The 57671-nt window shown below is 69.4% G+C and carries 45 protein-coding genes and 5 pseudogenes (1 of these 50 running past the window's edge); 22 read left to right on the forward strand and 28 right to left on the reverse strand.

Translation table 11 applies throughout. The annotated features are described in order from the left end of the window. Positions 1 to 191: 191 nt before the first annotated feature. Positions 192 to 653 (forward strand): MaoC family dehydratase, encoded by a 462-nt coding sequence (locus tag ABTZ94_RS08470; protein ID WP_351198911.1) that lies wholly within the window; start codon positions 192 to 194, stop codon positions 651 to 653. A 36-nt stretch (positions 654 to 689) separates the two neighbouring features. On the opposite strand, the gene ABTZ94_RS08475 is transcribed toward ABTZ94_RS08470, so the two are convergent. From ABTZ94_RS08475 to ABTZ94_RS08485, 3 genes and pseudogenes are all read right to left on the reverse strand, one after another. After that, positions 690 to 1313 carry a TetR/AcrR family transcriptional regulator gene (locus ABTZ94_RS08475; protein ID WP_351198831.1) on the reverse strand — a complete coding sequence of 208 codons (624 nt, stop codon included), beginning with the start codon at positions 1311 to 1313 and terminating at the stop codon, positions 690 to 692. A gap of 82 nt (positions 1314 to 1395) precedes the next feature. Next, entirely contained in the window at positions 1396 to 1686 is a 291-nt protein-coding gene (locus ABTZ94_RS08480) for a YiaA/YiaB family inner membrane protein (protein ID WP_351198833.1), read from the reverse strand. A 121-nt stretch (positions 1687 to 1807) separates the two neighbouring features. Further along, positions 1808 to 1949, reverse strand: a pseudogene (locus tag ABTZ94_RS08485) (acyl-CoA dehydrogenase family protein); the annotation flags it as partial. Positions 1950 to 2014: 65 nt separating this feature from the next. On the opposite strand from ABTZ94_RS08485, the gene ABTZ94_RS08490 reads away from it, so the two are divergent. The 3 genes and pseudogenes from ABTZ94_RS08490 to ppk2 all read left to right on the forward strand — a co-directional run. Beyond that, positions 2015 to 2689: a TetR/AcrR family transcriptional regulator gene (locus ABTZ94_RS08490; protein WP_351198835.1), complete on the forward strand. Its 675-nt coding sequence runs from the start codon at positions 2015 to 2017 to the stop codon at positions 2687 to 2689. A gap of 15 nt (positions 2690 to 2704) precedes the next feature. Beyond that, positions 2705 to 3427 carry an ArsR/SmtB family transcription factor gene (locus tag ABTZ94_RS08495; protein WP_502967208.1) on the forward strand — a complete coding sequence of 241 codons (723 nt, stop codon included), beginning with the start codon at positions 2705 to 2707 and terminating at the stop codon, positions 3425 to 3427. A gap of 155 nt (positions 3428 to 3582) precedes the next feature. Then, positions 3583 to 4358: pseudogene (gene ppk2, locus ABTZ94_RS08500) on the forward strand (polyphosphate kinase 2); the annotation flags it as partial. A gap of 332 nt (positions 4359 to 4690) precedes the next feature. Here the strand turns inward: ppk2 and ABTZ94_RS08510 are convergent. From ABTZ94_RS08510 to ABTZ94_RS08530, 5 genes are all read right to left on the reverse strand, one after another. Next, positions 4691 to 6577 carry an ABC transporter ATP-binding protein gene (locus tag ABTZ94_RS08510; RefSeq protein ID WP_351198837.1) on the reverse strand — a complete coding sequence of 629 codons (1887 nt, stop codon included), beginning with the start codon at positions 6575 to 6577 and terminating at the stop codon, positions 4691 to 4693. Positions 6578 to 6802: 225 nt separating this feature from the next. Further along, positions 6803 to 7423, reverse strand: a complete 621-nt coding sequence (locus ABTZ94_RS08515; RefSeq protein WP_351198839.1) for a TetR/AcrR family transcriptional regulator — start codon at positions 7421 to 7423, stop codon at positions 6803 to 6805. Between the two features lie 48 nt (positions 7424 to 7471). Continuing rightward, on the reverse strand, positions 7472 to 8755 hold the full coding sequence (locus ABTZ94_RS08520) for a hypothetical protein (RefSeq protein WP_351198841.1): 1284 nt from the start codon (positions 8753 to 8755) through the stop codon (positions 7472 to 7474). Continuing rightward, positions 8752 to 9600, reverse strand: a complete 849-nt coding sequence (locus tag ABTZ94_RS08525; RefSeq protein WP_351198842.1) for a cupredoxin domain-containing protein — start codon at positions 9598 to 9600, stop codon at positions 8752 to 8754. Before ABTZ94_RS08525 ends, ABTZ94_RS08520 begins: the two co-directional genes overlap by 4 nt. After that, positions 9597 to 11732, reverse strand: a complete 2136-nt coding sequence (locus ABTZ94_RS08530; protein ID WP_351198844.1) for a right-handed parallel beta-helix repeat-containing protein — start codon at positions 11730 to 11732, stop codon at positions 9597 to 9599. Before ABTZ94_RS08530 ends, ABTZ94_RS08525 begins: the two co-directional genes overlap by 4 nt. A 121-nt stretch (positions 11733 to 11853) precedes the next feature. Between ABTZ94_RS08530 and hmgA the strand changes: the two genes are divergently transcribed. The 3 genes and pseudogenes from hmgA to ABTZ94_RS08545 all read left to right on the forward strand — a co-directional run. Then, complete coding sequence (gene hmgA, locus ABTZ94_RS08535) at positions 11854 to 13182, forward strand: homogentisate 1,2-dioxygenase (protein ID WP_351198846.1); 1329 nt, start codon at positions 11854 to 11856, stop codon at positions 13180 to 13182. A 74-nt stretch (positions 13183 to 13256) separates the two neighbouring features. After that, positions 13257 to 14024, forward strand: a complete 768-nt coding sequence (locus ABTZ94_RS08540; RefSeq protein WP_351198848.1) for a GntR family transcriptional regulator — start codon at positions 13257 to 13259, stop codon at positions 14022 to 14024. Between the two features lie 190 nt (positions 14025 to 14214). After that, positions 14215 to 14469, forward strand: a pseudogene (locus ABTZ94_RS08545) (type ISP restriction/modification enzyme); the annotation flags it as partial. 231 nt (positions 14470 to 14700) lie between these two features. Here the strand turns inward: ABTZ94_RS08545 and ABTZ94_RS08550 are convergent. Next, the gene (locus tag ABTZ94_RS08550) at positions 14701 to 15408 is read right to left on the reverse strand and encodes a TetR/AcrR family transcriptional regulator C-terminal domain-containing protein (protein WP_351198850.1); all 708 of its coding nucleotides are present in this window, start codon (positions 15406 to 15408) and stop codon (positions 14701 to 14703) included. A gap of 64 nt (positions 15409 to 15472) precedes the next feature. Here ABTZ94_RS08550 and ABTZ94_RS08555 point away from each other — a divergent pair, with 64 nt between their 5' ends. Beyond that, positions 15473 to 16450 (forward strand): ATP-binding cassette domain-containing protein, encoded by a 978-nt coding sequence (locus ABTZ94_RS08555; protein WP_351198852.1) that lies wholly within the window; start codon positions 15473 to 15475, stop codon positions 16448 to 16450. Positions 16451 to 16521: 71 nt separating this feature from the next. After that, complete coding sequence (locus tag ABTZ94_RS08560; RefSeq protein WP_351198915.1) at positions 16522 to 17274, forward strand: ABC transporter permease; 753 nt, start codon at positions 16522 to 16524, stop codon at positions 17272 to 17274. Positions 17275 to 17287: 13 nt separating this feature from the next. Here ABTZ94_RS08560 and ABTZ94_RS08565 read toward each other — a convergent pair whose 3' ends face one another. The 3 genes from ABTZ94_RS08565 to ABTZ94_RS08575 all read right to left on the reverse strand — a co-directional run bounded on the left by ABTZ94_RS08565 (position 17288) and on the right by ABTZ94_RS08575 (position 19152). Next, complete coding sequence (locus ABTZ94_RS08565) at positions 17288 to 17698, reverse strand: hypothetical protein (protein WP_351198853.1); 411 nt, start codon at positions 17696 to 17698, stop codon at positions 17288 to 17290. Positions 17699 to 17805: 107 nt separating this feature from the next. Continuing rightward, positions 17806 to 18069, reverse strand: a complete 264-nt coding sequence (locus ABTZ94_RS08570) for a hypothetical protein (RefSeq protein WP_351198855.1) — start codon at positions 18067 to 18069, stop codon at positions 17806 to 17808. A gap of 273 nt (positions 18070 to 18342) precedes the next feature. Continuing rightward, on the reverse strand, positions 18343 to 19152 hold the full coding sequence (locus ABTZ94_RS08575) for an SGNH/GDSL hydrolase family protein (RefSeq protein ID WP_351198857.1): 810 nt from the start codon (positions 19150 to 19152) through the stop codon (positions 18343 to 18345). Positions 19153 to 19376: 224 nt separating this feature from the next. On the opposite strand from ABTZ94_RS08575, the gene ABTZ94_RS08580 reads away from it, so the two are divergent. The 3 genes from ABTZ94_RS08580 (at position 19377) to ABTZ94_RS08590 (ending at position 22281) form a co-directional block, all read left to right on the forward strand. Then, complete coding sequence (locus ABTZ94_RS08580) at positions 19377 to 20471, forward strand: DUF5925 domain-containing protein (RefSeq protein ID WP_502967209.1); 1095 nt, start codon at positions 19377 to 19379, stop codon at positions 20469 to 20471. Between the two features lie 227 nt (positions 20472 to 20698). Continuing rightward, the gene (locus ABTZ94_RS08585) at positions 20699 to 21634 is read left to right on the forward strand and encodes a sensor histidine kinase (protein ID WP_351198861.1); all 936 of its coding nucleotides are present in this window, start codon (positions 20699 to 20701) and stop codon (positions 21632 to 21634) included. Next, complete coding sequence (locus ABTZ94_RS08590; protein WP_351198863.1) at positions 21631 to 22281, forward strand: response regulator; 651 nt, start codon at positions 21631 to 21633, stop codon at positions 22279 to 22281. The genes ABTZ94_RS08585 and ABTZ94_RS08590 overlap by 4 nt, the downstream gene beginning before the upstream one ends. Before the next feature lie 109 nt (positions 22282 to 22390). Here the strand turns inward: ABTZ94_RS08590 and ABTZ94_RS08595 are convergent, their stop codons facing one another. Continuing rightward, positions 22391 to 22768: a GntR family transcriptional regulator gene (locus ABTZ94_RS08595; RefSeq protein ID WP_351198865.1), complete on the reverse strand. Its 378-nt coding sequence runs from the start codon at positions 22766 to 22768 to the stop codon at positions 22391 to 22393. Between the two features lie 69 nt (positions 22769 to 22837). On the opposite strand from ABTZ94_RS08595, the gene ABTZ94_RS08600 reads away from it, so the two are divergent. The 3 genes from ABTZ94_RS08600 (at position 22838) to htpG (ending at position 26399) form a co-directional block, all read left to right on the forward strand. Then, on the forward strand, positions 22838 to 23758 hold the full coding sequence (locus tag ABTZ94_RS08600; protein WP_351198867.1) for a GNAT family N-acetyltransferase: 921 nt from the start codon (positions 22838 to 22840) through the stop codon (positions 23756 to 23758). Further along, positions 23739 to 24233 carry a ribonuclease FAU-1 family protein gene (locus ABTZ94_RS08605; RefSeq protein WP_351198869.1) on the forward strand — a complete coding sequence of 165 codons (495 nt, stop codon included), beginning with the start codon at positions 23739 to 23741 and terminating at the stop codon, positions 24231 to 24233. Before ABTZ94_RS08600 ends, ABTZ94_RS08605 begins: the two co-directional genes overlap by 20 nt. A 228-nt stretch (positions 24234 to 24461) precedes the next feature. Further along, positions 24462 to 26399, forward strand: a complete 1938-nt coding sequence (htpG, locus tag ABTZ94_RS08610; RefSeq protein ID WP_351198871.1) for a molecular chaperone HtpG — start codon at positions 24462 to 24464, stop codon at positions 26397 to 26399. Positions 26400 to 26415: 16 nt separating this feature from the next. On the opposite strand, the gene ABTZ94_RS08615 is transcribed toward htpG, so the two are convergent. From ABTZ94_RS08615 to ABTZ94_RS08655, 9 genes and pseudogenes are all read right to left on the reverse strand, one after another. Further along, positions 26416 to 27963 carry a trifunctional class I SAM-dependent methyltransferase/NUDIX hydrolase/VOC family protein gene (locus ABTZ94_RS08615; protein ID WP_351198873.1) on the reverse strand — a complete coding sequence of 516 codons (1548 nt, stop codon included), beginning with the start codon at positions 27961 to 27963 and terminating at the stop codon, positions 26416 to 26418. Positions 27964 to 27998: 35 nt separating this feature from the next. Next, positions 27999 to 28463 (reverse strand): GNAT family N-acetyltransferase, encoded by a 465-nt coding sequence (locus ABTZ94_RS08620; RefSeq protein ID WP_351198875.1) that lies wholly within the window; start codon positions 28461 to 28463, stop codon positions 27999 to 28001. A gap of 132 nt (positions 28464 to 28595) precedes the next feature. Continuing rightward, positions 28596 to 29489 (reverse strand): esterase/lipase family protein, encoded by an 894-nt coding sequence (locus ABTZ94_RS08625; RefSeq protein ID WP_351198877.1) that lies wholly within the window; start codon positions 29487 to 29489, stop codon positions 28596 to 28598. A gap of 478 nt (positions 29490 to 29967) precedes the next feature. Further along, a pseudogene (locus ABTZ94_RS08630) lies at positions 29968 to 30095 on the reverse strand (transposase); the annotation flags it as partial. A gap of 140 nt (positions 30096 to 30235) precedes the next feature. Continuing rightward, positions 30236 to 32065 (reverse strand): caspase, EACC1-associated type, encoded by a 1830-nt coding sequence (locus ABTZ94_RS08635; RefSeq protein ID WP_351198879.1) that lies wholly within the window; start codon positions 32063 to 32065, stop codon positions 30236 to 30238. Further along, positions 32065 to 32439 (reverse strand): effector-associated constant component EACC1, encoded by a 375-nt coding sequence (locus ABTZ94_RS08640; protein ID WP_351198881.1) that lies wholly within the window; start codon positions 32437 to 32439, stop codon positions 32065 to 32067. The genes ABTZ94_RS08635 and ABTZ94_RS08640 overlap by 1 nt, the downstream gene beginning before the upstream one ends. 469 nt (positions 32440 to 32908) lie before the next feature. After that, entirely contained in the window at positions 32909 to 33046 is a 138-nt protein-coding gene (locus tag ABTZ94_RS08645; protein WP_351198883.1) for a hypothetical protein, read from the reverse strand. A gap of 426 nt (positions 33047 to 33472) precedes the next feature. Further along, positions 33473 to 34441 carry a DNA polymerase Y family protein gene (locus ABTZ94_RS08650; protein ID WP_351198917.1) on the reverse strand — a complete coding sequence of 323 codons (969 nt, stop codon included), beginning with the start codon at positions 34439 to 34441 and terminating at the stop codon, positions 33473 to 33475. A gap of 5 nt (positions 34442 to 34446) precedes the next feature. Then, a complete protein-coding gene (locus ABTZ94_RS08655) occupies positions 34447 to 37965 on the reverse strand; it encodes a DNA polymerase III subunit alpha (RefSeq protein WP_351198885.1) in 3519 nt (1172 codons plus the stop codon). Positions 37966 to 38399: 434 nt separating this feature from the next. Between ABTZ94_RS08655 and ABTZ94_RS08660 the strand changes: the two genes are divergently transcribed. The 5 genes and pseudogenes from ABTZ94_RS08660 to ABTZ94_RS37780 form a co-directional block, all read left to right on the forward strand. Beyond that, entirely contained in the window at positions 38400 to 38567 is a 168-nt protein-coding gene (locus ABTZ94_RS08660; protein WP_351198887.1) for a hypothetical protein, read from the forward strand. Positions 38568 to 38614: 47 nt separating this feature from the next. Continuing rightward, positions 38615 to 40639 (forward strand): sensor histidine kinase, encoded by a 2025-nt coding sequence (locus tag ABTZ94_RS08665; protein WP_351198889.1) that lies wholly within the window; start codon positions 38615 to 38617, stop codon positions 40637 to 40639. Then, positions 40633 to 41289, forward strand: coding sequence for a response regulator (locus ABTZ94_RS08670; RefSeq protein WP_351198891.1), 657 nt, complete (start codon positions 40633 to 40635; stop codon positions 41287 to 41289). Before ABTZ94_RS08665 ends, ABTZ94_RS08670 begins: the two co-directional genes overlap by 7 nt. A gap of 112 nt (positions 41290 to 41401) precedes the next feature. Continuing rightward, positions 41402 to 42667 carry an alpha/beta hydrolase gene (locus ABTZ94_RS08675; protein WP_351198893.1) on the forward strand — a complete coding sequence of 422 codons (1266 nt, stop codon included), beginning with the start codon at positions 41402 to 41404 and terminating at the stop codon, positions 42665 to 42667. 15 nt (positions 42668 to 42682) lie between these two features. Next, positions 42683 to 42874: pseudogene (locus tag ABTZ94_RS37780) on the forward strand (hypothetical protein); the annotation flags it as partial. 11 nt (positions 42875 to 42885) lie between these two features. Here the strand turns inward: ABTZ94_RS37780 and ABTZ94_RS08680 are convergent. Continuing rightward, positions 42886 to 46476: a HelD family protein gene (locus tag ABTZ94_RS08680; RefSeq protein ID WP_351198895.1), complete on the reverse strand. Its 3591-nt coding sequence runs from the start codon at positions 46474 to 46476 to the stop codon at positions 42886 to 42888. A 711-nt stretch (positions 46477 to 47187) separates the two neighbouring features. Here ABTZ94_RS08680 and ABTZ94_RS08685 point away from each other — a divergent pair. After that, positions 47188 to 48063: an alpha/beta fold hydrolase gene (locus ABTZ94_RS08685; protein ID WP_351198897.1), complete on the forward strand. Its 876-nt coding sequence runs from the start codon at positions 47188 to 47190 to the stop codon at positions 48061 to 48063. Between the two features lie 99 nt (positions 48064 to 48162). Here the strand turns inward: ABTZ94_RS08685 and fxsT are convergent, their stop codons facing one another. The 4 genes from fxsT to fxsA form a co-directional block, all read right to left on the reverse strand. After that, on the reverse strand, positions 48163 to 52098 hold the full coding sequence (gene fxsT, locus ABTZ94_RS08690; protein ID WP_351198899.1) for an FxSxx-COOH system tetratricopeptide repeat protein: 3936 nt from the start codon (positions 52096 to 52098) through the stop codon (positions 48163 to 48165). Further along, positions 52082 to 53437: an FxsC protein gene (gene fsxC / locus ABTZ94_RS08695; RefSeq protein WP_351198919.1), complete on the reverse strand. Its 1356-nt coding sequence runs from the start codon at positions 53435 to 53437 to the stop codon at positions 52082 to 52084. The genes fxsT and fsxC overlap by 17 nt, the downstream gene beginning before the upstream one ends. Before the next feature lie 210 nt (positions 53438 to 53647). Then, the gene (gene fxsBH, locus ABTZ94_RS08700; RefSeq protein ID WP_351198901.1) at positions 53648 to 55882 is read right to left on the reverse strand and encodes a radical SAM/SPASM protein FxsBH, inactivated beta-hydroxylase extension form; all 2235 of its coding nucleotides are present in this window, start codon (positions 55880 to 55882) and stop codon (positions 53648 to 53650) included. Between the two features lie 64 nt (positions 55883 to 55946). After that, entirely contained in the window at positions 55947 to 56114 is a 168-nt protein-coding gene (gene fxsA, locus ABTZ94_RS08705) for an FxSxx-COOH cyclophane-containing RiPP peptide (protein ID WP_351198903.1), read from the reverse strand. Between the two features lie 226 nt (positions 56115 to 56340). On the opposite strand from fxsA, the gene ABTZ94_RS08710 reads away from it, so the two are divergent. Next, the gene (locus tag ABTZ94_RS08710) at positions 56341 to 57267 is read left to right on the forward strand and encodes a DUF4231 domain-containing protein (protein WP_351198905.1); all 927 of its coding nucleotides are present in this window, start codon (positions 56341 to 56343) and stop codon (positions 57265 to 57267) included. A 57-nt stretch (positions 57268 to 57324) separates the two neighbouring features. Here the strand turns inward: ABTZ94_RS08710 and ABTZ94_RS08715 are convergent, their stop codons facing one another. Continuing rightward, positions 57325 to 57671 carry the 3' portion of a hypothetical protein gene (locus tag ABTZ94_RS08715; protein WP_351198907.1) on the reverse strand. 133 nt of this gene lie beyond the right edge of the window, so 347 of the gene's 480 nt are visible here — the last part of the coding sequence; its start codon lies off the right edge, out of view; the stop codon is at positions 57325 to 57327.

Here is a 57671-nt window from a genome sequence, read left to right on the forward strand (position 1 = left end):
GGGAGAAGGAGCGGGGCTGGGTGCGTGCAGCTGCAAGGCGGAGGATTGAGGCATGGCGGAGCCATGGTGATTGACGACAACGCGGCAGATGTGCGTGCCCAGCCCCGCAACGCCGCCCCCCATTTGCCGGTCGGTCTTAGACGGGAGCGTGTCGCCGGATGGCCGAGAGCTGGAAGGGCAGGGACCAGGACATGGCAGAGCCGAGGATCTTCACGTCCGCACAGGAGCTGCGCGACGGGGTGGGCGAGCAGCTGGGCCACAGCGAGTGGCTGGAGATCGAGCAGAACAGGATCGATCTCTTCGCCGAGGCCACCGGTGACCACCAGTGGATCCATGTGGACCCGGAGCGGGCCGCGGCCGGACCGTTCGGCACGACGATCGCGCACGGCTACCTCACGCTCTCGCTGCTGCCGGCGCTCGTACCCCAGATCATGCGGGTCGAGGGCATGAAGATGGGCATCAATTACGGGACGAACAAGGTCCGCTTCCCGTCCACCGTGCCCGTGGGCTCGCGGCTGCGTGCGACGGCCGTCCTGAAGAGCGTCGAGGAGGCCGGGGGCGGCGTGCAGGTCACCGCGCTCGTCACGGTCGAGCGCGAGGGCGGCGACAAGCCGGTGTGCGTGGCCGAGTCGGTGTCGCGCTACTACTTCTGACGGCACTGCTGCTCCTGACGGCGCGGCCCGCCACCGCTACCGCTTGGCAGCGACCATGCGCAGCACGAGGTCGGCGTACAGCTCACCGACCTCGTCCGGCGTCCGGCTGCCCTGCGCGTTGAACCAGCGCGCCACATCGATACAGAGCGAGAGCACCGCGAGCGTGGTGCCCGGGATGTCGGGCACATCGAACTCCCCGGCCTGCACACCCTCGCTGATGATCCGGCGCACCACCGCGTCGCTCTTGCGGCGCAGCTCCACGATCTCGGTGCGGTGCTCCTCACCGAGGGCGTCGAGTTCGTACTGGACCACGCGGGCCGTGGTGTGCCGTTCGGCGTGCCAGCGGACGAAGGACCGTACGGCCTCGGCCAGCCGCTCGGCGGCCGTGCCCCCGCCGTCGGCGGCGGCCTCCAGGACGGACAGGGCGCGGTCGTGACCGATCCTGCTGATCCGATGGAGCAGCTCTTCCTTCGTCTTGTAGTGGATGTAGAGCGCGGCGGGACTCATCCCCGCCCGGCCGGCGATGTCGCGGGTGGTGGTGGCGTGGTACCCACGCTCGGCGAAGGCTTCGACGGCGGCGACGAGGAGCCGCCTGGCCGCCTCGGGCGCCACCTCGGCCCACGGCGCACTGTCGCCGTCGGTCTCCTCCGCCGTGCTCATCGTCACTCGCCCCTCTCGTCAGCAGGACGAACACCATACCCCGAACCTGAGCAAGCGCTTAGGATACGTCCGGGCGGGATCGTCAGAGCTTCTGGAACGGGTCGTGCTCGGCGAGGATCTTCTCCAGCCGGGCCTGATCGACCCGGCTGACAATCTGTCCCGCTTCCTGGCGGTCACGGATGACCTTGGCCAGGGTGAAGCAGGAGGTGACGAGGTAGAGGACGCCGATCGCGAGGAATCCGCGGACCCAGGCGTCGGCGTCCAGGAAGTAGATACCGAGAGCCACTGCGGCCATCGCCGCCCCGAAGGACGCGACGGCCTGGCCGTAGAAGGCCGCGGTGCTCTGCTGCTTGACCGATGCTGTCTCACTCATGACGCCCAGCATCGGCCGACGTGGCGTGCGCCACATCCGTCCCCGTACTCAGTCCGGTACTCAGACTCCCGTTCGAGCGGCGACGACTTCCGTTCGAGCGGGGACGAAGCGGTCACCGCGGCCGAGCCCAGCTTCTTCACGATCGACTTGTCGACGTTCTCGGCCCGGCCCCACTCCACGGCATGGGACGCGATCTCGCGGGCGGCGAAGCCCTTGGCGAGTTGCCGGACGGCTTCCCGCTCCTCACCGAGCTCCAGGTCGATCCTTCGACATTCCACTTTTAATTAGCGCCGCTAGTTTTCTGCTTGCAGGCCCTACCATGTGCCGCATGGCCCGACCGCGCAAGCCCCTCCTCAGCAGAGACCGCATCGTCGAGACGGCGAGCGCACTCGTGGACTCCGAGGGGCTCGACGCCGTCTCCACCCGCCGGCTCGCCGCCGAACTCGGGGTCAGCGGACCCTCGCTCTACAACCACTTCCGCAATAAGGACGAAATCCTGGACGCGGTCGCGGACGCCGTGTCCGCCCAGGTCGATCTGTCGATGTTCGACGAGTCGGACACCCGCGACTGGCGCGCCGCCCTGCACGACTGGGCCGTCTCCTATCGTGCGGCGCTCACCGAGCACCCGCACATCGTCCCGGTGCTCGCCCAGGGCCCGGGACGCCGTCCGGCCGGTCTGCGGGTCGCCGACGCGGTCTTCGGCGCGATGGTCAGGGCCGGCTGGCCACCCGCCCAGGCGACGTACATCGGGGCCCTGATGCGCTACTTCATCACCGGCTCGGCCCTCGGTTCGTTCGCCCGCGGCTTCGTCGACGACGAGACGGCGTACGACCCCGCGGACTATCCGCACCTCGGCCAGGCCCATCTGCTGGCCGACCGCCGCCAGAAGGTCGACAAGGGGGCGTTCGAGACCGGGCTGCGGGCACTGGTCGACGGCCTCTCCCTCCAGTACGAGCAGCTGGCGCCCGCCGGGACTGTTCGGCCGGCACCGAAGCGTTCCTGACGCATCCTGGAACACATGGCACGCATGGCACACCCCGACCCGGCCGCACCCCGCCTCGCCGCCCTGGCCTCGCTCCTCGCCGACGAGACCCGCGCCGCCTTCTGCCTGGCCCTGCTCGACGGCCGCGCCTGGACCGCGGGCGAGCTCGCCGGATACGCCTCGGTGGCACCGTCCACGGCCAGCGAGCACCTGGGCAAGCTTGTCGCGGGCGGGCTGCTGGCCGAGGAACGGCAAGGCCGCCACCGCTATCTGCGGCTCGCCGACGAACGGACCGCGCACCTTGTCGAGGACCTGACGGCCCAGGTCGTCCCCGGCATCGTCTCCGAGCGGCCGCGCACCCTGAGCGCGGTGAGCGCCGGCAGCGCGCTGGCCCGCGGACGCACCTGTTACGACCATCTCGCGGGCCGGATCGGCATCACGATCGCCGACGCCATGACCGTACGGGGACTGCTGCGGCAGGACACCGGCTTCGTGCTCACCGACGACGGGCTCGGCTGGTTCGGCGGACTGGGCATCGCCCTGGAGTCGAGGTCGCGGCGTCCGCTCGTACGGAGCTGTCTGGACTGGACGGAGCGCAGGCCGCACCTGGCAGGGGTCGCGGGAGCGGCACTGTGCCGGCATGCGCTGGATGCCGGGTGGTGCGTACGGATCGGGTCCGGGCGGGCGGTGAAGGCGACCCCGGACGGGGAACGGGCGCTGCACGAACACCTCGGCATCGAGCCGTCCACCATTCGGTAGGAGTCGAACGATCACTGTCCTACTGTCAGGTCCATGACGACGAACCCGCCCCGGCGGCGACACCTGCGGCACATCGTGACTGGCGGGCCCCTGCCGCGGCCTGCACCAGCGTGCTGCTGTGGGCCTCCGCCTTTGTCTCCATCCGCAGCGCCGGGGCCAAGCGCGCCCTGCAGATCGAGCTGCTCAAGCTCCAGCACTGGGTGAAGGAGCGCGACGAACGCCTCGTCATCCTCTTCGAGGGGCGCGACGCGGCGGGCAAGGGCGGCGCGATCAAACGCTTCACCGAACGTCTCAACCCCCGTGGCGCGCGCGTGGTGGCGCTGGAGAAGCCCACCGAACGCGAGCGCACCCAATGGTACTTCCAGCGGTACGCGGCCCATCTGCCGTCCGCCGGGGAGATCGTGCTGTTCGACCGCTCCTGGTACAACCGGGCAGGGGTGGAGCGGGTGATGGGGTTCCGCGCCACCCGCGAATACCTTGAGTTCATGCACCAGGCACCGGGCTTCGAGCGGATGCTCGCCCGGGACGGCATCCATCTGGTGAAGTTCTGGTTCTCGGTCTCGCGCGACGAGCAGCGCAACCGGTTCATGATCCGGCAGGTCGATCCGGTACGGCAGTGGAAGCTGAGCCCGGTCGACCTCGCCTCGCTCGACAAGTGGGACGCGTACACGGAGGCCAAGGAGCTGATGCTCTTCCACACGGACACGGCGGACGCGCCCTGGACCGTGGTGAAGACAACGACAAAAAGCGGGCCCGGCTGGAGGCGATCCGGCATGTGCTGCACCGCTTCGACTACCCGGACAAGAACACCGACGTGGTCCGCGAGCCCGACCCGCTGATCGTCGGCCCGGCCTCCCAGCTCTTCGAGCGGGGCGAAATGGATGCCCGGCTGCTCACCACAGAGCGGGCAAAGGGCGGGCCGACGACGTAACGGAGTACTGGAACACCACGAGTGCGCAACCGCAGGACGCAGTTCGCGACGACGACGGTCTCCTGCGCCTGCGCCGCCACGTTCGGGCCGGGGTGGAGTTCGGTGCCGTCGGCCGTACCGGCATGGATGCCGGCCGCACCGGACAGGGCCCTGGACGGGCACTGAGGCACAACGCCCCGGACACCACAAGGACCATCGGACGGCACTTGTGGGCGGACTGACCGATGAGGCGTCGCGTCATGTGGGTCGGCTGACCGACGCCCCGTCCAGGAATCCCCGGCCGACCGACGCCCGTGCGGGATACCCCGGACCACCGCTCCCGACGGCCGTCGTCAGCCGAGCTCCGCGGCCTCCGTACCGGGGCTCTCGAACTGGGTGCGGTACAGCTCCTCGTACCGGCCGCCGGCCGCGAGGAGTTCCTCGTGGGTGCCCCGCTCCACGATCTGCCCGTTCTCCACGACAAGGATGAGGTCGGCCGCCCGTACGGTGGAGAGCCGGTGGGCGATCACGACTGCCGTGCGCCCGGCGAGCGCTTCGGTGAGCGCCTCCTGGACGGCCGCCTCGGAGGTGTTGTCCAGGTGGGCGGTGGCCTCGTCGAGGATGACGACGCGCTGGCGGGCCAGGAGCAGCCGGGCGATGGTCAGTCGCTGGCGTTCGCCGCCGGAGAGGCGGTAGCCGCGTTCGCCGACGACTGTGTCGAGCCCGTCGGGGAGCGAGGCGACCAGGCCGTCCAGGCGTGAGCGGCGCAGGGCGTCCCAGAGGTCTTCCTCGGTGGCTTCGGGGCGGGCGAGGAGGAGGTTCGCGCGGACCGACTCGTGGAAGAGGTGGCCGTCCTGGGTGACCATGCCCAGGGTGTCACGCAGAGTGTCGGCGGACAGATCGCGTACGTCGATGCCGCCGATGCGTACCGAACCCTCGTCCGTGTCGTACAGGCGCGGCAGCAGTTGCGCGATGGTCGACTTGCCCGCGCCGGACGAGCCGACGAGTGCCACGGTCCGGCCGGGTTCGGCGCGGAAGGAGACCCCGCGCAGCACTTCGCCGCCGCCGCGGGTGTCGAGGGTCGCGACGTCTTCGAGCGAGGCGAGGGACACCTTGTCGGCGGACGGGTAGCCGAACCGCACCTGGTCGAACTCCACGGACACCGGGCCCTCCGGGACCGTTCGTGCGTCCGGCTTCTGCGCAATGAGCGGCTTGAGGTCGAGGACCTCGAAGACCCGCTCGAAGCTGACGAGGGCGCTCATCACCTCGACGCGCGCCCCGGCAAAGGCGGTGAGCGGCGCGTACAGCCGGGTCAGCAGCAGGGCCAGGGAGACGACCGCGCCCGCGTCCAGTTGCCCGCGCAGCGCGTAGAACCCGCCGAGCCCGTAGACCAGGGCGAGCGCCAGCGCGGACACCAGGGTGAGGGCGGTGATGAACGCGGACTGGGCCATGGCCGTGCGCACCCCGATGTCGCGCACCCTGCCTGCTCTGGCGGCGAATTCGGCGGACTCGTCGGCGGGCCGGCCGAAGAGCTTGATCAGTGTGGCGCCGGGCGCGGAGAAGCGCTCGGTCATCCGGGTCCCCATCGCGGCGTTGTGGGCCGCGGCCTCCCGCTGGAGTCTCGCCATCCGGGTGCCCATGCGGCGCGCGGGCAGCACGAACACCGGCAGCAGCACCAGTGCGAGCGCGGTGATCTGCCAGGAGATGGAGAGCATGACGCCGAGGGTGAGGAGCAGCGTCACGACATTGCTGACGACGCCGGAGAGTGTGTTGCTGAAGGCGCGTTGGGCTCCGATGACGTCGTTGTTGAGGCGGCTGACGAGCGCGCCGGTTCGGGTGCGGGTGAAGAACGCGATCGGCATGCGCTGCACATGGTCGAAGACGGCGGTGCGCAGATCGAGGATCAGCCCTTCGCCGAGGTTCGCCGAGAGCCAGCGGCTGACCAGGCCGAGTGCCGCCTCCGCGACGGCGATCACGGCGATGAGCAGGGACAGCCGTGTGACGGTGCCTCCGTCCTCGCCGGTCACGATCGCGTTCACGACGCGGCCGGCGAGGACGGGGGTGGCGACCGCGAGCAGCGCCGTCGCCACACTCAGCATCAGGAACAGGGCGACCCGGCGCCGGTGCGGACGGGCGAACGCGGCGATGCGCCGCAGGGTGGTTCGGTCGAAGGGGCGTCGGTCCTGCTGCGCGTTCATGACGTTGTGGAGCTGCGTCCACGCGGTGGCTTCCATGCTCATGAAAGGAACGTACGACCTCCAGTGGGCTTGAGGTCAACCGCCCGCATTCGACAGGCCTGGACGTCGAGGCCCGGGGTGTTCTTCGGCACTGGCCGGATCCCAGGGGCGGCGACAGCGGTGGCGCGCGTACGTGGGCAAGCACGGCCGCGTATACCGACCGGTACGCATGGTGGGGAGGCGTTGTCGCGACGATATCGCCGGGGTCGTGGGACGAGGCCCTCGCAATCAGTCCAGGACTTGTGCGAGGTAGGCGCGGAGCAGGACGCGGGTCTCGGCGACGATGGCCCGGTCACCCGACGGGTCGGCACGGAAGGCGAGTTGGAGAAGGGCGTCGGCGGCCTCGACGCAGACCAGGACCGTCCGGAGCAGATCCTCGTCGGGGGCGCGGCCCAGGCGCCCGGAGAGCAGTTCGGTGAGCCGGCCCGCGACCCGGTGGTTGGCTTCGTTTGCCGGGTCGTCGTCGGGGGCCGGAGCTCCGAAGTCGACGAGGGCGAAGCCGGCCACGGAGAGCTTCATCGCCAGGTATTCGTCCAGGACGGCATCGATGGCGCCGCGCCAGTCGGCGGCCGGGATGGCGGCGAGGCGGACGGTGATGCGTTCGGCGAAGCTGTCCAGGTTGCGCCGGGCGAGCGCATCGGTCAGCGCGCGCTTGTTGGAGAAGAACCGGTAGACGGAGCCGATGGGGACCTCGGCGCGGACGGCGACGGCCCGGGTGGAGAGCTGCTCGTATCCGGTCTCGTCGAGGAGTTCGGCGCAGGCGTCGAGTATCCGGGCGAGACGTTCGGCGCTGCGCTGCTGCACGGGGGCACGGCGGAGGTTCGTGTTCGCATGGGGCACGGACTCCATGATGCCGCGGGCCTCCTCTGCGGGGGCAGGTCGGTGCTGGCGCGACCGTCATGCGATGAGCAGGGACAGCCCGCCGATGGTGTACGTGATCATCAGGACCAGTAGCGGGAGTTGCCCCGCGACGGCGCGGCCGGGCGGGAAGAGGCGTACGGACCTGTCGTGGGCCGCGATGACGCCGAGTACGTGGCCGAGGACGATCGCGGCGACCTGGAGCGTGGCGACGCCGCCCGGACCCAGGGGCGGCTCGGGCGGGGTGGGATTGTCAGTGCCGGATGCCACCATGACTGTGCGTGGCCCTTCGGTGACGAAGAGCGTGAAGTAGTGGGCGATGAGATAGCCGACGGCGATCGGGACGAGCGAGTGCGCGAAGGCGGTGAGCGGGTGGCGGAGTTGACCGGAGATCAGCCGGGTGGCGCCGGTGCAGAGCACATGGAGGGTGGCGACGAGGGCGACGGCACCCAGGAGTCCGAGCGTGGCCGCGGTGGTGCGGCCCAGGGGTGAGGTCTGGACGGTGTTGATCCAGGAGGGGGCGTCGGAGAAGCCGTCATAGGCGGTGGAGCCGAGCATGACGCAGACGGTGGCGACGAGTCCGGGGGTCTGCGGGGTGGCATCGAGTCCGTTGAAAGGGGAGCGGAGTACGAGGCGGCGGTCGGCGGGGCGGCGGCCGAGCGGGGAGAGCCGGGCGAGCAGCCCCGAGTAGACCTCGAAGGCATCCGCCCGGTCGAACCATCCGGCGCCGTGGCGGGCGGCGCCTGCGAGGTGGACGGCGGCGTGGAGGGAGAGGAAGAGGAGGAGGGCGGTGGTCGATGCGGGGTCAGGGGCGACGAGTTCGAGCCAGGTGAATGCCAGGAGGCCGGCCGCGGCGGGCCAAAGACCGAGGCGTGCGGGAAGGGGGCGGCCTGCGGCGGGATCGCGGCCGAGCGCGCGGCAGCCGAGGACGTGGACGGTACGGAGCGGGTTGAGCAGTCGCCAGACGGGACCGAGAAGGAGTGAGGCGGGGACGAGCCCGACCCAGAGGAGTACGTAGACGGCGCCGGGGGCCGGGTTGTGGTCCGGGTCGTCCGGACCGAGGAGGAGGTTGAGTGTGACGAACAGGGCGGCGGCCAGCCCGAGTACGCGCACGGCGGTACGGGTGGGGCGGGCGTCGGCGAGGCGCTGGACGGCGGGCGGGAGCGGGCGGCCCGCCCGGTCGCCGCGGAATCGGGAGGTGGACCAGAGCAGGCCGAGCGCGAGGAAGGAGACGAAGAGCGCGGCGAAGGCACCGGCGAAGGCGTAGAAGGGGGACAGCGGAAGGTCGTGCTGGGCGCCGATGCCATGGGCGAGGACGCTCACCGTACGACGAGTTGGGTCAGGAGCAGGTCGGACTCATGTGTCTCGACTTCGAAGAGCCCGGTGCGGTCGGCGGTGAACGTGAGGGTGACGGTCTTTCCTGCGGGCAGCCGGGCCTCCTTGTCGTAGCCGTGGACGTGGAGGGTGTCGGCCTGGTCGCTGCGGACCCGGAGTTCGATGATCCGGCCCTTCTTGATCTCGGTGCGGCCGGGAGCGGGGCTGACCTTGCCGTGGGAGACGACGATCTCAAGGGCTGTGCCGGGCCGGGGCGTTTCTGGTTGGTGCGCCGCGGGGGCGGTGGGCTGTGCGGAGGCAGCGGCGAGGGAGGTGGTGGCCTGGATCGGGGTGGAGTTCACGGCCCAGGCGGTGTGGTCGTCGGCGTAGAGCCTGGCGGTGAGGCCGGTGCCGCCACCGGCGCTGCGTACGAGGGAGTCGGGGAGGTGATACCAGGAGCCGTAGACCCGGGCGAGGGGGTGGCCGTCGAGGAAGAGGCGGGCGTGGCCGCGCCCGAGGAGAGCGGCGCCGCCCACGCTGTCCGGGGTGAACCGGAAGTTCCGTACGGAGAGATGGACGTTCCAGCCGTCCTCGGTGTCCGGCTGTACGACGACCGTCACCGCAGGGGCGCCCTTGGCGTCGACCTGGCGCAGCCGGTGGCCGGAGCCGTCGTCGGCGGCGAGGAGCCGGCCGACGCTGCCGCTGGCCTGCTCATGGCTGGTGCCGGGTTTGTGGTGGGTGGTGGCCCGCCCGCCGCAGGCGCTCGCACCGAACACGAGGGCGCCTGCGGTGAGCACGGTGACGGCTGCGACGCCCGGCCGGGCAGGCCGCAGTCGTCTGCGGGAACGCTTCACGATGCGTCTCCTTCCGGGGCGGGGGCCGGGGCGGAGGCCCTCCTGTTGACCGGGGCGGGGGCCGCCCCCGTATCCGCGCCGGACGCCGGGTCCGGCGCCGCGCCCTCCGCCGGCGTGCCCCGTTCGCCCGACGCTCTCTGTTCGCCGTGCCGGGCGGCGGCCACGACGGCCCACACCACCCAGATCACACCGAGCAGTCCACGCACCCAGGCCGGGCTGAGCGGAATCCACGGGATCATGAACACGGCCTTGTCGACGGCGTCGAGCAGGGTGAGCGCGCCCAGGACCACCGTGGTCCAGCCCAGCCAGGGCCGTTCGCCCCGCAGCACCAGCCCGGCCCCGGTCCACCACACCCCGGTCAACAGCAGGGCCAGCGCGGGCATATAGGAGGAGGCCAGCCCCATCGTCGATCCGGCCACGTCAAGCCCGAGACCGATCGCGCCGAGCACCGTGACCGCGGTGGCGAGTCGGCTGCCGCGCAGTCTGCGCCACCACAGCACCCCGCCGACCAGCGCGAGCACCACCGCGATCGCCAGCGTCACCTGTACCTCGATGCGCTCGATGCCACGTGCCCCGTACCAGTCGCAGCCCGCCGGCAGCCGTCGCGCCTGCACGTTGTAGTCGGCGCAGACCAGCAGTTGGGCGAGTTTGACCGGTTCGCCGACGAGCCGGTCGGTGCGCCCGGACACGGCGCCGCGCTCGGAGCCGCAGGTGGGCAGGGCGCGCGGGGAGGAAGGCCCGGCGTCCGACTGCCAGCAGTTGCCGTCGCCCTGACCGTCCCACCACACGTCGGTGCGGTTGGGCCGGGAGTTGCCCGCCTTGTCCGTGCCCAGGTGATTGCCCGCGTACCGGTTGTGGTGGGAGGTGTCGGTCTGCTTGGACAGCGCGCTCTCGCCACGGATGAAGGCGGGGACTGCGGACAGGAAGAAGGCGGCGCGCTTCTGCCCGTAGATCCAGTTGTTCTCGTACAGGTTCCAGTTGCCGCCCGCGGTGATGATGCCGGTGCCCGGCGGCATGGAGATCTGCGGGCAGACGACCCCGTCCTCGTATCCCCGGTCCACGGGCGGCTTGGCGCAGGTACCGTCCGCGACGTAGGGGTAGTAGTCGGCGTTGTTGTCGTGGATCAGGTTGCGTTCGAAGCGGGCGTGGTTCTGCGGCAGTCCGGGGTGGCCGGGAAAGGCGCTGTCCATCGAGGCGCCGCCCATGTTGTGGTCGAACTCGTTGTCGTGGACGTAGACGGAGTCGCCCGCGGTGCCGGAGTAGCCGACCATGTTGTGGTGGCTGCGGCAGCCGGTGATCTCGATCGAGTAGCGCGGGACCTTGTAGCCGTACGCGTCATTGATGTTCGACGCGCTGCCGGGGTAGATGCCGGAGTCGCCGTTTCCGTACGACTCGCAGTTCTTGTACAGCCCGTGGTCGCTCGCGAAGGTCAGAAAGCCGTACTCGTCGTTCCACCGGGTGAGGACGGAGTCGATGACGAAGCCGTCCTGCGCCAGGACGTACAGGGAGTTGAACGTGGTGCGCTGGGCGGTGAAGTTCTTGAAGTAGACGCCGTCGGAGCCGTCCGCGCGGATCGCGTTGAGCTTCTGGTACTTGGCGTCGATGACGACATCCGTGCGCTCGGCGCCCGTCCCCTCGATCTGGAGGTTCTTCTTGCCGAGGATCGCCACCAGGTTCTGGTTGTGCGGGCACCGGGCCTGCTGCGCGTAGGACAGGATCTGGTAGCCGAGCTGCGAGTTGGGCGCCTTCAGCCGGGTGCACTCCCCCACCGGCTTGGGCAGCGAGGGCTCCTCCTCGTAGAGGCCGGGCAGGATCGCGATGTTCATGCCGGGCCTGTCGACCGCGTCGACGGCCTGCTGCAGATGGCGGTAACCGGACTCCCGGCAGCGGTCGAACAGCTTCAGGTTCCGGGCCCGCAGCCCGTCCGGGAAGCCGGATATGCGGCGCTCGAAGTCCGCCCGGCCGCTCTTGCAGACCAGCAGATCCGGTTCGCCGGTGCGGTACGCGGGGACACTGCCGGTTCCGTCGGGCAGGGTGACCGGACGTTCCTCGTGCGCCTGGGCGGCCGGAGCCGCGAGGAGGGCGACGGCGAGCGCCGCCAGGACCACCAGAAGTCTTCGTGTCCACGACATGTGCGGGAGAGTAGAGCATTGTTCAACTTTTGGAACCCCCTGGGCACGACGAATGCCGTTGACGCACCCCGATTCGATTCCTACGGTTGTCCATAGGATTCCTTCGGCACCGGGAGCACACATGAGCGGCATCGAGCAGGCGAGGAAGACGGCGGAAGGGCTTGAGCATTCCGCCGGTTTCGGCAATCAACACAGCTCGGAGGCGGTGCCTGGAGCGCTGCCGCACGGCCGCAACTCGCCTCAGCGCGCGCCCCTCGGGCTCTACGCGGAGCAGCTGAGCGGCTCGGCGTTCACCGAACCGCGGGCACACAACCGCCGTTCCTGGCTCTACCGGATCCGCCCGTCGGCCGCGCATCCCCCGTTCGTCCGGATCGACAACGGCGCAGTACGCACCGCCCCGTTCACCGAATCCACGCCCGACCCCAACCGGCTGCGCTGGGACCCGCTCCCCGAGCCCGCGGCCGGGACGGACTTTCTGGCCGGCCTGTGGACCCTCGGCGGTAACGGCGACGCGACGCAGCGCACCGGCATGGCCGTGCATCTCTACCACGCCAACTCGTCCATGACCGAACGGGTGTTCAGCGACTCGGACGGCGAGCTGCTGATCGTCCCGGAGCGGGGCGGCCTGCTGCTCCGTACCGAACTGGGCATGCTGCGCGCGCAGCCAGGACACGTCGCACTGATCCCGCGGGGCGTCCGCTTCCGCGTGGAGCTGCTGGATGCCAACGCCCGCGGCTATGTCTGCGAGAACTACGGCCGGCCGTTCACCCTTCCCGACCTGGGCCCGATCGGCGCCAACGGCCTGGCGAACGCCCGCGACTTCCTCGCCCCCGTCGCCGCGTACGAGGACGACGACCGCCCGGTGGAGGTGGTCAACAAGTTCTGCGGGAACCTCTGGTCCGCGACCTATGACCACTCGCCGCTCGATGTGGTCGCCTGGCACGGCAACCACACTCCGTACGTCTATGACCTGCACCGTTTCAATGTCATCGGCTCGATCAGCTACGACCACCCCGACCCGTCGATCTTCACGGTGCTGACCTCGCCGTCCGACACCCCCGGTCTGGCGGGCATCGACTTCGTCGTCTTCGCGCCGCGCTGGCTGGTCGGTGAGGACACCTTCCGGCCGCCGTACTTCCACCGCAATGTGATGAGCGAGTACATGGGCCTGATCGAGGGCGCGTACGACGCGAAGACGGCCGGCAAGGGCGGCTTCGTCCCGGGCGGCGGCTCGCTGCACAACATGATGTCGGCGCACGGCCCGGACCGGGAAACCTTCGACCGGGCGAGCGAGGCGGAGCTGAAGCCGCAGAAGATCGACGACGGTCTCGCCTTCATGTTCGAGACCCGCTGGCCGGTGACGGCGACCGGGCAGGCGGCGACCGCCGACCATCTGCAGCGTGGCTACGACGACGTGTGGCAAGGTCTGAGCCGCAACTTCAGGCCGTAGGCAACGACGCCGCTTCCCGGCCCCCGCGTCGTCGCGTCCGCTGTGTCGCAGTACGGAGAGACCAGGTGCCTCAGATGCCCAAGATGTCCCAGGGGCATGCCTTCGCCCCCGATTCGCTGGTCCTGAACCGCAAACTCCCGCTGTGGTACCAGGTCTCGCAGTCGTTGCGCGCCTCGATACTGGGCCGCGCCAAGGACGCGTCGGCGCGGCTGCCGACCGAGGAACAGCTCGCCGCGCACTACGGCGTCAGCGTTCTGACGATGCGCCAGGCGCTCAAGGAGCTGGAGACGGAAGGGCTGATCAGCAGGCACCGGCGGCGCGGCACCTTCATCGAGCCGCGTGCCCGCCGGGTGTCACCGGTCCGGCTGCTGGGCTCGATCGATGCGATCGTGGCCCAGCAGTCGGGCGAGCGGACCGTGGTCCTCGGCCATGGTCCGCTCGCCGTGCCGGGAGACCTCACCGAGTACTTCCCCGACTGCGCGGAGGTCGTCAGCTACCGACGGCTGCGCCGCGACGGGGAGAGCGACGAGCCCACCAACTGGGCGGAGAACGCGGTGCATCCCGAGGTCGCGGCCCGGCTCGATGTCGCCGATCTCGAACGCTGGCCGATGACCAAGGTGCTGCGCGACCGGGTCGGTGTCCGGATCGCGCGCATCACCGACACGGTCGAGGCGCGCCTCGCCGACCCGGCCACCGCCGAACTCCTCCAGGTGCCGCTACTGAGCCCGATCCTGTTCTACACGGGCGTGACGTACGACCAGAGCGGCCGGGTGGTGGATGTGGCGCGGATCCGCTACCGGGGCGACCGGTTCTCCTTCTCGGTGACGGTTGAGGCGCACTGACGGCCCGCCCTCCGGCGCCGTTACGATGCCGGAGGCGGCGTGGCGACGGGGAGGACGACACGGTGGCAGCACGGGCGGCAGCCGGATCCGGCGGGGACGACGACATCCCGCTGCTCGACGACCTCATGCCATGGTCCGTACGGCCTCTGCGGACCGGGCGCCCCTGGGTGACCGCCCCGGATGCCGGTTCCCTCAAGGCCTGGAAGCGGTCAGGCCCCAGACCTGGCCCCAGGAGTGGACCTCGGAGCTGCTGGAACTGATCACCGTGCTCGCCCTGCTCGCCGAACTCCAGCCCCGGCAGGAGGGCCTGGCCGACGGCCCGCAGATCACGGCCGGCGATCTCCGCGCGGCCGGCGTCCTGCCGGTCCCGGCCAGGGCCAGGCGGCCCGCTTCTGTGTTCGACCATCAGGAAGAGGGGCCGGACGGGCAGTTCGCGCTGCTGTGACGGCGTCGGGGTGCATAAGAGGAGCTCACAAAATGGGAGTCCGATCAGCTCGCGGCGTCTGGTGCGTGCGATCGCAAGGCGCTGGCAGGTCCTCGGATGGGGTCTCCCCTGCTCGAACGAAGCTGAGAGCTTGGGGAAGGAGCTACTAGGGCATTTCGGCAACGCAGCGAGCGTGCGTGCCAGGTGTCGCGAGCCGGGCGCCCATTTTGTGAGCTCCTCCAAGACCGAGCGCTACCGGTCGAAGGAGTCCAGTACCCGGCGCAGCGCCCGTTCGAAGACCTCGTCCAGATCGATCGGCCCGGGGTCCTCGGCGAATCCCGCCGCCATGCGCGGATACTTCCCGGTCGCGATCTCGCTGACCAGATAGCTGGTGCGCGCGGCGTGCTCCTGCTCCTCGGACCAGGGCAGCGACCGGCTGCGCTCCGCCGTGGCGATCTCGTTGGCCACATAGGTGGTGACCACGCCATTGACCATGGCGATGAGTTCCATCTTCTCGCCGAACCGGGCGTCGACCCCGTCCAGGCAGCTGAGCGTGTACTCCACATACCGCAGCACGTTCGGGCTGAAGCCGTACACGGGTGACATGAGCCGGGGCATCCAGGTGTGGCGGTGCATCATCTCTCGGGCCTGACGGGCCAGTGCGATGAGATCGGCACGCCAGTCGCCGGACGGCTCCGAGAACTCGTACCCGCCGCTGACCGCGTCGAACATCAGCTCGTACAGGTCCTCCTTGCGGGGCACGTAGTTGTAGAGCGACATCGTGCCGCAGCCGAGCTCCGCCGCCACCTTCCGCATGGACACCGCGTCCAAGCCCTCCGCATCGGCGATACGGACAGCGGCTGCCGCGATGTCGGCGCGGCTGAACGCGGGCCTCGGGCCCCGGCCCGCACGCTCGGGGCGCGCCCAGATCACTTCGGGTACAGCGGGTCGCCCCACCATTGATCACCACCTCTCCCACCATCGTAGTTACGTACACCGTACGTAGTGCGGTACGGTAGGCAGCATGACAACTACGTACGCTGTACTTAGTCAAGGTCTGGAGAAGCACTACGGCGACGTCCATGCGCTGCGCGGGCTCGATCTCGCGGTCGCCGAGGGCACCGTCTGCGGAGTGCTGGGGCCGAACGGTGCGGGCAAGACCACCGCCGTCCGGGTCCTCACCACGTTGACGGCCCCGGACGGTGGAAGCGCCCGGGTAGCGGGCCACGACGTGGTGCGCGAGTCGGGCGCGGTGCGCGCGGCGATCGGCGTCACCGGCCAGAACGCCTCGGTCGACGGCGAGCTGTCCGGCCGGCAGAACCTGCGGCTCTTCGCCAAGCTGCTCCGGTTCCGCGGCGAGGCCGTGCGCACCCGCGCCGACGAGTTGCTGGAACGCTTCGAGCTGACGGAGGCGGCCGACCGCCCGGCCCGCAGCTACTCGGGCGGCATGCGCCGCCGTCTCGACCTCGCCGCCAGTCTGCTGACCCGCCCGCGGGTGCTCTTCCTGGACGAGCCGACCACCGGACTCGACCCGCACAGCCGCAACCAGATCTGGGCGGCGGTACGGGAACTGGCCGGCCGGGGCACGACCGTCCTGCTCACCACGCAGTATCTGGAGGAGGCCGATCAGCTGGCCGACGACATCGTGCTGATCGACCAGGGCCGGGCCGCACACCGCGGCACCCCCACCGAGCTGAAGGCCCGCATCGGCAGCTACGCCGAAGTGGTCGTCTCCCATGAATCGGCCCTGGTCCCGGCAGCAGGCGTCCTCGATCAGCTCACCGGCACCGAACCGGTTCTCGACCACGAGCGCCGCACCGTGGGCGCCGTCGCGACCGACACCACGCTCACCCTCCCCCGTATCGTCCGCGAACTCGACGCGGCGGGAGTACCGGTGATCGACGCGAGCCTGCGCCCGCCGACGCTCGACGAGGTCTTCCTCCGCCTGACCGGCCGCGGCGACGTCCGCACCTCCCCGCCCCTGAAGGAGACGGCAGCATGAGCAGCACCGCACTGACCCACGAACAGACCGTCACGCCCGCCACAAGCGCCCCGATCGCCGATGCCCTGGCCATGCTGGGCCGCCATCTGCAGCGGATCAAAGCAGCGCCGGGCGTCATGATCCTGACCCAGACCATGCCGATCACGATGCTGCTGTTCTTCGGGTACGTGTTCGGCAGCGCCCTGGCCATGCCCGGCCAGGAGTACCGCGCGTTCCTGGTGCCGGGCCTGCTGGCGGCTACGGCGGCCAACGGCATCATGGTCGGGATGTTCCAGGCCTCGCAGGACTGCCACCGCGGGGTGATGGACCGGCTCCGTACGCTGCCGATGAGCCGGGCCGCCGTACCGTTCGGCCAGACCGCCGCCGACCTGCTGGCCACGGCCGTCGGCATGGTCCCGCTGATCCTGGTCGGACTCGCGGTCGGCTGGCGGATCGAGGGCGGCCCGCTCGCCGCCCTGGGCGCCTTCGGGCTGCTGCTGCTCCTCCGGTTCGCCACGTCCTGGCTGGGCTGCTGGCTGGGCCTGCTGATCCGCAACGAGGAGATCGCCGGTCAGCTGGGCAGCGCCACCTTCATCCTGCCGCTGCTGTCGAACGCGTACATCCCGACCGACAACCTGCCGGGCTGGCTGCGGACAGTCGCGGAGTGGAACCCGATCAGCGCCATGGCCTCGGCCACCCGCGAACTGTTCGCAAACGCTTCCCCGGCGGCCGACGCGGCCTGGCCGGTCGCCCACCCCGTGGCAGGAACGCTCGCCTGGTCGGTGGCACTCCTCGCGGTGTTCGTGCCGCTGTCCGTACGGCGTTACGCGCGCGGCGGCGAGTGACCGCGCGCCGCGATCACCGGGGCAGCGCGGTGGGCCGGTTCAGGGTGCCGAGCAGACTGATGAAGCTCGACACCGTAAAGGTTTCGAGCTCCGCGAGGGCGTCCGGTTCGCCGAGCGGCCGGCTGGTGACGGCCTCTTCCGCGAACGCCGTCCATGCCCGGGCGGCGACCGGCAGCCGCGGCGAGCCGGGCATCCCGAGCCGCCGCTGGGCCTCCTCCACCCGCCGGGCGAGGATGCCCCTGGCGCCCTCCACGATGTCCTCCACCGTGGGCTGACTGCCGGCGGCACCGCGAACCAGGACGAGATACACCTTGCGGTGCTCCAGTACATGACAGCCGACGCCTCTGTTCCGGCACTCGGCGAGCACACCTGAGCGCTGCTGAGAGCCCCGGGGATGACGGGAGAGCAGACAGCAGCGCAGCACCGGGACGGTGTGATCGCCTGCACGGCCCCGAGCGGGGGCCTGGGCGACGGACCGTGACCGGGAGCCCGGAGCGGTGGACCGAAGCTCGGTCGTGACGGGCCGTCGGGTCAGTGGCGGCTGCCCAAGAGAGAGCGTCGCAGTCGCCGCAGTGGTGCGAAGAGCGATACTCGCGCACTCTTGCTCCGACGACTGTGGGCGGCATCGCGCGAGGTGAGCTCACGCATCAGCAGCGTCGCCTCCGCGGCCTCCCGCCGCGGGATGGCAGGGCCGCCGAGCACCGCGAGATGGCGGTCGAGGCGCGCACTTGTCGCACTGCTCCCGCATGTGATGGCAGGCACACGCGGCCTGCTGCGCATCGCTATCTGTTCCATGTCACTCCCCACCCGTACGAGGGCACCCGCCCCGGGCAGGTTAACCCTATCCCCCCGCGACGACACTCGTGTATCCCGGTCACAGGATTGAGCACACACATACGGAGGTTGACAGTCAACCTCTGAATACGCCCGATTCCAGGGCGAGTTGGACAGAACGGAAGCGGTTTTCCCGCGATGGATCGACGGTCTGACAGGTAGGAGACCCCTGCGGACGGGGCCTCCTACCCGCCAGACCGCTGAACGGGCCCGGCGCGTGTACTGGGCGGGAGATCAGACGGCCGAGTTGAGGCCGGGCAGGTAGCCACCCGACTGTCCGGCTGCGGTGGGGTGGTACGACTCACCGATGTTGAGCCAGTTGAGGCTGTGCAGCCAGGCGCTTCCGGAGCAGATCTCGTGCCCGGTGAAGTTCCCCGCCACGCCGGCGAAGGTGAAGCCGTGGTCGGCGGCGCGCTTGGCGGTCGCCGCGTTGAGATAGTCGGCGGCGCCGTTGATCGCGGTGCGCACCTTGTCGCTCAGGCCGACGACACAGCTGCCGCCGATCGCGTAGAAGCGCGGGTAGCCGAGGACGACGACATGAGCGGACGGCGCCTTGGTACGGATCGCCGAGTACACCGAGTCGAGGTTGCCGGGCAGGGTGGTGTCGACATAGCTGCGGGCCGTGGCGATCCGGCTGAGACAGGTGGCCTCCGACTGGAGGACACAGGTGGTCATGACGTCCGCGAAGCCCGCGTCATTGCCGCCGATGGATATCGAGACAAGGTCGGTCGAGGCACTGAGGGGGCCGAGCTGGTTGGCCTTGACATCACCCGTACGGGCACCCGAGCAAGCGGTGAAGCCGAAGGACGAGGGCGAGTTGGCGGCGGCCCAGAGTGCGGGGTAGGCCTTGGTGCTGCGCTTGCAGTCACCACTGGCACTGTCGTAACTGCCGGATCCGACACCCGAGGAGTACGAGTCGCCGAGGGCGACGTAGTCGACGGCCTGGACAGACTGTGTGGCGTTGGCGGTGGCCGCTCCGGTCAGAGCGAGTACGGCACCGAGCAGGAGTGAGGACGAGAACGCCACGAGTCTGGACATCTTCATGGAACCTCCCTTGGACCGACCGGCAGGATCTCCGCCTGGTCTGCCGTGTCTGTGGTAGCAGCACCCGCCCCTCTTTTGGAAGTGTCCATGCCAAGTTGGTCCAATGATTTCTCCTGTGCGCCCTCCTGAGGCTGCGTCATGTGCGCCGTCCGCCCGCCGGAAGAAGGGAGGAAGGTGGCGAAACCTGGGTGCGCCGGGTGCCCCCTTGCCGGATCATGGGCGCCATGTCTGCCAACCCTGAGTCCGCTCTGCCGATCCGGCTCACCGTCGACGACAGCGATTCCCCGGCCGACGTCGTCGACGCGCTGTTCCTCGGCCGCTTCGCGACGGGCGAGCAGCCGTACTCGCACAGCTCCTCCCTCGACCGCGTCAAGGCCGGGGCCACCTTGCTGCCCCCGGCCGCCAAGGTGCTGCGCGCCGCCCGCGACGACGACCGCAGCGCCACGCTCGCCGAGGGCGAGGGCTGGACGCTGCTCATCTCGCGGTGGAACCGCGGCGCCGATGTCACGGTCACCGCGAACAGTCCGGAGCTGGCGCAGAAGATCCTCGGTCAGGCGACGGACGGCGTCCAGGACGAACCGGAACCGCAGCCCGAGAATGTGACGATGGGCTTCTGGTACGTGTCCCCGCGCCGCGGCCCGTACCGCACCACCCGGCAGATCGCCGCCGGCACGTGGGACGAGGTCCGCAACAACTACACGGCACCGGTGGCCGATGCCATGGACCGGCTGATGAAGGTCACGCCCGACGACATCGCCGGTCGGCTGCTCCTGCTGCACGGCCCGCCCGGCACCGGCAAGACGTCCGCACTGCGCACGCTCGCACGCTCGTGGCGGGACTGGTGCCAGGTCGACTGCGTACTCGATCCGGAGCGGCTCTTCAACGACGTCGGCTACCTGATGGACATCGCGATCGGTGAGGACGACGGCACGGCGAAGGGCCGTTGGCGGCTGCTGCTCCTGGAGGACTGCGACGAGTTGATCCGCGGCGAGGCCAAGCACACGGCGGGCCAGGCGCTGTCCCGGCTGCTGAACCTCACCGACGGGCTGCTGGGCCAGGGCCGCAATGTGCTGGTGGGCGTCACCACCAACGAGGACCTGGAGCGGCTCCACCCGGCCGTGGTCAGGCCCGGCCGCTGCCTCGCCAGGATCGAAGTGGGCTCACTGACCCGCAAGGAGGCTGCGGCCTGGCTGGGTACGGAGGAAGGGCTCGGCCGCGAGGGCGCCACGCTCGCCGAGCTGTACGCGCTGCGGCGCGGCAGCAGTCCCGCGTCGGTACCGAAGCAGGATTCCGGCACGGACGCGGGCTTGTACCTCTGAGCCCAGCAAAAAGGGAGTGGGGACGAAGGCGCCGACGAGCAGGACCGATTCGGCCAGTACGGCTGCCGTGAGCACGCCGTGGAGTGCGGCCGGTGGCAGAGCGGTGAGCGTGCTCATCGCGCCATACCGCGGAACTCCGGCACCGGTGCCTGTGCGGGCTTCCACTGCTCTGCGGGTCGACTCAGTTGCCAGACCCGTGCCGGCGGGAGGTTGCCCCAGACCGTCCGGTGGCCGGAGGCGCAGCGCCGCTGGTGGCCGGCCAGGATGTGTTCGACGGCACGGTGGCGGGCCGCCTCGGCCACCACCTGGCCGCCCGCGGCAGGGTACGGGCGGGGTTGACGTACGGAGTGCTGGCCTCCGCGCTGCCGTGGGTGTGGCCGCCGCCGCTGACCGGGGCGGTGACACCCGCATACGGCGCGGGATTGATCTACACCCTCGCCCTGGTCGCCGGGTTGTGGTGGCGCAGCCGCCGCCGGTTGGTGGACTCCCTGGCCGAGCAGGTCGAACTGCGCGCCGAACAGGCCCGGTTGGCCGAGCGGGCAAGGATCGCCGCCGAGATGCACGATGTACTGGCCCACCGGCTCAGCCTGCTGGCCCTGCACACCGGTGTCCTGGCGATGCGGTCCGACACCCTGCCGCCGCAGGCAGCGAAGCGGATCGCACTGCTGCGCACCACCTCCACCCAGGCCCTGGCCGATCTGCGTGATGTGCTCGGCGCGCTGCGCGGGGACGCGGATGCGCAGAAGGCGGTGCCTGTCCCCGCGCTGCAGGATCTGTCCGCGCTGCTGGATGAGGCGAGGTCGAGTGGCCAGCACATCGACACCGAGGTCAGCGGGGACTCGGACGGCGCGCCGGCCAGCCACCGGCTGGCCGTGCACCGGATCGTCCAGGAGGGCCTGACCAACGCCCGCAAGCATGCCCCTGGTGCAGCGGTGCGGCTGCGGGTCCATTTCGGCGGACCGGCGACGGAGGTGGAGGTCGTCAACGGCATGGCCGCCGCCGCGTCGCCGCACACCCTCCCCAGCGGGTACGGTCTGATCGGCCTCACGGAGCGGGTCGCCGGACTGCACGGCAGCCTCGACCACGGGCCTGCCCCGGACGGCTGGCGGCTCACCGCCCGCATCCCGCTGCCGGGGCCGACCGGGGGGAGGGAGCCGTCGTGATCCGTGTGATGGTGGTGGACGACGACGCACTGGTGCGCCTGGGGCTGTCCGACCTGCTGGACGGCGACGAGGGGATCGAGCTCGCGGCCCAGGCCGCCGACGGCCTCCAGGCAGTCGAGTTGGCCTCGGCCCACCATATCGATGTCGTGCTCATGGACGTCCGCATGCCTCGCATGGACGGCATCGCGGCCACCGCGCGGCTGCGGGCCCTGCCCCACCGCCCGAAGGTCATCGCCCTGACCACCTTCGATCTGGACGAGTACGTCTACAACGTGTTGGCCGCCGGCGCCGACGGCTTCCTGCTGAAGGACACCGACCCGGCCGAGATCCTGCGCGCCGTCCATCTCGTCGCGGCCGGTTCCGCGATGCTCCACCCAGCCGCCGCGCGCCGTCTCATCGACCGCTACCACCGCAACGCCCACCCGCAGGCCGTTGCGGCCCGGGCTCGCGTCGAACGGCTCACCCCGCGCGAGAAGGACGTGCTGGCGCTGCTCGCCGAGGGCACCACCAACGCGGAGATCGCCGTTCGCCTCAGCATGCGGGAGAGCACCGTCAAGGCTCACGTCAGCCGGATTCTGACGGCGCTGGAGGTCGGTAACCGCGTCCAGGCCGCCCTGACGGCGCGGGATGCCGGCATGACGGGCTGAAAGGCTTCTCGCTTACCGTGGATGTCGTTTCAGCTTGTTGTTCAGCCTCGCCGGGGTCGTGACCAGCGGGAAACACACCCTCCGCGATCCCGAGCCCGCCGCCCCCGACTCATCGCGCCGCGTACGCCGCCCGTACGGCGTCCTCGGCCAGGGCCAGCGCCTCGTCCCGGGACAGGCCCAGCCGGCGGGCCTGCTCCGCGTATTCCTGCGCCGCAGCGGCCGCATGCCGGACCGCCGCATCACCGGCAGCGGCGATGAACGTGCCATTGCGGCCACGGGTCTCGATCACCCCGTCGGCCTCCAGCGCCCGGTAGGCCTTGGCGACGGTGTTTGCGGCGAGGCCGAGTTCTTCGGCGAAGCCGCGTACGGTCGGAAGTCTGAAACCGACGGGCAGCGCGCCGGAGCGGGCCAGTTCGGAGATCTGCGTTCGCAGTTGCTCGTACGGGGCGGTACCGGCATCCGGATCAAGGGCGATCTTCAGGGTCACGCGCTGATTGTCCCCCACCGCCGGAAAATCAGCGGCGCCCGGTGCGGCACCACGCGTAACGTCCGGCCCATGACTGTCCTCGTTCGCGACTTCCTGCCCGCCGACGCAGAGGCCTGGGTACAGGTACGGCGTGCCGCACTGCCCTACATGGTGACGACTCCCGAGCAGGTCGCCTTCGATCTGGCCTCCGCCCATCCCGACAAGCGCTATCGGCTGCTGGTCGCTGAGGAGGACGGGGAGCTCATCGGGACCGCCCAGGTCGGCCTCGTCCACGACAGCCCCGAACCCGGCCAGGCGTTCTGCAATCCGTACACGCATCCGGACCGCACCGGGCACGGGGCAGGTGGGTTGCTGCTGAGTACGGCCGAGGAGTACCTGGCACGGGAGGGCGCGCTCGCGCTCTACACCTGGGTGCTCGACACCCCGTCGAACCGCGCCTTCGCCGAGAAGCGCGGCTATGCGCCGAGCCGCTCGGCTCACTTCCTCCACCTCGATCTGGCGGGCGGATCGCTGCCGCCCCGTCAGGAGCTCCCGGCGGACGTCGAGCTGCGTACCGCCGCGGACTTCGCGGACGATCCGCGCCCACTCTTCGAGGCGGACGCCGAGACCACGGCCGACGAGCCGAGCGACACCCCGGCCGAACTCTCCGACTACGAGCACTGGCTCAGCCAGACCTGGCGCGCTCCCGCACTCGACCATGAGCTCACCTCGGTCGTGGTGGTCGACGGGGAGGTGGCGGCGTTCAGCGTGGCAGAGACGGATGGTCTGAGCCGCTACATGTCGGGGATGACCGGCACCCGTCGGGCGTACCGCAACCGGGGCCTGGCCAAGCTCGCCAAGAACGACTCGCTGCACCGGGCGCGCGCCGCCGGGTACACGGACGCGTACACCGGCAATGACGCGGGCAACGGTCCGATGCTGGCGGTCAACCGATGGTTCGGCTACGAGATCTGTGCCACGGAGGTGCGGTATGTCCGCAAGCTCGGCTGAGACCGCGCTGGTGGTCGCCCTGGTGAAGGCCGGGCGGACCAAGATCCGCTACCCGGCGGATGTGGTCCGCGACGACGGCACCCGGGTGACCGTGCGTGCGCCCTGGGCGGCGCCGGGGGTCCGTGACTTCGGCTTCGTACGGTTCGAGCCGGGCGATGTGTTCACCGAGCACTACTGGCGCGACCGCTGGTTCGCCGTGAAGGAGGTCCGTACCGGCGCGGGCGAACTCAAGGGCTGGTACTGCGACATCACCCGTCCCGCCGTGCTGCGGGACGCGGAGCTTCTGGTCGAGGACCTGGATCTCGATCTGTGGGTGTCGGCGGACGGCGCGTCCGTACTCCGGCTGGACGAGGACGAGTTCGAGGAGAGCGGTCTCGCCGAACGCGATCCGGCGGCGGCCGAGGCGGCCCGCCGGGCGCTGGACGAGCTGGAACACCTGGCCCGCGCGGAGGGCCTCGCGACGCTGCTGGCCTGACCGGCAAAGGCCTGGCCCGCGCCCTGGCCGACAGCGCCGGCATCACCTGGAGGGCGCGACCGACACGCCCACTTTGTCCTGAATTTCCGTGAGTGCGGCTCCGGCCCTGCCGCCGGAGCCGCACGACGGACACCCCTGATCGTGGGAACGCAGTTCCCGTGATGACCAGTTGATCTACAGTGCTCAGGTCAGTCCCCCACCTGGTGACCTGAGAAGGAATCACGGATTATGCCCACTGAGACGTTCGAGTTCCAGGTGGAAGCGCGCCAGCTTCTGCAGATGATGATCCACTCGATCTACTCGAACAAGGACGTGTTCCTGCGCGAACTCGTCTCCAACGCCTCCGACGCGCTCGACAAGTTGCGCCTCGAAGCACTCCGCGACGACTCGCTCGGCGCGGACGTGTCCGACCTCCACATCGACATCGAGACCGACAAGCAGGCCCGTACGCTGACCGTGCGGGACAACGGCATCGGGATGTCGCACGACGAAGTGGTCCAGCTCATCGGGACCATCGCGAACTCGGGCACGGCGAAGTTCCTGCGGGAGCTCAAGGAGGCCGAGGACAGCGCCGCGGCCGAAGGGCTGATCGGCCAGTTCGGTGTCGGGTTCTACTCCAGCTTCATGGTGGCCGACGAGGTCACGCTGCTGACCCGGCGCGCGGGCGAGAGCCAGGGCACCCGCTGGACGTCGACCGGCGAGGGCACGTACACGATCGAGACCGTCGACGGCGCTCCCCAGGGCACCGCGGTCACACTCCGGCTCAAGCCGGAGGACGCCGATGACCGGCTCTACGACTACACCTCTCCCTGGAAGATCAGGGAGATCGTCAAGCGGTACTCGGACTTCATCACCTGGCCCGTCAAGATGGCCCCGGAATCCGCAGCCGACGACGCCGCGGGCACGGAGGCAGGTGCCGACGACGCCCCGCGCGAACCCGAGACCCTCAACTCGATGAAGGCCCTCTGGGCCCGCTCGCGCGACGAGGTCACGGACGACGAGTACCACGAGCTGTACAAGCACATCAGCCACGACTGGATCGCCCCGCTCGAAACCATCCGGCTGCAGGCGGAGGGCACTTTCGAGTACCAGGCACTGCTCTTCATCCCGTCGCACGCGCCCCAGGACCTGTTCATGCAGGGGTACAAGCGCGGCATCCAGCTCTATGTGAAGCGCGTCTTCATCATGGACGACTGCGAAGCGCTGATGCCGCCGTACCTGCGCTTCGTCAAGGGCGTCGTCGACGCTCAGGACCTGTCGCTCAACGTGTCGCGCGAGATCCTCCAGCAGGACCGCCAGATCCAGTTGATGCACCGGCGCCTGGCGAAGAAGGTGCTGTCGACGGTCAAGGACATGATGTCCGCCGATCCGGAGCGCTACGCCACGTTCTGGCGGGAGTTCGGCCGCGTCCTCAAGGAGGGGCTGCTGAGCGACTTCGAGAACCGCGACGCCATCCTCGGCGTCGCCTCCTTCGCCACGACCCACGACAAGGACGAGCCGACCACTCTGCGGCAGTACGTGGAGCGGATGAAGGACGGCCAGGAGCACATCTACTTCCTCACGGGCGAGTCCCGGCAGGCGATCGAGAACTCTCCGCACATGGAGGCGTTCCGGGCCAAGGGCGTCGAGGTGCTGCTGCTGACCGATCCCGTCGACGAGGTGTGGGTCGAGGCGGAGCCCGATTTCGACGGCAAGAAGCTGCGGTCCGTCGCCAAGGGCGAGGTCGACCTCGGCACCGAGGAGGAGAAGAAGGAGGCCGCGACCGAGCGCGAGAACCGGCAGCAGGAGTACGCGGATCTGCTCGCCTGGATGACGGACCGGCTGAGCGAGACCGTCAAGGAGGTACGGCTCTCCTCGCGCCTCACCGTCTCGCCCGCCTGCATCGTCTCGGACACGCACGATGTGACGCCGGCTCTGGAGAACATGTACCGCGCCATGGGCCAGCCCGTCCCCCAGGTGAAGCGCATCCTCGAACTCAACCCGGAGCACCCGCTGGTCAGCGGTCTCAACCGGGCACACACCGAACGCGGCGAGGATGCCGGCACCGGCCTGGAGGAAACGGCCGAACTCCTCCACGACCTGGCGCTGCTGGCCGAGGGCGGCGAACTGGGCGACCCGTCGCGCTTCGTCAGACTGATGGCCGACCGCCTTGAGCGCACCCTGTGAGCGAAGGCCGCAACATCTAGTCCCGGCGCCGCGCCCATACATCGGTGCGCGGCGCCGGGCCCTCCGACACAGGACGGACCTGCTGGATTTTGGCGACCAGCTCCACCTCGTACCCCGCTGCGTCCTCCAGATAGGCCACGATGTGCCCGTCCCCGCCCGCATGCGGGTAGCGGTCCGGGAAGAGCGGCCGCCAGCCGTGCTCCGGGGCCCTGGCCACCAGTGCGTCGAGAGTGGCCCGGTCCCTGACGTGGAACGCCAGGTGATTGAGCCCGGGGCGGCGGCGGTCGTGCGTCCCCCCGGTCAGGTCGGGTGACTGCTCGACCACCACATAGCTGTCGCCGCGCCGCCAGCTCCGCCCGTGTTCCCAGCGCTGGTAGGGGACATGGCCCAGCTCGCCGAGCAGCCAGCCCCACCCCTGCTCGGCCGCCGGCAGATCGGGCACCCACAGTTCGATGTGGTGCACCTCGCCGGTGCGGGCCCCGCCGGCCGGCAGCGGGACGGCGCGGCGGATGGCGTGCGGCTGGTACGCCACGGTGTCGCCGTCCTCGTGCCAGTGGATCAGGAAGCGCTCCCCCGCGCGGTAGCCATCGAGTCCCGCCCTGCAGTAGGCGACGATGTCGTCCGGAAGGGCGTCCAACGGGAACCACGCCAGCTCGGAGCACTTGTCCGGTTCGCGGTTGTACGGCGGGCGGGCGGGGTCGTACTCCGCCTCGAAGAACCAGCCGGTCCTGGGACTGCCGCCGGGGCCCCGGTGCTGCATGACCAGGGCGACCCGCAGCTCGTCCGGGCCGAGTTCGACACCGATCTCCTCGGCGGCCTCACGGATCATCGCCTCGCGGACGTCCTCACCGTCCTCTACATGTCCGGACGGGCCGTTGAACAGCCCGTCCGCGTAACCGGTATTGGCCCGGCGGGCGAGCAGGACGTCAGGGCCGCGGCGGAGGATCAGATGCACATCGACGACCTCGGTGTGCCGGTGCGGCGGTTCGGCGCGGGCCACCAGGGCGTAGCGCTCGTCGTCGACGTGCTTGCCCCACAGGGTCGGATCGTCGGAGAGCCGCTCGTGGTGGATGCGTTCGGTGAGCTCCGAGAGAAGTCCGGTCAGCCGCTCGGCGGAGAGGCCGACGCCGCCCCAGACGCCTTCGATCAGGATCAGCCGGCCGCCGGGCCGCAGCAGGGTGAACCAGTGGCGCAGAACTGCCGCCGGATCGGGCAGCAGAAACACGACATGTCTGGCCATGATCACATCGAACTGCTGCTTGCCTACCGGTGGTTGGGCCGCATCCCCGAGGAACACCCCGGTGCCCGTCCCGGCTAGCTTGGCCTGCGCCTGCTCCACCATGCGCGGCGACCGGTCGACGGCGGTGACCCGGTGCCCCTGCCCGGCGACGAGCAGCGCAAGGCTTCCGGTGCCGCATCCCAGGTCGAGTACCTCGGAGCGCTCGCCGGGCAGCCAGCTCTCCAGCCGCTGCGCCCAGGCGTGCCGGACCGCCGGGTCGAGCAGCCCGTGGTCGGGCTCCTCGTCGAAGGAGTCGGCTGCGGAATCCCAGTCGATCGTCGTCATGAGCCGATCGTGCCATCCGCCGCTGACAGAGTCGATCAGCCGGCCAGCCGCTTGCGGTAGTGGAAGCGGTCGTACACGCCGTCCACACGGCGCTCCACCAGCTCGTACCCGTAGCGCGGGTAGAGCTTCCGGTTCTCCCACATCAGGGCGTTGGTGTAGAGCCGGATCTCGGGGAGGCCGAGGCTGCGGGCGTGCGCGTCCACGTGGGCGAGCAGCCGTCGGCCGATTCCCCGTCCGGCCGCGTCCGGGTGGACGGCGACGGACTCCAGGAAGAGGTGGTCGTCGTGCGGTACGAGGACCAGGGCACCGATGACGTCCGGGACCCCTGTCACGTGCACCCGGCTCGCGGCGACGTCCGCCGCGTGGTCCGCACACATGGGTGCGGGGACGACGCCGATGCGCGCGATGTAGTGCCGGTAGGCGGCGTCGGTGACGGCCCGCACGGCGGGGACGTCGGCCCGGGTGGCGAGGCGGATCTTCTTGGAAGCTTCGGCGGTCATGGACGCACCGTACGGCCGGTTGCAGTACCCGTCACCTGGCCATCGGCGGTGCGGCCGCGCTGTTCGCCCCGGTCCGTCGCCGGGCCGCCACCGCGACCCGACGCGGACACCGAGAGGTAGTTCAGGCCCGCCCTAGCCGATGACCGAGGCACAGGTGGTCGGGGTGGCGCGCGCCGGGTCCAGGGCGTTCGCCACCTCGTGGTAGGCGATCCGGTCCACGGTCCCGATCGCCACATGCTCGGACAGGTCGACCGGGCACAGGTCCTGGAGGAGGACATTGCGTACGTTCGGCCCGTCCAGGTACTGGCTGGGGTACGGGGTCACGACCTCGTCGTACCTGGTCGCGATGACCGTGTAGCGCACTCCGGGCACGGTGTCACCGCCCGCATTGAGCCTGGTGATGAACGGGGATCCGGCCATCTGGTCGGCGAGACCGGGGGTGTTGGCGTTCAGCAGATCCTCGGCGCCCGGGAAGTACGGCAGCAGCTTCGTCAGGCCGAGGAGGGTGGTGCCGTGGTTGTCGGGCGCGAGCCCGATCAGGGCGTTCACCTTGGCGGCGCCGCCGAGGAACTTCAGGTAGTGGTTGGGCATCATGCCGCCCTGGGAGTGGCCGACGATGTCGGCCTTGGGCGCACCGGTGGCGGCGAGCACCTGGTCCACGAAGGTGGCGAGCTGGCCGGCCGATTTGTCGATCGGGCCGAGGCCGTTGAAGAACGGCACGCCCGGCAGTTGCCCGTAGTCGAGCGAGTAGACGCAGTAGCCCCGGTTGACCAGGTACGGGGCGAGGACGAGCCAGTTGTCGACCGAGTTCCCGAAAGTTCCGTGGACCAGGACGACGGGGCGGGGGTGGGCTGCGGAGGGCTTGCAGGAGTAGTCGTTCCAGCCACGGGAAGTGGCCGTGGTTGCGGTGGGAGTGGCTGCGGTCGCGGTCGCCGTGGGGACGGCGAGCGCTGCGAAGGCGAGGAGCAGTGCGGCGAGGGTTCTCCGCGCACGTGGGGCACGCGGCGCACGTGTCCAGGGCAGCATCGTGTGATCTCCTTGCGGCTCAAGGGAGTTGCGATGTCAATGCACCCTGCGGCCCGGACCACAAGTCTTCCCTGCTGACTTTCTGTGTACGCATGCCAAATTACGCGTGAGTAAGGTGGCGGGGGAAGTTATGCGTCGTTAAAAATTGACGCTACATCACCAATCCTGCCAAAGGCTTTCATGACGGAGCGTCAGATCGCGAGCCGCCCCGGCATCACGGCCCGCGGACCGAACCTGGCCCGCAGCCGGTCCGCCACCGCCTCGATCCGCAGCGCCCGCTCGTCCACCGGGTCGAACGACATTTGGTGCGCGGCCGCGCGCCGCGCACATCGGCGAGCGCCGCGTCGGGCGGGACCGCCTCGACCACCGGGGTGAACGCGCCGAGTAGGGCGAGCAGCCCGGCGTAACCGGCGCTGTCCGGGAGGCCGCCGCCGACCTTGCGGAACCGCAGATACAGGATTCGCGCCCTGCCTGGTAGGCGCCCTGATGGCCGCTGACCGAGCGGTGCCGGTCCTTCCACGCGGTGATCACCGGCTCGATCAACGACCACTGTTCGTCCGATAAGTCGCTCGGGTACGGCTTGCGTTCCTCACCCCGCCACCCCAACAGACCACGGACGGCGGACCAGCAGATTCCGTCCTCGCTCACACCATCAGGCGACCACAGAACAACTTAAAGAGTCACGAACCGCCCTCTCGGCAGGCGAACCGCCCACCTCGAAACCTCTCAAAGACCCGGACTGCTCATCACGTGCGCTCGGTACGGAGAGTCCTGGGATACTGGAGCACTGAGTCGGTGTGGTTGTTGTCCGTTAAGATCTCGATCTTCATGTACTGCATCCCAGAAAATACCCAGTACTGATTGGGCTCGCCTGGCAGGGGAATCGCTGCGTCGATCCCGGTGGAGAACCCTTCGAGCGAGCCAATGCTGCCCTTCCATCCGGCGGAAATGGACCCGTGCATCTGAGGTGTGCCTCCTACCTCCCCGCTGCCCTTCAGCTTGGTCAGGACGTACTTGTTGCCCGAGAATACCCAGACCTGGTTCGTATTACCTGGTACTGGAATCACCGAATCGATGCTGGTGAACCTATAGAAGGCATCGCCCCAGTCGCTGATGGCGTTGGGACCAGAAACCAGATTGTCCTTGTATCCCCCCTCGGCGGATACCTTAATACAAATGTACTGATCCTTGGAGAACACCCAGTAGTGATTGGACTTTCCCGGAACGCGCAGTACGGCGTCGATTCCCTCCCGGAACCCCTCTACCGTCCCAATGGTGTCGCCCCATGAGCCCAGCTTGGTGGTGCCCTTCAGAACCCAATCCACGGGATATTGTGCGGTGGAGGAAATGCTGACCCGGAGGTAGTCGGTGCCGGCGAACAGCCAGTAGTCGCGTGGTACATACGACTGCGGGCCGTCCGGCACCGGCACCTGCATGACCGCGTCGATCTTCTCTTTGCCGCTCGGCACTTCGAAGCGGGGCTTGCTGGGGTCGGCGGACGCGGAATTGCTGGGGTCGGCGGACGTGGACTTGTTGGAGTCGGCCCTACTCTGGACGCCCTTGGGCCACAGGACCCAGGAAAGCGTCCCGCCTCCGGCTGCGACCCCGGCGAAGGAGAGCGCGGCCAGCACACGGCGTCGACTCATTCTCAAAGCAGCCGGTTGAGCCTGAGAGCGTGCTGCTCGCAACGGGGGCTCCAGGGCGCGGTGTGGAAGCGCAGGACCCTCCCCGCCCGCGGCCGCACGTTTCTTGTTCTCGTCCGCGAGCTGCTGGTTGGTTGTGGTTGTGTCTTCTGCCTGCTCAGGCGCCTCGACTGCGGTCACCATGTCTTTCTGCGGTTGCGCGGGGAGGGGCTGGGCTGGGCGGCGCGCGAAGGCCACGTCGCCTTCCCCGGTGAACCTCAGCTGTGGGGCAATAACGGCGCCCGCGGTCACCCAGTCGTGCACCTGCTGGTAGACCTCGACGACGGTCAGGTGCTCGGCGGCCTTGCCAGGCTGTGCCGTGCGCAGGGCGCGCACGAGCTGGCCGGTAAACGGGCTGGGTTGGCCGGGGCTGTCCGCCGCCCGGGTGAGTTGGGTGGATCTGCTGCTGGAGAGGACATAGCGGCCCCGGCCCGAGAGGGGAGCCTCGGCGGCGGCGCCCTTGAACGCGCCGCTGTAGCAGCAGTCGAGAATGATGACCGTGCTGGACGCCGCCGAGCTGTCGACGATGTTGTTGATCTCGATGGCGCTCAGCGCCGTGGACCGCAGGGCGCTAGAACGGGTGTTCTTGGCGCACAAATAGAGAGTGCCGCGCTCGTCGAGCAGGCCGTGGCCGCTGTAGTACAGCAGCACTACGTCCCCGCGCTTGGCCTTGGTGAAAAGTTCATCTACCTCTTCCCGAACGTCCTGGATCCCGTGGTCGGGAAGAGTTTCGAGATCGGTGGAGTCGAACAGTCCTACCTGCGAATCTGTAAGCACCTGCCTAAGCTGCGCGATGTCATCCCGGGGGCCGTTGAGGGCGGGTAGGCCGTTCGGATCGCAGGGGAAGACGGCATTGCCGATCAGTAGGCCCCGATAACGTCGGCCTTCCGCCATCAGCTGTCCCCTGACCGGCTCTCAAGAGCCTTGGTGAGTGCCTGGAGGTCGATGTTGTCGCCGGTGACGTGGAGCTGCTGCTCGGCTCCTGTGCTGTCGGTCCAGGTCACGGTCAACGTCCGGGTCTTGTCCCGGGCCAGCCAGGCCTTGAAACACGCCACGGCTGCGGTCAGCGCCCCGGACGACCCCAACGCGAGCAATGTTGCCTCGACGGCGCCCTTATGGCCCGCCTCCGGCGCACCGCGCCGAATAACTGCCTCTACCTCTTCGCGCAGCGCCGCGTGCAAGGTCGCAACCTGGTCATGCCACGACTGATCCTCCGGATCGAACCGGGTGCTACCCGGCTGCAACGCCACTTCAAGCCCTGTGGTCATGACCTCCCCCTCACCTACGTTCAGTAGACACTGTATTGCTCGAGGTAGCCATCCCCACGCCAAATCGAAAGAAGAACGTCGCTACTCTGGCGGCGAGTTCACGATTCCAGCCTACGGGCCGAGCCGTACCGCCCGGGTACTACCAGGGCGCGAGCATTCTCAGCTGTTGGGCGTGATGAGATCGAACGTGTGGTTGGGGTGTGACCTGTAGTGACAAGCTGTTGTCTTTCCGATCGTGCGGTCGTTCTTGATCGAACAGGGTGCTGGATCGGGTGAGTTCGCCGCTGTGCGTGCATGAAGAAAGGGCCTCCTGGTAGCTCGCGGTTGTCGAAGCCAGAGCGACAGGGAGGCCCTTGTTGTTGCAGTCTTGCGTGGTCCCGCTCGTTCAGTCCAGCCCGTCCACCCCATGGTGTGACTGTCTCGCCCACAGGTTCGGGAACGCGTCCGATCAGCCGGACCGGGAGCCCTGTTAGATCACCCGATGGTTCAGCACCTCTTCAGCTTCCGCGAGCGCAGCCTGAACCCGCTCGAGCTCGGTCCGCAGCTCCTCGACCCGCACCGGAGCCGCCTTCTCACGGCTCTCGAGCACTGCCCGCAACGACGGCATCCGCCACCTCCACATCACAGGACGACCACGACGGCCTCACCCGCTCCTTGCCCAACCCGGCTGGCGGCCAGGCAAGTTTATCTCCGGCTCGGCCGCCCGCCGGAGGTGAGAAGACGACCGCTGTGAACTTCGCCGCGGTCATCTGCGCTGGACGGGGCCGGCGGCGCTCAGCGGTCAACGGCACCGGCCGTACCGGTCATACCGCGATGTGCCGACCGCCTGGACGAGTAAGCGCCTGGCGAGCAGGAGCACTCCGTGCGGCCTCGTACATCCGCGAGAGGCGATGCACAGCGCCGATTCACGGCATGCGCCATCCATCATGCCGAGGCCCGGTTGCGACAACAACCGCATCCCAAAGGCCAGTTCACTCCTTTCCCCAAGGCGCTTCAGCGCCTCAGTTGCTGCCCCAAGGCAGCCGTGGCGCTGTCACGATCGGACGAGGGTCGCCGGCCCCACCGAGCCAGGCCATCTTGCGGCAATACGATCGAGGACCGGTTCGAGTCGACGGGCGCTTTCCGTCTGCCGATCGAAGGTGAGCTGCTGACCGGAGAGCCGAACGGTCGTCAGCTCCTCGGCTCTCAGGGAAAGTGCTGTTACCCGTGCCCGCTGAAGCCCCAAGGCGTCGTGCAGTGCTTGTGCCGTGCCCGCCAGTACTGGAGTGTGAGCCGTGGGTTCTGGAAGCACTCGAGTCCGGGTGGTCGTAGACCGATCCGCGTAATGAACTGTGAGTGTAAGCGCGCGGGCCACCTGGCCGTCCGTTCTCAATTGCCTACCGATGTCAACAGCAAGTCCAAGTAGTGCGCCGCGACGTACGGATCCATCGACCTCATGCCTGTCGAATCGCGATTCAGCGCTGGTCGACTTGGGCGGAGCGTGCGGTACCACGCGTGTCCGGTCGATGCCACGGGCCCGTTCGTGCACAAGACGCCCCATCTTCGCACCCAGGATCCTCTGCAGGGTGGCCTCAGAAGTTCCTGCCACCTTGCCGATACTGTCCAACCCGTACTCACAGAGCACACGAGCCGTCTTCGGCCCCACTCCATACAGGACCGCTACTGGCTTTGGATTCAGGAAGCCGGATATTCCCTGTGCGGTATCCGTGATACAGCGAACGGCACCAGGCGGTCCTTGCTGCCCGGCCATCCTGGCGAGCATGGGATTGGGAGCCACACCGACAGCACAGTCAAGGCCGTACAACGCCAGCATGCGCACACGCACGAGTCGCGCAATCTCAACAGCGTCGCAATCGAAATAGCGAACGCTCCCTCTCACGTCCGCCAATGCGGCGTTGGGGGGAATGGACTCGACAACCGGAGTGATGTCGCCCAGGACCTGAAGGAGGGTCTCCCACGTTTCCCAAGGCGATCCTGGCGTCTGGATATAGATAATGGCCATCTCGATCACCCTGCGCTTCCAGGACTGGAGTGCCAGAACTTGCCGCCTCCCATGGAGTCACCGCCGGCGGGCCTGAGATCCGCCCATGGGTCCATTTCGACGCCGTTGGCCACTTGAATCGTTCGGCCAGGCTTTCTCGCCTCAGGGGCAGGGCGCTCCTGACGCTCCGCCAAACGGTCCGCCACAGCATCGAGACCTCCGGAACGGCGCAACTCCGCCAGTTCCATCAGATTCCACGCGGCAGATCCGACAACACTGAGCGAACGCGGCCCACGGCGTTGGACTTTCCCACGGACCAGCAACAGCCAACTGTGAAAGACCGTGTGAGCGCAGTCGGCCTGACTGTCGCTGAAGAAAGCCAGGTCTATCAGGCCAGTTGAGTCGTCGAGGGTGACGAAGATGATCCGCTGCGGCTCCCGCGCGGTCGCTTCCCCGTACGGACTTGACTTGGTGCGGTGAAGGACCGGCGGTGTCTGGGTGGCCGCCTTGGCGCCCGCGACCAGCACGGTATCCCCGTGCCGTGCCTCGCGCAGCCGCTTGGCGGAGACCGCGCCGAGCTCCTTCAGGAACGCATGGTGATCGCCCATCAGATGGCGGGAGACATCCATGCTCAGGACGCCGAGCTCGGCACTGAGGCGTTCGGCCTCGTTGAGGTCGGGCAGGCCGATGGTGCCGGTCCTGCGCCCCTCGCCGAGCGGGAGCTGCACGCCACCGGAGCCGGACCGCGCCCCGGTACCCCGCTGGGCACGGTGCAGTTCGGACAGATGCAGCAGCAGATCACGCCGGTTGGCACCGAACGCGTCCAACGCTCCGACCTGGGCCAGCCGTTCAGCGGTCGGCTTCCCCGGCCTGCCCCGCTGCCAGAAGTCCAGCAGCGAGGCGTAGGGCTGCCCGGCCTCGATCCGGGCGACCTCGGCCTCACTGATGCCATGGACGTCCGAGAGCGCGAGCCGCACCCCCCAGACCTCCCTCCCCCTCTCATCATCAGACACCAGTTCGATTTTATGGGCGGCTGCCGACCGGTTCACATCCAGCCCCAGCACCGGCACCCCGCGCCGCCGCGCATCCGCGAGCAGCAGCCGCTTCGGGTACATCCCCGGGTCATGGGTGAGCAGTCCGGCATAGAAGGCCGCCGGATGGTGCGCCTTGAGCCACGCCGACTGGTACGTCGGCACGGCGAAGGCGACCGCGTGCGCCTTGCAGAAGCCGTACGAGCCGAACGCCTCGATGATCTCCCAGGCGCGGGCGATCACTTCGGCGCTGTACTTCTTCGCTGCCGCCTGCTGCACGAACCAGACCCTGATCCGGCCCTGTGACTCGGGGTCGGAGAGCGCGCGCCGCACCCGGTCGGCCTCGTCCCGGCCGCAGCCGGTCATGATGTCGACCATCTCGATGATCTGCTCATGGAAGACGACCACTCCGTACGTCTCGCGCAGCGGCCCTTCCAGGTCGGGATGTGGATAGCGCACGGGCGCACGGCCGTGCCTGGCCTCGATGAACGGCCGCACCATGTCGGCGGCGACCGGCCCCGGCCGGAACAGCGAGATGTCGACCACCAGATCGTGGAAGGTGGCGGGCTGGAGCCTGCCGACCAGGTCGCGCTGACCCGGCGACTCGATCTGGAAGCAGCCCAGTGTCTCGGCACTCCTGATCAGCCGGTACGTCTCCGGGTCGCCCTGCGGAACGGCGTCCAGGTCCACCTCCTGCCCCGAGGCCCTCTTGATCTCCGTGACCGCGTGCGCCATCGCCGACTGCATCCGTACGCCCAGCACATCGAGCTTGAGCAGCCCGAGGTCCTCCACGTCCTCCTTGTCGAACTGCGCCATCGGGAAGCCCTCGCCACTGGTGGGCATGACGGGCGTACGGCGCAGCAGCGTGGCGTCCGAGAGGAGGACCCCGCACGGGTGCATGGCGATACCGCGCGGCAGGCCGTCCAGCGCCTCCACCAGTTCCCAGAGCCGCCCGTACTTCTCCTTCTCCGCCGCGACAGCCCGCAGTTCGGGCAGCTCTTCCATGGCCGCGCGGGCATCGCGGGCCCGGATGTGCGGGAAGGCCTTGGCGAGCCGGTCGGTCTCGGCCGGGTTCATGGACAGTGCCGCGCCGACGTCCCGGATGGCGTGGCGCACCCGGTAGGTCTCGGGCATGGCGACGGTCGCGACCCGCTCGGTGCCGAAGCGGCCGATGATCGCGCGGTAGACGTCGAGGCGGCGGGCCGATTCGACGTCGATGTCGATGTCGGGCAGTACGAAGCGGCGCTTGGAGAGGAAGCGTTCCATCAGCAGTCCGTGCTCGACCGGGTCGGCGTGCGCGATCCCGAGGAGATGGTTGACCAGGGAGCCCGCGCCGGAGCCCCGGGCAGCAACCCGTACCTTCATCGCCCTTACATCATCAACGACTTGAGCAACCGTCAGAAAATAGGAGGCGAAACCGTGGTAGGCGATGATGTCCAGCTCCTGGTGCATCCGCTCCCAGTAGTCGCGCCTGCGGTCGTAGCCGCGCAGCACCATTCCGGCGGCGGCGCGGGAGGCCAGTACCCGCTGGGCGGTGCGCCGCCCGGCGCCGACGAGATGTGGTTCGGGGAAGTGGACGGTGCCGAGGCCGAGGTCGCCCTCGGGGTCGACGACGCAGGCGCCGGCGGTGCGCCGGGTCTCCGCGAGCAGCCGCGCTCCGCCGTCCCGGCCGAGCCCGGCGGCGGAAGCGATCCACTCGGCGGTCTCCGCCATCGCGCGGGCATCCTTCAGCCAGCGCTCGCCGCTGTCGAGCGGGGCGCGACGGGGGTCGACGGGGACCAGCCTGCGGGCCGCGTCGAGCACATCGGCGACCGGGCCCTGCCCGGGGTCGGCATACCGGACGGCATTGGTCAGCACGGCCCGTACCCCCTGCTCGGCGGCGAAGCCGACGGTACGGGCGGCGAGCCGCAGCGATCCGGGTCCGGTGCCTTCGCGTCCGTGATGGACGGCTTCGAGGCGCAGGTCGTCGCCGTAGATCTGCCGCCAGGGCGCGAGCAGCACGGCGGCCCGGTCCGGGCGGCCGGCGGCCAGCGCCCTGCCGACGTCGGAGGCGGGGCCGAGCAGCACGGTGAGCCCCTCGGCGGGCAGCTCGGACCGGCCGACCAGGGGATGCCCGGCACCGGCGGGCGCGGGGGCATGGGCGGCGGTGACGAGACGGCACAGCTCCGCCCAGCCCTGCGCACCGTCCCGGGCGAGGAAGGTGACCCGGGGTGCGGATTCATCGACGAAGGCACCGCCACGGACCGGGGTGCGCAGCCGATGCGTACCCCCGTCCTTTCTCGTATGCTCCGCCGCCGCAGGGCCCACCGCGAGCTCCGCCCCGAAGAGCGGCCGCACCCCGGCCCTCTCGCAGGCCTTGGCGAAGCGGACCGCACCCGCGAGCGTGTCGCGATCAGTCAGCGCGAGAGCGCCCATCCCCCGCTCCGCGGCGCGCTCCGCCAGCCGCTCCGGGTGCGAGGCCCCGTACCGCAGGGAGAACCCGGAAACGGTATGCAGATGCGTGAACCCTGGCATCTGCACCTCCTGGACCGATCCGCACTCACCACCCCTCCCTCTCCACCATAGACCAATTTTCGAACATTCATACGATACCCGGAGTGCGGGGCACACCTCCGGCCCCGGGCCAGCGATCCGGTCAGCGCACCGAGGGCCGCGGTCCTCCCGCCTCGCGGCCGGACAGCGGCCCGTCAGCCCATTTCCTATGGCTATCGGCCGGGGCGTTCCGCGCTGGATGCAGTCGAGGTGTCCCGTGGGACCTGATCGTCAAAGCGGTAGGGGCGAACACCGACCTCCCATGGGTGGTGCTGTACGTGCGGCGGTGGCTCAATGCCCCGTTGCAACTGCCCATGGAACCCTGCAGCAGCGCGACCGCGGAACTCCTCGAGGTTGGGGCGTTCGGCGTCCAACAAGGCGTTTCTCGCCTTCAACTGGTTGGCTAGTCTGCTGATATGGGGATCGTCGAGCGGCTGGTGCCGGATGAGATGGACTGGCTTATCGGCCTGAAGCGTTCTGGGGTGCTGGAAGTGCACACCGGCCCTGAGGAAGTGCTGGGATGCCGAACCACCCCTTGGGAAGAGGTAGCCGAGGGGCTTCTCGCCGCCGATGCGGGTCGGTGATTCGGTTCATGTGGTCGGCGCGGGACGGTCTCTTCGCAGGACACGCATTGGTTCTTTCTGTCCTTGCGGCGGTCTCCGTGCTGGTCGTGCTCCATCTCCTGGCCGTGCGCCGAACCGCTGGGCCCTCCCTCGTGGGAGCGGTCATCGCCACGCTGACCGCCGCCGGAGTCGCCGCTGCCCGCGGTGAGCCGCTGCACTATGTGACAGGGGTCGTGCTGATGGCCGGCGGCGGGGTGGCGATCGCCTGGGCGACGGGCCGGTCACGCCGACACAGGCTGGCCCATCGTTCCGCGCGGGCCGACTACGAGGCCGGCACCGTGGCAGTCCCCCTGTTCGCGGCGCTCGCCGAACGGGACCGGCTGGCGGCAGAGCTGCACGATGTGGCCGCGCACCGGCTGACCGGGGTTGTGGTGTCCGCGGGCGCTGCGCTCCGGCTCGCCGACCAGGAACAGACCGGTGCTGCTCTGCAGCACGCCGGCGAGGCGGGCCGGCAGGCCGTTTGCGAGCTGGAGCGTCTCACCGGGCTGGGCGAGTACGCGGCCCTCGCCACCTTCGCCGATATCGACGCGCTGGCTGCCGCGCACGCAGTGACCTACCGGCGCACGGTGGACATGGCGCCGGCGAGCAGTACGGAGGCGGCATACCGGGTTGTCCGAGAGGCTTTGACCAACGCAGCCCGGTACGCAGGGGGCGCGGTGGTGCGTGTCCAGGTCGAGGGGGCCTTTGACCGGGATGAGCCCCCGGGAGTCAGCAGGGCGGCCTTTGGCGATCCCCTGCTCATCGTCACCATCACGGACGACGGCGGTACGGCTGTCGAGCCGGGCCTCGGGACCGGTCACGGCCTCGCGGGGCTGGTGGCCACGGTCACCGCGGCGGGCGGGACGCTCTCTGCTGGACCGGTGGGGCAGGACAGCCAAGGGGGTGCCGGCTGGACCGTTCGGGCTCAACTGCCCGCGGCGGCAGCACCTCACATCCGCCGGTGGCCCCTCTGGCGCGGGATGATTGCGCTCGACTATGCGCTGGTGGTCCTGGCGATCGCGCTCTCGCTCGGTGCGAGCCTGCTGTCAGCCGATGTACCGGATTCCTTCGGCGGCGTACTGCCTGCGGTGCCGACGGTCGTGCTGTCGGGCCTGCACGCCGTGCCGCTGGGCTGGCGCTCGCGTGCACCCGGACGCGCGCTCGCGGCGGTGCTGCTGGCCCTGGTGCTGTGGTGGGCCTGCGATCGGGCCGGCTGGACACAGCCGCCGGTGAGCGACATCTTCCTGGTGTACGGGTGGGTCGAGCTGACGCTCGCATACAGCGCCGGGGTGTATCTGCCGTTGCGGCGGGGCCTGTTCGCGCCGCTCGCCGTCGCCGCCGTGGGTGGCCTCGCACTGGCGAGCGGCAGGGGTATCACCGGCAGCCGTGTGGCGGCCTGGGTCGTGCTGACGTGCATGCTGGCCCTCCCAGCCTTCGCCGTCTGGTCGTGGGGGCGCCGGACCGCCCGGCGTCGTGACCGGCTGCGGGCTGCCGACGCCCGGCGGCGGGTACTGCTCGATGGGGACGCCGACGCCGCGGTGCACGAGCAGCGTCTGCGGTTCGCCACCGGGCTGCGGGGCACGGCGCTCCGGCACGCGCAGGCGGTGGTCGCTGCAGCCGAGGCGGGGAACCTGCGGACCGTACGGGAGGAAGCCCGTGCTGGTCTCATCGCTCTGCGGGGGCTGCTGTCCGGGTTACGCGGACGGGACAGCAACGACGGGAGGGACGGGGAAGACGCCCCGCCCCCTACTACTTCCGGGATCGCCGCACTGGCCAGGCGGTACGGCGGCGCCGTCCAATACATCGGCCCACGCCGTCCGCTGCCCGCTGTCGTGGAGGTCTTCGCATACCGGATCGCCTCCACGCTCATGGCCGTGGGCGTGACTCTCACCGTGCGCAGAGTCCACGACGGGGTAGAGGTCTCCGGTCCAGCACCCGCCGTTCCGGGGGTGGAGCGGCAGCTACGCGCAATTGCGGACGCCGCCGGCGGTACCCTCTCGACGACCGACCGCGGTGCGGTACGAGTGTGGCTGCCGGAGGTCTTCCCATGGTGATCAGAGTGACCGTCGCGGACGACCAGGCCGTCGTACGGGCCGGGATCGCGGCGATTCTCGACGCAGAACCCGACCTATGCGTTGTCGGGCAGGCGGCAGACGGCGACACGGCGGTCGAACTCGCTCTGTCGTCGCGGCCAGACGTCGCGCTGATGGACATCCGGATGCCGGGAATCGGGGGCCTCGCGGCGACCGCAAGGATCACCGAACGGAGCCCTGCAACCCGTGTACTGGTGCTCACCACCTTCGATCTCGACGAGTATCTGTTCGCCGCGCTGCGCGCCGGAGCCGCCGGTTTCCTGCTCAAGGACGCCGAACCGGAGCGGGTAATCGACGCGGTGCGGGTGATCTACGGGGGAGCCGCGCTGCTGGATCCGGCGGTGACCCGCAGACTGATCGACCGGTTCACCGACACGCCCGGCCCACTCGACACGGCACGGCTCGATCGGCTCACTCCGCGCGAGACCGAGGTCCTCCGGCAGGTCGCGCGTGGGCTGTCCAATTCGGAAATCGCGGCAGTGCTGGGTGTGAGCCCGCCCACCGTGAAGGACCACGTCTCCGTCCTCCTCGGCAAGCTCGGCGTACGCGACCGGGTGCAGGCGACGATCGCCGCATACGAGACGGGTCTGATCCGCCCCGGCAGCCGCTGACACCCCCGCCGCGGGGCGGGGGTGTCACCCCGCCGTAGGGCGGTCGGCGCATGCTGCCGGACCGTCCCGGAGCTGGACGGATTACTCGCGCCGTCTCCCTAGGCTCGAACGCATGTCACACACACTTCCCCGCCGTATCACTGGCGGTGCCCTTCTGCTCCTGGCGGTACCACTGACCCCTGTCGTCGCAACGGCCGGTTTCCTCGCCACAGCGTTCGTCACCACGAGCGTGCCAGCCCTGGCCCTCGCCGCTCTCGCCTCCGGCGCTCTGGCCGGCGGGCTGCTGGGCCGCGCGGCGTTCGCCCTGCTCGGCCTCGAACGCCGCCCGGGCCGGCGGGCGACCGCGTTCCTCGCGATCGGCCTGACCGTGGCCGTCACTGTCCTCGCCAGTGTCACCATTTTCCGTCCGATGCCCACCACCACGGCAGCCCCCGCCCCACCTGGCGTCAAATTCTGGAATCTGCCGACTGGATCGCGCATCGCCTATGTCCACGCCTCCGCCGCCGGTAAGGCCAGGCCGACACCGGTGATCTTCCTGCACGGCGGGCCGGGCACGCCCGGCGATGGCATCCCCACCGGCGGCCGTGAACTCGCGGCGGACGGCTTCGACGTCTACTCCTACGACCAGCTCGGCGCCGGCCGGTCCACCAGACTGCGGGACATTACCGGGTACACCGTCGCCCGCCAGGTCGCCGATCTCGAAGCGATCCGGCGCACGCTCGGCGCTGACCGGATCATCCTCGTCGGCCAGTCATGGGGAGGGTCACTTGCCGCCCAGTACCTGGCGGCCCACAGCAAGCACGTGGCCAAAGCAGTGTTCACCTCGCCAGGCGCGCTGTGGGGCCGCGAATACCCCGGCTCCGCAGCCGGGGAACCCTGGAACCGGCTCGCCCCCGCCCAAAAGGCACGGCTCGACCGGCTGAACAGCACACCCCGGCTGCTCGCGGCGAGCCTGCTGCTTCAAGTCAACCCCGGCACCGCGCACGCGCTGGTCGGCGACCGCGAGGTCGACCACTGGCTGCACGAAGTCGCCCTGCAGGGAAAGGACAGCACCTCGTGCACGGGCGCGCCGCCCGCCAAGCCGCACAACAATCCCCAGGGCTTCTACAGCAACCAGATGACCCGCAAGGACTTTGAGCAGCTCCCCGACCCTCGGCCGAGTCTGCGCACCGCGCACGTCCCCTCTCTGATCATGCGAGGGGAATGCGACTTCATCAAACCCGTCGTGACCGCTGAGTACCAGCGCACCCTCCCGGACTCCAAGTTCGTGACCGTCAAGGGAGCCGGTCACTCCGTCTCACGCGGGCAGCCACGCCTCTACACCGCGTTGCTGCGAGCCTTCCTCCTGGATAAACCGCTGCCGGTGGGCACCGACTGAAGCCGCCGCTTGTAAATCTTGGAGATCACCGCCGAGCCGGGCGACCTGCTGCTGCTGCCCAAGCGGGGCGAGCGCGTCTACCAGGAGCTGTGGCTGCCCATGCAGCAGAGCCTCCGCCCCAAGAACCTCGAACTGCTCGTCTGGCTGGACCTGATCGTGCGCGGCCATCACAAGACGAAGCAGAGCGAGATCTACCGGGAGCAGCGGTTCGGTGCCGGTCACGCCCGGCCGATACCCAAGGCGGTTTTCGTGTCCTGGCCTGCCCAGCCCTGCGGGGTGCGCCACAGGACGTGGACGCCGAAGACGTCGTGGACGGTGGCGGCCGACCAGTCCTCGGCCGGGGGCCCGGCCAGGACGAGGCAGAGGCGGTCGGCGGGCGTGGGCAGGGTGTGGTTGATCTCCAGAAGGCGGACCGCTCCCGCACGCAGGTCGGCGTAGGTGGCGAGGCCGGCACCCAGTACTTCGTACAGCAGGTGACCGTCCTCGGTCACGCAGTCCACGTCGGCGAACGAGGAGTCGGACTTCGGCTGCCGGTCCGCTCGCAGGAGGGCCGCCATCAGTTCGAAGCGAACCGCCTCATGGGTCTTGCAGGTGCGGTCCGCTGCGGCCGAGGCCTCCAGGACGTGGAGGAGGCCCGCGCTCGGATCTGCCTTCTCCGGTGCGGATGGGGCGGCTGCGGTGGTGGTCATGGGTTCGGCTTCCTTCGGCTCGGACTGCCCGGACGTCTCGCGTGCCCCGAGCTGTGCGGACGGGGCGGGTGTTGCGGACGGCGCGGGTGTTGGTGTTGCGGACGGCGCGGGTGTTGCGGACCCGTGCGCGGAAACTGCGCTGCCCTGCTCGTTCTCCGTCACCGGGTCAGCTGCGGCGCCGATGCGCCGCTCGATGGTCCGCCGCGCCTGGGCCAGGTCTTCGGCCCAGCCGCTGCGCTCCAGCTCGGCCCGGAACCGGTCCAGATCCGGCGTCCCGGAGGCCATCGCCCGGTTGGCGTTGACCGCCAGATCCCGCAGCAGGTTCAGCCGGGCCCTGTCCGGGGATCCGAGTACGCGCCAGACATCCAGCCAGTCGTGCTGGTCCAGGCGCAGGCAGCGGTTGGCCATGCCCTTCAGCTCCGAGAGCCGGGCGCGGAAGTCGTCCGGGGCGTTCCCGCCGGCCAGTTCCTCGACAACGCCGAGCGCTTCCGCGTACCGCGGAGCCATGGTGGGCGAGATGGGCCGGCGGCCTCGTTCGTCGACCGTGACGAAGCTGACGCTGGACGCGTGGCGCAGCACCCAGGCGTCCAGTTCCGCCCCTCGGGCCGGGGGCGTGGAGCCGTGGCGCACGGCCATGAGCAGCGGACGGTGGGTGGTGGGCGAGACGGCCTCGACCTTGTAGTTGCCGCCGGTGGTGTGGCCGATCACCCGGACCCGGATGTCGGTGCCGATCTCCGGGATGTCTCCCGCCGCCTCCGGTACGGAGTCGGTGTCCATGCCGATGCCGGGAAACGACTGCTCCGGGCTGTCGGCCGTGTCCGTCAGGGCCTTTGGGAGTGGGGCGGTGTGCAGGACGGTCAGGCTCTGGGTGCTGCGGGTCAGCGCGATGTAGAGCTGGCGCAGGCCGGACGGGCCGCGGTCGGCGATGGTGGCGGGCTCGACGACGAGGACATGGTCGTACTCCATGCCCTTGGCCTGGGCAGCGGCCAGAACGGTCACGGCCCGGCGCCCCTCTTCCGTCAGGCCGTGGGCCGCGTCCAGGTGGCGGCCGATCTCGTCGAGCCAGCCGGAGTCGTCGGGGACGATGACGGCCACGGAACGCAGCGTGCGCCCGTCGCTGCTGCCGACGAGGCGGACGGCCTGGTCGACGGTGTCGCCGAGCAGCTTCCACGGCTCGGTCGCGATCGTCCGTACGGCGTCGGCACCTGCCTCGCGCACGGCCCGCGGATAGGGCAGCGAGGGTGCGACCGTACGGGCCAGAGGGGCGACGAACTCCATGATCTCGGCGGGTACGCGGTAGCTCGTGGTCAGCTCTGCGACGCGCCAGTCGCCGTGGTCCGACAGGAGTACGCCCAGGCGGTCCCACCCGGCGTACGGATACGGGCCGGTGGCCTGTGCGAGGTCACCGAGAACGGTCATCGAGCCGCCCCGCGCGACGCGGCGGCGCAGGGCGCGGGCCTGCATCGGGGTCAGGTCCTGGGCCTCGTCGGCGACGATGTGCCCATAGCGCCGCGGGTTCTCGCCCGTGACGAGGTACCGGAGTTCCTCCAGGCAGACCCGGTCGTCCAGGGTCCAGGGGTCGTCCTCGGCCTTGTCGGCGCGCGGGCGGTGCAGAGCGGCCTGCTCCTCCTCGTCGAGGATGCCGTCGGCGCAGGCGCGCAGGAGGTCCGGCGAGTCGTAGAGGCTGCGCAGGGCTTCCCTGGCGCCGGGCGAGGGCCAGACACGTTCGAGAAGGCGCTCCACCCGTCGGTTGCGTTCCAGGCTGCGGCGGATCGTGCCGTCCGCACCTCGACGCGGGGCGAGAGCGGTGAGTTCCCGAAGGAGCCGGTCGACAAGCAGGCTGCGGAAGCGGTCGCGGCGCTCGCGGTAGGCGCCGTCGCCGTCACGCGCCTCGTCGAAAAGGGCGCGGATCTCCGAGCGCGGAACGCGCAGGGTCGTGCTGCCCGCGGTGACGGTGAACGCGGGTTCGTCACCCTCGAAGGAGGGCGGGGCGAGCTGGCTGTCGAGGACCTCGGGGCGGCACTCGTGCTCGACGCGGCGCCGCAGGACGGCCGCCATGCGCTCGTCGGACTTCACCAGCCGTGCCCGCGGAGTGTCGGTGCCGAGGATCTCGCCGTCCCACAGGCGGGAGAGCTGGACGGCGTTGACGTCGCGGGTGCCGAGCGTGGGCAGGACCTGGCCGACGTAGTCGAGGAACCGCTGATGCGGTCCGATGACGAGGATGTCCTGGGCCTTGAAGTGGTTGTTGTTGACGAGCCAGGTCACACGGTGCAGACCGACGGCGGACTTACCCGTGCCCGGACCGCCCTGCACGACGAGGATGTCGGACGGGGAACCCGTGACCAGGTCCATCTGGTCACGGCGGATGGTCTCGACGATGTCCCGCATGCGGCCGCTGCGCGAGCGCTGCAGTTCCCGGAGCAGGAAGTCGTCCGGCTGGAGGGGCTTGCGGCGCTGCAACCGGGCGATGTCGGCGGGCGTGCGCGCGGATGTCCGCTCCTCACGCTCGGCGGTGCCCGGCCGCTCTGCCTCCGGGGCCCCGGGCAAGGACCCGGCGTCATCGGCGGGAGCGGGCCCGTCCGTGGCCGGCCTCGGTGTCGGCACACCGTCGAGTGCGGGAACGGCGGTGTCAGGAACGGGAGTCGGCACCGGGGCGGCCGTCTCCAGGGCGGAGGCCGCCTGGGCGATGTCGTCGACGTAGTCCTCGACGGTGCGCTGCACACAACGCAGTTGCCGCCGCAGAGCGACATCGCCCGGTGCGTGCGGTTCCGCCTCGAACCACTTCTTCGCCAGCGGACTGCTCCACAGCACCACGACGGTGTCACGGGTCTCGACATCGGAGACAGCACGTCGGCCGACGTACCAGGGCCGGGGCTCACCGCCCGGCTCCTCCGGCGCGTCGACGCGGGCGACGACCAGCGACTCACCGCCGAGTCCGTCGTACGCCGCGGCCCGTTCCTCGGCATCGAGCCGGTTGGCGATACCGTCCTTGCCGCTGGCGGAGGCCGTCGCGGCCGACGTCCCGGTCATCTCGGCGAGCCGCGCGGTGTAGCAGTCGTACGCGCGGTCCACGGCGTCCTGCTCACCGGCGATGACCTGGTCGCGTGTGACGGTGTTCATCTGCTGTCCCTCCCTGGCTGCGCCCGGCGGAGCGCCGCTGCGGACGTACGCCCGCACCCCGTCGACATAACTATCAGATTTCGTTCAATGACCTTCAGTCAGGACGACCTGCCGTACCGGACGTTCCCTCATCCACTACGCCAGCACCGGGCCACGCCCCAGCACCTCAGCCATCGACTCAGTTCACAACTCATCTGTCTGATTTCGGCCATGGGCAGAGCTGACCGCTCGGCTTTCCCCGGCAACATGACCCCTGGTTCACCGTCACTCGCCAGGCACGCCAGGTCTACCGAGGGCGGCCCGCGCCGCCCTCGAACGCCCTTGTCCGTCGCCGACTCGCCCCACGAGCCTGAGATACGCGCGAGAACGCGCCCGTCAGAGGCACGGTCGGCCTTTGGCCGGATCGGGGCTTCGCTGCGGCGCTTGCCGCCCTTGCCTCCGCCCGCCTCGGCTTCGCGGCCGAAGGTGCGCGACGTGCGCACGGAGATCGTCACCGCCGCGGCCGGCTCGTAGCCGACGGTCTCACCACTACCTGAGGGGTGAGGACCGCCCCTGTCCGGTAGTCGTCGCTGTCGCCAACCTCCACCCGGCCTCCGCCCCGGCGACTTTAAGTCCAACGCACAGTGCCCATGAGCGGTTTGATGGGCCATCATCGAATCGGGCGGCAAAAGTCGGGTACGCGGTGCCCGCACCATACGGAGGAGGCGCGGAGTGCGTAATCGGGTGCGCGCAACGGACGGGCGGCATCTGGTGGTGGAGCGTCTGGGGGATCCCTGCGGCAGACCGGTCTTTCTGCTGCACGGAATGCCCGGCAGCAGGCTCGGTCCGGCTCCGCGCGGCATGGTGCTGTACCAGCGCAAGACACAGCTGATCGCCTATGACCGGCCGGGCTACGGCGACTCCGACCGGCTGCCGGGCCGCTGTGTCGCCGACGTCGTTCAGGACGTACGGGCCATCGCGGACCACCTGGGGCTTGAGCGGTTCGCCGTGGTGGGCCGATCCGGTGGCGCTCCGCACGCCCTGGCCTGCGCCGCGCTGATGCCCGAGCGGGTCACCCGTACCGCCGCACTGGTCGGGCTGGCTCCCTGGGGCGCCGACGGCCTCGACTGGTTCGACGGGATGACCGCCTCCAATGTACTGGCGTACTCCACCGCGGCGGCCGATCCGGACGGGCTCGCGGAGTCGTTCATCTCGCGGTCGGCGGTGATCAGGAAGAATCCGGTCAGGCTCATCGACGATCTGCGCCGGGAGCTGACCGACTCCGACCGGATGGTGGTCAATGACGCAGGGGTCCGCACCATGCTGCTGCGCAACTACCGTGAGGGGCTGCGCACTTCGGCATGGGGCTGGATCGACGACGCGATCGCGTTCAGCCGTCCATGGGGGTTCGACCCTGCGGACATCACGGGTCCGGTGATGCTGTGGCACGGCGAGAAGGATGTGTTCTCGCCGGTGGGCCACTCCCGTTGGCTGGCCGAGCGCATCCCGAACTCCACCGTCGTGGTGGAACCTGCGGCCGCGCACTTCGACGCGCTGCACGTGTTGCCCACGATCCTCAACTGGCTGCTGGAGCCGGCTGCCTGCTGAGATCCTGTCGGGTGACCTCTGACCAGGCGGGACAGGAGGAGGCAGGGAGAGGCAGGGAGGAACCGGGAGCGTCCGGTGGCGGCCGGACGCTCCTGCGGCTCATACCGCCGTCGGTTCCAGTTCGCGCTCGAACCGGCGCTCGTCCCGGGCGATCCCGGTCATCGGGTGGTCGTCACCGAGCTGCCGCGACAGTTCGTCGACCGTCTCCGCCCTCAGCCGCGTCGCCTCGTCCTTGCGCCCCATCGCGTCGAGCGTGACCGCCGTGTTCGACACCATGGCCAGGGTCTCCGGGTGGTGCGCCCCGAGGACGTGCCTGAGCTGTCCGGCCACCTTCCGTTCGGTCTCCAGCACGAGTTCGAGATCGCCCCGTGCGGCCGTCGCATTGGCCAGATTCATCACACAGAAAAGGGTGTTGGGGTGCTCGTGCCCGTACACCTCCCGCATCGACGCGACCACCCGGGTCAGCACCCGCTCCGACTCATCCACCGCGCCGGCCCCCAGCTGGTAGACGCCGAGGTTGTTCAGGGCTGCCAGGGTGTACGGGTGTTTCTCCCCCGGCACCTTCATGTACTGGTCGACGACCTCCTGCGCAGTGTCCCTGGCCTCGGTCGCCTCGCCCGCCGCGAACAGGTCGGCCGCCAGATTGAGGTCACAGGCCAGCCATTCCGGGTTGGCGGAGGTGTACTTGGCCCGGTACCGGGCGCGGGTCGCCACCGTGAGCCTGCGGGCGTCCTCCAGTCTGCCCGCCCTGCGCAGCGACACCGCCAGGCTCTTCGCCGCACTCAGCGTGCCGGGGAAGGCCCGGCCGAGCGTGGCCTTGTAACTGTCGTACGTGCGGCTGAGGATGGAGACGGAGTCCTCGTACCGCCCGACGTCACGCAGGTCACGGGCCAGGTTCATGGCCGAGGAGAGGCTGTACGGGTGTTCCGCGCCGAGCACCTCGACCCGCCGGTCGAAGACGTCCTGGTCGATCTCCCTGGCCTTGGCGTACTGACCGATGGACCGCAGGGTGAACGCCAGGTTGTTGGCCGCTGCCAGGGTCCTCGGGTGCGAATCGTGGAAGATCTGATTGAACCCGTCGGTGGCTTCGGTCGCCAGCTCGATCGCCCTGGTGTACTCACCGAGCGTGCCGAGGTCCGTCGCCAGGCTGCTCGTGCTCATGTAGGTGTGCGGATGCTCCGGGCCCAGGACTTCCCGCTGTGTCGCCAGGGTGATCTCGTCGAGCTCTCTGGCCTCCACGTAACGGCCGCGCGAGCGGTAGATGTTGGAGAGGTGGAAGCAGAGGTAGAGGTACTGGATGTCGCGCTCCCCCAGTGTCTCCTTCCAGATGGCGCGCAGCTCCTCGCAGAGGGAGGCGGCGGTCCTGAAATCGCCTCGCTTCCAGAGGTAGCGAACCCGGTCGATCAACAGCCTGCGGGCCTCGGGCTCCTTGCAGTTGCGAGCGTCGGACGGGCCGAGGTGCGGCCAGATGGTGGCGAACTGCGGCCAGGTCGAGGGGTTGTCGATCGGCTCGTCGTCATCGGGCCGGGCGCCCGCCAGAATGCGGTGGACGGCATGCCGGGCGTCCTGCTGCTCCTCCTCGCTGAGCTGTGCCCGGATGACGGCCTGGACGAGACGGTGCACCTGGATGGAGTTGGAGACCTGGTCGACCTTGGCGAGGGCGAACCGCCCGATCTCCCGGATGACCCGGCCCAGCACCAGCTTCTCCTGGAGCGAGGCGTCGTACGGCTTCAGCGCCTCGATCATCTCCTTGCTGTACAGGAGGTTCCCGGAGATCGGCTCGGGGGCGAAGAAGGCGCAGAGCTGCAGCAGCCGCACCGCGGCGGGCGAGCGCTCCTTGAGCCGTTCGATGGAGATGTTCCAGGTCGCGGCGACCGGCTCCGGGTAGCCTGCCGGCTGGTTGAGCGCCAGGACCTCGGGGGCCTGCTGGGCCAGTTGTTCCAGATAGGTGTCGATCGGGGTGGCGGTCTCCGCGATCCAGGCCGCCGCCTGCTCGACGGCGAGCGGCAGGTCACCGACCGCGGTGGCCACCTGGGCGGCGTCCTCGTCGCTCAGCCCCGGGGCCCGGCGCTGAAGGTGTTCGATGGACTCCTCGCGGAGGAAGACGTCGACCGGCAGTGCGTCGCCGTGCTGGGACCAGGCCTGGTTACGGGAGGTGACCAGGATGTGGCCGGAGCCGCCCTGCGGGAAGTAGCGCCTGAGCCGTTCGGGGTCGTCGGCGTTGTCGAAGACCAGCAGCCAGCGGTCCGAGGGCACGCCGCGCCGCAGCAGGTCCACGGCCTCCTGGGAGGCGGCCGCCATGTCGTCGCCGCCCTGGGCGCCGAGCCGGACGGCGAGCTCGGCGAGCCCGGCCACCACATCGTCGGTCTGCTCGGAGGAAATCCACCAGACCAGGTCGTAGTCGGCCATGAAGCGGTGCACGTACTCCAGGGCGACCTGGGTCTTGCCGACGCCGCCGAGTCCGTACAGGGTCTGCGGCTGCGGCAGCACGACGGCCATTCCGCCGCCGAGCTGGTCGCGCATCCGCTCCAGGACCAGCGAGCGGCCGGTGAAGCCGGGGTTGCGCGGCGGTGCGTTCCAGATCCTGGGGACGGTACCGGGGAAGCGCGGTCCGGGCGACACACCGTCGGTGAGCTGTACGGGCCGGTCCAGGGCACGCAACAGGGCGGCGGTGGCATGCACCTCATCGAGCCGGAAGAGATCCACGGGGTTGCGGTCGATGTGGGCCGCGGACAGCCGTACGTCGCCGACCCTGAGCGGCAGCAGATGGCGCCGGCCACCGCCGGGGTCCTCCGCCACGGCCCGGTCCCAGAGGTTCACCGCCCGCTGCGACTTGAGGTAGGCGCTGGAGAGCAGCACCACGGTACGGGCCGCGTTCTCCGCGGCGGTGGCCGCCGGTTCCGGGGTCTCCCGCTCGGCGGACACATCGCGCGGTACGACGCGGAACCCGGCCCGGGTGAGCACGGATTCGATCCAGTCGGCCCACATCCGGTTCTCCGCCACATAGCTGAGGAAGAGATCGGCGGGCAGCGCGGGCCTGCGCCGGGTGAACGCGTCACGGATGCGCAGCCGTACCTCTTCGCCGACCGGTGGCATCGAGGTGATCTGCTGGTTGGTGATGACGGAGGTGAGCCGCTCGAAGGCGGAGAGCAGTGAGTTGGTGAGACCGGCCTCGTCGCCGAAGGTGGCGAGGGTCTCCTCGTAGGCGTAGTAGGGGCGGTACGGAATCTCCACCGCGCCCCAGTAGGCGGTGAGTTCATCACCGGACAGGTCGCGCGGCAGCCGGTCGAACTTCAGCCGGGCCAGCGCCCGTCCGGCGTCGGCCTTCTCCTTCTCGCCCTCGTCGATGCGCATCGGGACGGGGAAGATGGAAATGGGGCGGCCGGTGTAGCGCTCGGAGATCTGCCGGGCGACGGAGGCGGCGCCGTCGATGGACTGGTCACTGAGGGTGAAGCAGTCGACGAGGACGTCGGGCAGATGGACGGTGCAGATGTCGGCGATGTCGCTGAGGCCCGTCCGGCTGTCGATGAGGACGTAGTCGTAATTGGCCTTCATGTCGTCGCGCAGGGCGTCGAAGAAATGGCCGCCGCCGAGCCGGTCGTAGAAGTTGTCCCAGTCGAAGGTGGAGACGGTCGCGGAGTATTCGCGGTTCTGCCGCCCGGCGGAGACGAAGTCGAGGGTGCCGCCGTGCGGGAACTCCCAGCCGAGCGCCTCGGGCGTGAGGGATACGGCGTGCGGCTGGATACGGGCGTAGTCGCGGTGCCAGTCGTCGGCGCGCTGAACGGGGCTGGTCGCGGCCCACGCGTACTCGGTGATCAGATCGATGACGCCGGTGGTGGCACCGAGCGTCGACGGGTCGAGGAACGGGTGGAAGAACCGGTGGAGCCCCGGTGCCTCCAGGTCCCAGTCGACGGCCAGCACCCGTTTTCCGTTGGCGGCGAGTATCCAGGCGGTGTTGGCCAGGGCCATGGTGCGCCCGGTGCCGCCCTTGTACGAGTAGAAAGTGACGATGCGCCCGTCACGACTGGCCGTCATCCGTGTCCTCCGCATCCGTCGCAGGGTCGTGTGTCCCAGGGGTGTAGTACGTCTGCGCCATCGGCCCCAACAACCGTGTCCGTTCGGTGTGCCCGCCGCCGGTGGCGGGTGGGTAGACCGCCGCATGTCTCAGGTATTGCTGGGCCGCCACCTCGACCACCTGCGGCAGGATCTGCCCGAAGGCCTCCATGCTGGGTACGCCCTTGGCGGCGGCGCGGCAGTAGGCCCGCCCCTGGCGCATCTTGGTCGGCATGGTCTGTTCGAGTTTCTCGGTCAGCTCGGCCTCGGCCGCCCTGCTCTCGTGGTCCTCGCGGTTCCACGGCACGATCATCGTCACCCAGGGGCGGTTCTCGGCGTCGAAGGCGGCGAGCCGCCGGCGCCGGTCCTCGTCCTGCAGGGCCCAGCGGTCGACAAGCAGGATCTCCGGTCTGCTGGGCGGCTGCTTTCCCTCCGGGTGCCCGGACTCCTCGTCGAAGGAGGAGATGGTGGCCTGGTAGTTGAGGGAGCGCACCAGGTCCTCGGCGACATAGGCCAGGGGGCGGGCGGCGGCCGGGTGGTAGGGGTTCCAGTCCTGCGGATTGTCGCCGTAGTACTCGGCGTTGCGGCCCTCGGGCAGGTCGTGCCGGGTGGGGGCGGCGATGGTCACCTGCATGGGGCGGGGGCCGCCGACTCCGCTGTTCGGCGGGCCGAAGGCGCTGGGGGCCAGTCGGTAGTCGACGGGGCGGCCGGCACCGATCCGTATGGTGTCCGCGACGTTGACTATGCGCTTGGCGAGTTCGTACACCGCGCGCTCGTACTCCTCGGCGAAGAGCCTGAGTTTGATCAGTCCGTAGAGTCCGTCGCTGACGTAACGGTCCCCGAAGTCACGGTGGTTGAACTGTAATCGCTCGGCGGGGCCCGGGAGTTGGCTCGGCGGAACCGGCACCCAGAGCGCCGGGACGATTGCCTCGGCCGGCTGGTTGGAGCGGGCCCGGTAGTGAATGGCGCGCTGGGCGAAGGCGTACCACTCCTTGCCGCACATCTCGCTGGCGAAGTAGCGCGGCGAGAACAGCGGAACGAACACCCGACAGGTGGCGAGCACCTCGCCGAGCCGCTCCGACCAGCCCTCGCCGGAGCGTATCTCGCGGTCGATGAACCCGGCGGGCGCGCCCGCGGGCAGATCGGTCATGGCCATCACATGGCCGCAGAGATCCTGGAAGAGCCGCTCGACCCACATATCGGGGTCCGTTCCACCGCCGTACCCCGGTGTATGTGCATAACTCAAGAAGAAGTACGGCCGATGGTCCGCCGCTCGCTGCTGCGTTGTTGCGTGCACACGACCCCCGTCCTGTGTGAGCACCCGCACCCGAGGATTGAAATGAATGCGAGCGAATTCATCATTCCGGAGCGGACGTTGCTCCACCCCCATGGCGTTCGGTCAATCAACGCCAGTTTTCAGTCATACGTTCCCCGGCTCAGCCGATCATTCCTTGATCGAATTCGGTCTGCGCCCGTTCCTCCCAGTTGTCCTGTGCGTACCGACGGCCCCGGCTGAACCGGAATGCAGGCCTCAGATCTCTTTTCGCATCTGATCCAGCAACCGTTTCCCGCTGACGGTCAGTTCGGCGGCACCCTCCAGCGTGTCGAGGGCCTGCGGTACGCCCTCCAGATAACTCGGCTCGAAAGCCCCCAACGCCACCCGCTCATAGGTGTCGGTCAGCAACCGGGAAAACGGAACTGCTTCTTCCCGCCAGGGCATCCGATGTTCCCAGGAGCCGTCTGCCGCGTAAAGATCCGTGACATCGCGAAGCGCCCGCAATTCGGCCCGCCGGAAGCCCCGCAGCAGCGCGAAAGCCAACTCCTCGGCACTGCCGTACGGGGAGATCCCCAGTGCGCCGTATCCGTGCCGCCCGACGGCGGGCTCCGCCGGGGCCAGACGGGTCAGCGGTGTGAGGGTGGTGAGGCGGCCCGCCATGTCCCCGGTGTACCCGGGCGCCTTCGCCCCGATCAGCGTCCAGGCCTCACCGATCCTGGCCCCCAGGTCGGCGGCGGCCCGGTCGTCGAGGGCGTCCGCGGCGGGCACGGAGAAGCACTTGCGGTACGGGTCGAGGTCATCGAGCACGAAGCCGGGCGTCGAACCGGGCGTCACGAGCCGGCGCAACGGCCGCCAGCCGGGACCGGCCTCCTGCGGCCGTACGACCCGCAACTCGGCCGCGTCACTCCCTTCCCGCCGGACCAGGAAGCCGTCCTCGGTTGCCCGCACCAGTGCCGTGTCGTGCTCCCCCGCATCCGGGATCCGCAACTCGCCGAGGCCGGGCAGGAAGATCGTGCCGCCCGAGAGGGTCACCCGTACGGAGAGATCGAGGCCGCCCCGTACGGCGGCGGCCGCGAGATACGCCGGCATCCGACGCGCCACCTGCACGGCCCCGGGCCGCTCGTGGACCAGCTCCATCGCGTACAGCAGCCAGCTGCGGGTGTACGGGTGGGCCAGCACCTCGTCCAGACCGCGGGCCCCTTCCTCGGACGCATCGATGGTTGCGGCCAGTTCCCAGACGGCCGCCCACCGCTCGCCGCCGCGCCGTCCGATGTCGGCGTTCAGCCGGGCGAGCAGGGTGCGGGTGAGGTCCTGCTGGGCGGCGAGCAGCTCGACGGGCTCGGACACCGCGGGTGCGACGAGGGCCGCCGCGGTGCGCGCCTCGATGCCGCGCACCAGGGTCTCCAGATCGGCGCAGTACACGGACGGGTTGTCGAATGCGCCGGACGGCCCGGTGGAGCGGTATCGGTGGGTGTAGAGGCCGCCTCCGCACGAACGCACGACCGGGCATCGGCGGCAGGTCTCACTGACGCCGGCCAGTCCGAGCTGGCGGGCCCGCACCCCGGGATGGGCCGCGACTTCGTCGAAGGTGTGGGTGAAGACATCGAATCCGGTGGCCGCCGCGCCTTCGTAGGCGCTCTTGAGCGAGTCGACCTGCTCCAGCTGGCCGTCGGTCTCGACGACGACGAGGTCGGTGGGGGAGAGCCCCAGGGACTCGGTGAGGCTGGGGCCGCCGCTCAGCGTGGACAGCACCGAGGAGAAGAGCCGTACCGGCACCGGGCGCCCCTGCTCCTGCCAGCGGTCGAAGACCGCGAGAAGCCAGTCGGCGTAGGCGGTGGGTGATCCGTCGGGGCGGGGCGGCGGCTCGTCCCAGGTGGCGTGCGGAAGCAGGAAGTCGATGAGCGGCGGGGCGAGCTCGGTGAGTGCGTCGAGGACCGCGCGCGGGTCGTTCTCGATGTCGACGGTGCACAGGAGTCCGAGGTTGAGATGGCGGTAGCGCTCCTGCTGGAGCAGCTCGACGGCCTTGAGAACCAGGGGGTGGCTGCTGCGTCCGTCGGCGTAGCGGCGGTGCCGGTCGTTGGCGGCACGATCGCCGTCCAGGGAGATGCCGACCTTGACGTCGAACTCGTCGAAGAGGTCGAGATAGCGCGGGCTGAGCTGCAGTCCGTTGGTGTGGATACGGAGATCGAGCTCAGCGATGCCTTCGAAGGCGGAGGTGAGCTCTTCGCAGACGCGCCGTAATCGGGCGGGGCCCGCCAGCAGAGGCTCCCCTCCGTGCAGGATCACTGACACGGAGGGCAGTGCATGTGTCTTGGCATGCTCGGCCAAGCGTTGAGCAGTCCGGAAGATGACATCATCAGAGATTGTTTTCGGCCGGGTTCGCCAGCTCTGATCTGCATGTTCATAGACATAGCAGTGGTCACAGGCAAGATCGCACCTGCTGTGAACCTTGAGAACGACTTCGCGGAAAGGGACCAGGGGTCCTGTCATTCCACCAGTCTAGCCAGCCCGAAGGGGTGCTCGGGGCATTGGTTCGGAGTGCCGGGGCGTCGGTTCAGAGTGCCGAGTTGAAGGTCGATGCCCGGGTGGGGCGACCGGCTGACGCGGCATGCACGCGACCGATCTTCCGGGCAGTAGCAGTGCCGCGGACATCGATCTCGACGAGCGGCACACGGTTCTTCTTCGCAACAGCGAAGGGGAGGGAGGATTCAGAGGTCTTCACGGCCGTCCTTGAGGGGATTTGTTCCGATGGAATGGTTCCAGACAGGAATGCAGCAACGGTATCCGCACCATTGCAGTGTCTGGCGGCACGACTTTACTCTCATGACCTCGGTTGGCAACTGAAGCTGCCCGCTTGGAACAAGAGCGTCACATGGGACTGCCCCGGGTCGAACGGAACCACCCATTCCACCATTGAGGTGACGACATAACCGCAGACGGGAGTGAACATGACGGCGATTCCCGGACCGCTGCAGAGCATGGTGTTCAGGAACGCCGACCTGCCGGCGCTGTTCCATCACACGGACGCGATCGCCATCGCAAGCCAGCGGGAGGCCGTGAACACCACCCGCGTCCAGCTGATTCTACTGGTCGTGGGCGCGATGCCGGCTGCGGTGCCCTGGCACCTGGAGATGGCTGACACGTTTCAACTCACCGATGCCATCGGCGTGTTGGCCTACGTGGGTGTCCTGATCACGATGTACCTCACCGCCCAGCGCAAAGCGAAGTCGCAATGGCAACTCAACCGCTCGGCAGCAGAGTTCATCAAGTCGATTTGCTGGCGCTACTCGGTGCACGGCTCACCTTTCGACACCATCACCCAGCACCCCGAGGCGATGTTCGCGAATCGTCTCGAAGAAGGTCTTCAGGAGCTCCGGAAGGTGGGGTGGGCCGACCCCCGCGACCTGACTGCGGACTCGGGCGGGCTGATAACGGACTCCATGCGCGAGTTGCGGAACAAGGCATTCACCGTGCGCAAGGAGACGTATGTACGTGACCGGCTGATCGAGCAGCGCAGTTGGTACCGCAGGCGTCAGGAGGTGTCCCGGCGGGCCACGCTCGCCTGGTCGACCACCATTGCCGTACTGACGGCGCTCGCCCTGGTGTTCGCGCTGCTGCGGACGTTCTCCGTCACCCAGTCCTTCGCCGTGACGGGGGTGGTCTCGGCCGCCGCGGCAGCCTGTCTGGCGTGGAGCGAGATGCGCCGCCACCACCCGCTGATCTCGGCCCACTCGCTGGTGGAGCAGGATCTGGAGGCGATGCAGGTGGCGATGGAGACCACGCTGACCGAGCGTCAGTGGCCGAGGGCAGTTTTCGAGACCGAGCGCATCGTCTCCCCACAGCACACCGACTGGCTTGCTCGGCATCAGATGTGACGGATAGACAGGATGACGGACGGCGCGGTCGTACACGAAGACGGCCGCGCCAACGGGTCAGGTGCGCTCCACGCCCTCGCGCCAGATCACTGTGACCGGGCGGCCCAGGCTGCGGGCGTACGTCACGATGTCGCCCGTGCCGCCGAAGCCCCGGGCAGGCCTTCCGTCCCACACGGCGAGCAGCCGGTCGCAGTGGTCGGCGATGTACGCGCCCGCCGCGTAGTACGCCTCGTCCGTGGAGTGCGGGTAGTCCAGTCGGACCTCCCGGACCGCCCGGTCCTTGAGGGCCCGGTAGCGGGCGAGTTCGGCCGCGTCGGCGAAGCAGGATTCGTAGTCGCCGCTGGGAATGACGACGGTCAGATCCGCACCGTGGGCCAGGGCGAGATCGGCGAAGAGCTGGTCCG

Origin of the sequence: Streptomyces sp. NPDC002785, assembly GCF_040295565.1 — a bacterium.
Classification (GTDB): domain Bacteria; phylum Actinomycetota; class Actinomycetes; order Streptomycetales; family Streptomycetaceae; genus Streptomyces.

Coding starts and splice junctions, on each gene's coding strand:
- ABTZ94_RS08470 (WP_351198911.1), top strand. CDS start 192: ATGGCAGAGCCGAGGATCTTCACGTCCGCACAGGAGCTGCGCGACGGG.
- ABTZ94_RS08475 (WP_351198831.1), bottom strand. CDS start 1,313: ATGAGCACGGCGGAGGAGACCGACGGCGACAGTGCGCCGTGGGCCGAG.
- ABTZ94_RS08480 (WP_351198833.1), bottom strand. CDS start 1,686: ATGAGTGAGACAGCATCGGTCAAGCAGCAGAGCACCGCGGCCTTCTAC.
- ABTZ94_RS08490 (WP_351198835.1), top strand. CDS start 2,015: ATGGCCCGACCGCGCAAGCCCCTCCTCAGCAGAGACCGCATCGTCGAG.
- ABTZ94_RS08495 (WP_502967208.1), top strand. CDS start 2,705: ATGGCACGCATGGCACACCCCGACCCGGCCGCACCCCGCCTCGCCGCC.
- ABTZ94_RS08510 (WP_351198837.1), bottom strand. CDS start 6,577: ATGAGCATGGAAGCCACCGCGTGGACGCAGCTCCACAACGTCATGAAC.
- ABTZ94_RS08515 (WP_351198839.1), bottom strand. CDS start 7,423: ATGGAGTCCGTGCCCCATGCGAACACGAACCTCCGCCGTGCCCCCGTG.
- ABTZ94_RS08530 (WP_351198844.1), bottom strand. CDS start 11,732: ATGTCGTGGACACGAAGACTTCTGGTGGTCCTGGCGGCGCTCGCCGTC.
- hmgA (WP_351198846.1), top strand. CDS start 11,854: ATGAGCGGCATCGAGCAGGCGAGGAAGACGGCGGAAGGGCTTGAGCAT.
- ABTZ94_RS08540 (WP_351198848.1), top strand. CDS start 13,257: ATGCCCAAGATGTCCCAGGGGCATGCCTTCGCCCCCGATTCGCTGGTC.
- ABTZ94_RS08550 (WP_351198850.1), bottom strand. CDS start 15,408: ATGGTGGGGCGACCCGCTGTACCCGAAGTGATCTGGGCGCGCCCCGAG.
- ABTZ94_RS08555 (WP_351198852.1), top strand. CDS start 15,473: ATGACAACTACGTACGCTGTACTTAGTCAAGGTCTGGAGAAGCACTAC.
- ABTZ94_RS08560 (WP_351198915.1), top strand. CDS start 16,522: ATGCTGGGCCGCCATCTGCAGCGGATCAAAGCAGCGCCGGGCGTCATG.
- ABTZ94_RS08570 (WP_351198855.1), bottom strand. CDS start 18,069: ATGGAACAGATAGCGATGCGCAGCAGGCCGCGTGTGCCTGCCATCACA.
- ABTZ94_RS08575 (WP_351198857.1), bottom strand. CDS start 19,152: ATGAAGATGTCCAGACTCGTGGCGTTCTCGTCCTCACTCCTGCTCGGT.
- ABTZ94_RS08580 (WP_502967209.1), top strand. CDS start 19,377: ATGTCTGCCAACCCTGAGTCCGCTCTGCCGATCCGGCTCACCGTCGAC.
- ABTZ94_RS08600 (WP_351198867.1), top strand. CDS start 22,838: ATGACTGTCCTCGTTCGCGACTTCCTGCCCGCCGACGCAGAGGCCTGG.
- ABTZ94_RS08605 (WP_351198869.1), top strand. CDS start 23,739: ATGTCCGCAAGCTCGGCTGAGACCGCGCTGGTGGTCGCCCTGGTGAAG.
- htpG (WP_351198871.1), top strand. CDS start 24,462: ATGCCCACTGAGACGTTCGAGTTCCAGGTGGAAGCGCGCCAGCTTCTG.
- ABTZ94_RS08615 (WP_351198873.1), bottom strand. CDS start 27,963: ATGACGACGATCGACTGGGATTCCGCAGCCGACTCCTTCGACGAGGAG.
- ABTZ94_RS08620 (WP_351198875.1), bottom strand. CDS start 28,463: ATGACCGCCGAAGCTTCCAAGAAGATCCGCCTCGCCACCCGGGCCGAC.
- ABTZ94_RS08625 (WP_351198877.1), bottom strand. CDS start 29,489: ATGCTGCCCTGGACACGTGCGCCGCGTGCCCCACGTGCGCGGAGAACC.
- ABTZ94_RS08635 (WP_351198879.1), bottom strand. CDS start 32,065: ATGGCGGAAGGCCGACGTTATCGGGGCCTACTGATCGGCAATGCCGTC.
- ABTZ94_RS08640 (WP_351198881.1), bottom strand. CDS start 32,439: ATGACCACAGGGCTTGAAGTGGCGTTGCAGCCGGGTAGCACCCGGTTC.
- ABTZ94_RS08645 (WP_351198883.1), bottom strand. CDS start 33,046: ATGCCGTCGTTGCGGGCAGTGCTCGAGAGCCGTGAGAAGGCGGCTCCG.
- ABTZ94_RS08650 (WP_351198917.1), bottom strand. CDS start 34,441: ATGGCCATTATCTATATCCAGACGCCAGGATCGCCTTGGGAAACGTGG.
- ABTZ94_RS08655 (WP_351198885.1), bottom strand. CDS start 37,965: ATGCCAGGGTTCACGCATCTGCATACCGTTTCCGGGTTCTCCCTGCGG.
- ABTZ94_RS08660 (WP_351198887.1), top strand. CDS start 38,400: ATGGGGATCGTCGAGCGGCTGGTGCCGGATGAGATGGACTGGCTTATC.
- ABTZ94_RS08670 (WP_351198891.1), top strand. CDS start 40,633: ATGGTGATCAGAGTGACCGTCGCGGACGACCAGGCCGTCGTACGGGCC.
- ABTZ94_RS08675 (WP_351198893.1), top strand. CDS start 41,402: ATGTCACACACACTTCCCCGCCGTATCACTGGCGGTGCCCTTCTGCTC.
- ABTZ94_RS08680 (WP_351198895.1), bottom strand. CDS start 46,476: ATGAACACCGTCACACGCGACCAGGTCATCGCCGGTGAGCAGGACGCC.
- fxsT (WP_351198899.1), bottom strand. CDS start 52,098: ATGACGGCCAGTCGTGACGGGCGCATCGTCACTTTCTACTCGTACAAG.
- fxsBH (WP_351198901.1), bottom strand. CDS start 55,882: ATGACAGGACCCCTGGTCCCTTTCCGCGAAGTCGTTCTCAAGGTTCAC.
- ABTZ94_RS08710 (WP_351198905.1), top strand. CDS start 56,341: ATGACGGCGATTCCCGGACCGCTGCAGAGCATGGTGTTCAGGAACGCC.